Here is a 43132-nt window from a genome sequence, read left to right on the forward strand (position 1 = left end):
ATCCGCCTGACCGACATCATCACGCCGTCCGAACGCATCCGGAAGCTGAATCGATGAAACGCCTTGCCGGGCGCAGTGCGCGCCTTAGTGGGCGCAACGGTGCGCACCGGCGGTCAGCCAGTCACGCCGGCAACGGCGTCGCGGCACTTGCAGCCGCTCGCGGCTTCGGAAACGCCGCAACTGCCCTCGCCTTTCTCCTGAGCACGCCGCTTGCCCTCGTTCCGGCGAGCGCCGCTGCCGCCGATATGAATGCGGTCAACCATCCCGCCCAGGTCGCCTCCGGCGTCGGCGCGGGTGCCGCGGTGCCTTCGCTCGGGGTCGGCGCGGTGCTGCAAACCATTCTCGGCCTGCTGGTCGTCATCGGTCTGGTGTTCGCCTGTGCCTGGCTCGCACGCCGCTTCGGCCTGCAATCTGGCAGCCGCGGCGGTCTCGTGAAGACCATCGGCGGCGCTTCGCTGGGCGGCAAGGAGCGCGTCGCGGTCGTCGAGATCGGCGATACATGGCTCGTACTCGGCGCAGCGCCCGGCAATGTGCGCCTGCTGCACACCATGCCGGCTGGCTCGGCTGCCGGTGCAGGTGTGGGTTTGAGCACGGCAGCCTCAGGCGATCCGTTGCAGCCAGGCGCTAGTAGCGCACTGCCGGGCACCTTCGGACAACGCTTTCGTGACGCCTTGAAAGGCGAAGTGGGCAAACGTTTCAACCGGCCGAACGGCGGGGATCAGTAAATGCAGTCCAGTCATCAGTCAGCGCGCCGCGAGCACGCAGCCTCGAGCCGCGCATCCGCTCCCAGCCAGCGCAGTTTCCTTTCGACGCTGTTCGCCACGCTGCGGCGCTGCTTCGCGCTCGCGATACCGGTGCTGCCGATCCTGCTGATCGCCATGCCGTCGCTCACCTGCGCGCAGACCGCCGGCCTGCCCGCCTTCAATACCAGCCCGGGGCCGAACGGCGGCACGACCTATTCGCTGAGTGTGCAGACGATGCTGCTGCTCACGATGCTGTCGTTCCTGCCGGCCATGGTGCTGATGATGACGAGCTTCACGCGCATCATCATCGTGCTGTCGCTGCTGCGCCAGGCACTCGGCACCACCACCACGCCGCCTAACCAGGTGCTGGTCGGACTCGCGCTGTTTCTTACGCTGTTCATCATGTCGCCGGTGCTGAACAAGGCCTACACCGACGGCTACAAGCCTTTCTCGGACGGCACGTTGCCGATGGATCAGGCGGTCAACCGCGGCCTCGCGCCGTTCAAGACCTTCATGCTGCGGCAGACGCGCGAATCGGATCTGGCGCTGTTCGCCCGCATTTCGCATGCACCGCCGATGCAGGGTCCCGAAGACGTGCCGTTGCCCCTGCTCGTGCCGGCGTTCGTGACGAGCGAGCTGAAAACCGGCTTCCAGATCGGCTTCACCATCTTCATTCCGTTCCTCATCATCGACATGGTGGTGGCGAGCGTGCTGATGTCGATGGGGATGATGATGGTGTCGCCCGCGACGATCTCGTTGCCGTTCAAGCTGATGCTGTTCGTGCTGGTCGACGGCTGGCAATTGCTGATCGGCTCGCTCGCGCAAAGCTTTAGCTAACCCGGCGCACCCGCCTAACCCTCACCGCTTCCGGCCTATTCATCATGACACCCGAATCAGTCATGGCACTGGCGCACCAGGCGATGTACGTCGCCGTGCTGCTGGCCGCACCGCTCCTGCTCGTGGCGCTCGTCGTCGGTCTGGTGATCAGCCTGTTCCAGGCCGCCACGCAGATCAACGAAGCGACGCTGTCGTTCATTCCCAAGCTGCTGGCGATCGCCGTCACGCTCGTGATTGCCGGCCCGTGGATGCTGTCGACCATGCTCGACTATCTGCGCCAGATGCTGACCAACATCCCGACGCTCGCCAACTGAGCCTGCTGAGCCCACTGAAAGTCAGGCGTCCATTATGTTTTCCGTCACCTATGCGCAGCTGAACACGTGGATGGCCTCGTTTCTGTGGCCGCTCGTGCGCATTCTCGCGCTGGTGGCAACCGCGCCGGTGTTCGGCAACGCAGCGCTCTCGACGCCGGTGAAGATCGGCCTGTCGAGCTTTATCACACTTATCGTCGCGCCGACGCTCGCGCCGTTGCCGCAAGTCACCGTGTTCTCGGCGATGGGCGTGTGGATTATCGTGAACCAGTTCGTGATCGGCGCCGCCCTCGGCCTGACCATGCAGATCGTCTTCACCGCGATTCAGGCGACCGGCGAATTCGTCGGACTCGGCATGGGTCTCGGCTTCGCGACGTTCTTCGATCAGGAGGCGAGCGGCTCGAGCGCGGTGCTCTCGAGTTACATGAACGTCTTCTCGATGCTGGTGTTTCTGGTGCTCGATGGGCACCTGCAGATGATAAGCGCGCTGGTCGTCACCTTCCAGACACTGCCGATCTCAGCTGACCTGCTTGGCTCGGCTGGCTGGCGCACGCTGGCAGGATGGGGCGGGACGATCTTTTCGATGGGGCTGCTGTTGTCGCTGCCGGTGGTCGCTGCACTGCTGATCGCCAACCTCTCGCTTGGCATTCTCAACCGCGCGGCGCCGCAAATCGGCGTGTTCCAGATCGGCTTTCCGCTGACGATGCTGGTCGGCATGCTGCTGCTGCAGTTGATGGTACCGAACATGATCCCGTTCTTCGCGCGGATGTTCGATCTGGGGATCGACCAGATGGGGCGGGTGGCGGCGGGGTTGCGGTAGGCGCGGTAGACCCGTCGCCTAAGCGCCTCCCGCCTTTTACCGAATCGAATCCTTCGCCTACCGCTTATTGATTCAGATACTGGAACAACGACATCTGCTGAACCTGCACGAAAGCTTCCTGCGAGGCCTGCAGTGAGTACTGCGTCTGCGTGTACTTGCTGATAGTCGAAGGCATATCGATCGAAGTCAGGTCATCCAGCGAGTTCGTATTCGCCAGCGTCTGGTTCTGGTTCACAGCCTGCATCGCGGTAATCTGTTGCTCGCGCCCACCCACCGTCGCCTGTACCGACGTGACGTTGTTGATCGAGTTCTGCACCTGGCTCATCCCCGTTGCCAGCGTGTTCTGCAACGCTGCCAAAGCCGTCGTCGTATCCGCCGGCGTCTGCAGCGCCGTGATCATGTTCTGGATCGTCGAGAAGATGTTCGTGCCGCCCTGCGCGGCCGGCACCTGCGTAGCCGGCGCCACGTTGAACGTGTCACCGTCCGCGGGCGTGCCGCTGATAACCACACTCTCGCCGCCCGTTCCCAGCGCGATCGCCGAGCCCGACGTGTAAGGCTGTGCCGTACCCGTCGTCGTTCCCGTACTGTTGGTGTCCGTCACCGTATAGGTGGTCACGCCGCCCGTTACCTGGAAAGCGATCGAGTAAGTGTCGCCGTCCGCCGACGTCGGTCCATTGCTCGTGCTGATCGTGCCGAGCACTCCCGTACCGGTGTTCGCGGACGATGCGTAGGCCACCGGTGTCGCCGTTTCCGGCGTCACGCTCAGGAAAACCGATGCACCCGTGTCGCCGGTCGCGATCGACGTCGTCGACGAAATCTGCGCGCTCGACACCCCGTTGTCGCCGTTGTAGACCACTGCGCCCGCTGAATTCTGCGTGAACGGCTGCGTGGACGACTGGAAGCCGCCAAACAGATAGCCCCCCGATGGCGACGTCGTGTTCGAGAGCGTCACCAACTGGTTGTTCAACTGCGTCAGCGTCGCGGCAATCCCGCTGCGATCCGTATCGTTGAGCGTGCCACCGCCGGCGCTTTCCAACTGCGTATTCACGCTTTGCAGGGCCTGGATGACGCTCGACAACGTGGAGTCCTCCGACTCCAGCGAGGTCTGCGCCGAACTCTGGTTGGTCGAGTACTGCGACAGGGTCGCGCCCTGCATGCTCAACTGCACGGCCTGAGCTGCGCCAAGCGGATTGGACGCCGGCGTGGTAAGCGCCTGGCCGCTCGAGATTTCCGCGTACAGCTGGGACAGCTCGCTCTGCTGATTGTCCATCGCCTGGACATTCATGCCGAGATATTGGGAAGTAGAGATGCGCATCGTTCAACGCCTCACTGGAAGATGCCGAGAATGGTCTGGAACAGCGTGTCAGCAGTCTGAATGACCTTGCTGTTGGCCTGGTACAGTTGCTGGTACTGCAACAGGTTCGCTGCTTCTTCGTTAATGTTCACACCGGATACCGACTGCTGCGCCGACGTAATCTGCGTCACGAGCGCCGTCTGCGTCGTATTCGACGCGTTGACCTCATTGGTCGTGTTGCCGATCGTGTTGACGTAGCTCGCGTACGCGTCAGTCAGGGTAGTCGTGCCGCCGTTCAATACCTTTGCCGAAACGATATTCGACATCAGCGTGGCATTGCGGCCGTCGCTTTGCGCACCGACGTTCGACGCGATGGTAAAGGTGTCGCCGTCGCTCGGCGTGCCGCTCAACGTAACCGTGACGCCGTTCATCGAACCGCTGGGCGCCGGCGTGGTCGCGCTATTGATGGTCAGCGTCGCGCCGTCCGCCGGTGTGTACGGCACCACCGTCGAGGTCGACGTAATGTTGACCGTGCTGGGCGGCGTCGTGCCGATGGTCACGACCGAACCCGCCGGAAAGCCGGTCAGGCCGCCCGATGCGGAGCTATAGGTCAGCGTGGTGGTGGAACTGGGCAGCGAATAACCGGCCGCAACCGTTCCTTCCGTAATCGTCGCTGTGCCGGCGTTGCTCGAAGTGGCCGTGGCGAGCACCGGCGAGGCCGCGGCAATCGCGGAACCGCTGGTCGTCGCAAGCGCAAAGCTGTCGAGCGCGCCACTGGTCGGCGACACCGAGAACGAATCGCCCGCGTTCATCGTGCCGGTCATCGAGAAGTTCAGGCCGTCAATCGGATTCGCCAGGCTCGAAGCCGTGGCAACAGTCGAACCCGTCGAGTTGTCGGTCAGCGTATAGGTGGAACCGTTATACGAAAGCGTGTAGTTGCCGGTGGTCGGTTGCGTCGCGTCGACAAACGAAACGCTGAGAGACGCGCCGCCCGTGTTGTTCGCATTGGGTGTCGCTTGCGGCGCCGCGACCGAGAACAGTGGCCCCCCGGCCGTGCCGGACAGGTTGAGACCGAGTTCGTTCTGATTGTTGACCTGCGCCGCGAAACTGGTTGCGATCGCACCCAGTTGCGCCTCTGAAGGATCGAGCGTCTGCGTGCGGAACTGGATCAGACCGCCGAGCGTGCCACCTGCATTCTGCATGGTGGTGTTCGACAGGTACTGGGTGGTCGCGGCAGTGGGCGTCGTACCGGCGGCACCCAGGTAGGTAATCGAGTCCTCGGACGAATCCGACGGCGAGGGTGCAGTGCCCAGGTTGTAACTGGTCGACCCGGTGACCAGCGCCTGACCGCTCGGCAGGAATATGCTTTCACCGTTGGAATTCGACACCACCTGCACGCCGACGAGCTGCGACAGGTTGGACACCGCCTCATCGCGCTGGTCGAGCAGCTGGTTAGGCGGCTGGCCGCCCGCGCTGGCAGCGGTGATCTCCTGATTGAGCGAAGCGATCTGCGCGGTGTAGGTGTTGATCTGCGACACCGTGGAGGACAACTGGGTGTTGACGCTCTGGCCCAACGCGTCGTATTCCTGACCGGCCTGGTTGATCTCGCTTGCGAGCGTCTGTGCATCGCTGATGGCAGTGCCCCGCGTAGCGGAGCTCGCTGCGCCGTTTGCGACATTCTGCAAACCGGTGAAAAAGCTGGTGATCGCCGTCGAGATACCCGAGGTCGGGCTGCCGATCATGTTGTTCAGCTGCGCGAGCATCGTGTAGTTGGCGGTCAGCGAGCCACTGCCCGACTGCGCGTTGTTCAGCTGGGTCGTCAGATACTGGCTGTACGCGCGCGTGACCGTCGAGGTGGCCACGCCCTGCGGCAGATAGCCGGAGCCGGTGTATTCGCCGGAGCTTTCCGCATAGACGGGACTTTCGACGTCATAGCCGGGCGTCGTCGAATTGCTGATGTTCTCACTGGTTGTCGTCAACCCCCATTGGGCTGCGTTGAGTCCACTGAGACCGATATTGATTAGGTTGCTGGACATGCGTCATCCTGAAGGGCTGGCAACGCGCCCACCGAGTTGCCAAGACTCTCTGTATATCGGCGCACTGGCGACAAAATTGAGGGGGCAACCCGCATTAAAACGCGTACCGCGAGAAGCGCGGCGGCACGCGAGAAAAATCAGGTTCGCACCAGCGAGCGACGCTTCATTTCAAGCTGGGTAATCAACCGTTGCAACGTGTTCTCGGCGCTGCCCGGCAGCGCCACAAAGCGCATTCCGAGCTGGTAACGCTGGGTGCCGTTCGGCAGGTCTACGGCGCGAAACGACACGAGTTGCAGATCCACCGAGAGCTTGCCCGGCGCACCGAGGCTCAGCTCGCAATCTTCCAGCACACAGCCCATGGGCAGATCCACCACGCGCGTGTCTGTGCTGCGCATGCCGACCCCGCCAAGCGACAGGTCATGCACTTCGAAACGGAAGCGCTCACCGTCGGGCAACCGGCCCGTACACGTGTAGGGGTCGAGCACCGGCGCGTCGACGCGGAAATACTCGCGGCGCTGCACGTAAAACAGCACTTCGGGGAAGTCGGCTTCAAACGCCGGCCGTCCCTCGAAACTGCTCTCGCGCGGCGTGCCTGTGACGAATTCGACGCGCACGCCATCGGGTTGAGCGTGGAAGAGGCAGCGGGGCGCAGCGATCAGGCCGCGATTCTGGTCGGCGAGCGCGCCCCAGTCGAAGGTAAACGTCCGGCTGGGCACGTTCACGTCGAGAATCCGCGTGACGAGCTGGCCGCCCTTGTATTGCGCGGTCAGAAAATCGCCGCGGTTGACCAGATTGCGTAACTGGACACCGATCTCGAGCGGATTGCGGCGACCGAAATCGTTGCCGGTCTCTGAAGAGCCGTCCGTCTGGCCATTCGTCTCAGTGGTATCCATGGGCTTGCCGATATGCGGGTTCGTACGTGCCCGTGCCCGAGGTCCAGTGCCGGGGCCCGTGACACGTGCGTTGACCGGGAGAAACATGACCCCGGTATTAAGGTCTGACTGAATAGCGGCAGTCTGGACCCAAAGTTTAGGGTAACCGAGGGAAATATTTGGCGCAAACGTTAAACCGGTCACGTCCCACCCCCTTTAGCCACCCGCATCGCCCCGCATGCAGTTCGCATCGATCCGCAAGATCCACCGTGCGGTTCGGCCGGCGGCACTCGCGTACCGGCCGGCCCCACCGTCTTGTTTTGCGACATGGCCCCGTCGCCCTGCATTTCATCCTGCTTGTTACTTTCCAAAGCCGCCTGAACCGCTCAGGCCGCTCAGCTCATCCGGCTCATGATCGACATCAGTTTCTTCGCGTAATGCGGATCGGTCGCGTACCCCGCGCGCTGCATGCCGACGGCAAAACCCGCTGCGTCATGCGAGCCGTTCAGCACCTGCGCATAGCGCGGATTGCCCTTGAGCATTTGCGCATAGTCGGCCATCGCTTCGTCATACGAGTCGTAAGAGCGGAATTTTTCGACGACGCGCTCCGGCCGGCCGTTGCGGTATTCGGTCGTGACGGTGGACACGGTCTTGCCGGTCCAGTCCTTGGTCGCCTTGATGCCGAATACGTTGTGGCTGGTCTCGCCGTTCGCCTTCAGGATCTCGCGCTTGCCCCAGCCCGATTCGAGCGCCGCCTGGCCGATGATGAAACGTGCCGGCACGCCCGTGGTTTCGCTCGCGGCCTGCGCGGAGGCAGCGAGCTTGTCGACGAACGCGTCGACATTGGTCGTGCCGTCACCGCGCAGCGGCGGCGTCAACGCGCTGTTGCGCGAATATCCGACGCCGCTCGCCAGCGACCCGTTTGCCTGGGCATTGCCGTACGCCTTGGCGAGCGCGTTCAGCGCGGCGCTATTGCCTTCGCCGGCTTCGCCCGTCTGCATGCCCGAGTTGTTCATCAACTGCTTGAGCATCGCGTCGGCCACGCCGATGCCCTTGTTCGACATCTGCTGCGCCATCTGCTCGTCCATCATCGAGGTGAACTGGGCGCCGTCGCGCGAGTCGAGCGGACCGTCCTGCGGCGTCGCATCGCGCATGCTTTTGAGCATCATCGTGATGAAGGTCGCGTCGAACTGCTTGGCGGCCATCTGGACACCCTGCTGCGGCGATGCGGCGGCCTTGGCGCGCAGGCCGTCGAACCCCTGGACGTCGAGCGCAAAGCGCTGCGTCAGATCGGGCGTTCCTGAGGTGGAATCCATCGTCATGGCGGCTCCTTAGATGATTTCAAGTTCGGCGCGCAAGGCCCCTGCTGCCTTCATCGCCTGCAGGATCGACATCAGATCGGCGGGCGTCGCACCCAGCGCGTTGAGCGCCTTTACGACATCGGCCAGACTGGCGCCGGCTTTGACGTATTTCAGCGCGCCGTCGTCCTGCTTCAACTGGATCTGGGACTGCTGGGCAACCACCGTGCGGCCATTCGAGAACGCGCCGGGCTGGCTGACCACGGGTTGTGTGTTGACCACCACCGAGAGATTGCCGTGTGCGACGGCGCAATTCTCGAGCGTCACCATCTGGTTCATCACGATCGAGCCAGTGCGCGCATTCAGCACGACCTTTGCAGCGCCCGCCGCCGGCTTCACATCGAGGTCTTCGAGTTGCGCCATGAACGAGACCTGCTGGGCCGGATCGGCCGGAGCGCGCAACTGGATCGTGCGGCCATCGAGCGGTGTGGCGGTGCCTTGGCCAAACGCGTTGTTGACCGCCGACACGATGCGCTGGTTGGTGTCGTAATCCATGTCGTTCAGCTCGAGCTGCATGGTGCCGTCCTGCGTGATGCTGGTCTGCACCGCGCGCTCGACGATCCCGCCGGCGGCGATGCGTCCCGCTGCGAGCTGGTTCACCTGCACGCGGCTGCCGTTCGCGCTGGCGCCCGCGCCGCCCACCGCCAGGTTGCCCTGGGCAAGGGCATAGACGGAGCCGTCAGCGCCCTTCATCGGCGTGAGCAGCAGCGTGCCGCCGCGCAGGCTCTTGGCGTTACCGAGCGACGATACCGTCACGTCGATCGCCTCGCCCGGCCGGGCGAACGGCGGCAGCACCGCCGTCACCATCACCGCAGCGACGTTCTTCAACTGGATGCTGGTCAGTGCCGAGGTGCTGCTGTTCGACGAACCGGCCGACTGGTTGTTGATCGAGATGCCGAGGTTCGCGAGCATGTTCGCGAGCGTTTGCGTCGTGAACGGAGTCTGGGTGGTCTGGTCGCCCGTGCCGTCGAGACCGACGACGAGGCCGTAGCCGATCAGCGGGTTGTCGCGCACGCCCTGGATCGCGACCAGATCCTTCAGCCGTTCGGCGTGGGCCGCGGGTGTAACAGGCGGCAGTGCCCCGCACGCGAGCGCGAACACCAGACAGGCATGGCCAAAACGGTGGAGAGGTCCGAGTTTCATGATCACCACGGCGCCACGTTAAGGAAGAAGCGTTGTAGCCAACCCATGGTTTCTGCCTCGTCGATATAGCCCTTCGCCGAGTATTCGATCTTGGCGTCAGCCACCTGGGTCGAGTACACGGCATTCAGGCCGGAAATCGTATTCGGGTTGACTACGCCTGAGAAACGCACGAACTCGTTACCTTGGTTGATGAGCATCTGCTTTTCGCCGCTCACCTGGAGGTTACCGTTGGGCAGCACATTGGTCACCGTGACGGTGATCACGCCGCTGAAAGTGTTCGAGGCGTTCGCGCCGCCGGTCCCCGAGAACGTATTGCCGCCCTGGGCACTGAGATTGGCCTTGCCGAACAGACCGGCGAGAAAACTGGCGCTCGTGGTCGAGAACTGGGTGGTCGAACTGCGGTTGGTGTTCGCGCCCGAGGACTTCGTTGCGTTGATGTTTTCCTGAATGACGATGGTCAGGATGTCGCCAATATTGCGCGGCCGCTGGTCTTCGAAAAGCGGCCGTCCGGCGTAGCCCGGATTGAAAATCGAACCCGGCGACTGCGTGTGCGGCGGCACCGGCGGCACCGCGGTCATCGGCTGCTGCACGATGGGCTGCTTCGGTATCTGCGCGCAGCCGACCAGCGCCAGTGCAAGCACGCTGGCAGTAGCGACGAACGCGCTGCGCGCGTCGCTCTTGACCGGATTGAGATTGGATTGCGACATCGTATTTACCTACCGCCTCTGGTTCCGAACCCTTAAATCGACATCTGCGACAGGGTCTGCAACATCTGATCGGACGTGGTGACCGCCTTGCTGTTGATTTCGTACGCGCGCTGGGTCTGGATCATGTTGACCAGTTCCTGCACGACGTTCACGTTCGACGTTTCGACATAACCCTGTTCCAGCGAACCCGAACCGTTCGAACCCGGCGCGCTGATGTTCGGCGTACCCGAGGAACTGGTTTCCGAAAACAGGTTTTCGCCTTGCGCGTCGAGACCGGCCGGGTTGATGAAGGTGGCGAGCTGCATGGTGCCGATCTGCGTCGAGTTCGAGCTGTTGGGCTGCGTGATCGACACCGAACCGTCGCTGCCGATCGTGAGCGAGGTCGCGGTCACCGGCACCGTGATCGCCGGAATGACCGGATAGCCGCTCGAGGTCACCAGCTGGCCCTGCGCATTGGTCTGGAACGAGCCGTCGCGGGTATAGGCGGTCGTGCCGTCCGGCATCTGCACCTGGAAGAAACCGTTGCCGTTGATCGCCACGTCCTTCGAGTTGCCGGTTTGCTGCAGGTTGCCCTGCGTGTACAGACGTTCGGTCGCGACCTGCTGCACACCAGTGCCGAGCTGGATGCCCGAAGGCACCTGGGTCTGCTGGGTCGAGTCGGCGCCCGGCTGACGCACGGTCTGATAAAGCAGATCTTCGAACACGGCGCGCGAGCCCTTGAAGCCATTGGTGCTGACGTTGGCAAGGTTGTTCGAGATCACGTCCATCTGGGACTGCTGCGCATTCATGCCGGTCGCAGCGATATAAAGTGAGCGGTTCACAGTGTTGGTTCTCCTGGGTGCACGTCTGGCGCGACGCCCGTTAGCTGAAGCTGAGCAACTGGTTGGCGGACTGATCGTTCTGATCGGCGTTTTGGATCATCTTGGTCTGCATGTCGAACTGCCGCGCATTGGTGATCATCGAAACCATTGCGTTGACCGGACTCACGTTGCTGCCCTCGAGCGATTCGGGTGCCAGCGTGACGGTGGGATCGGCGTCGGCAGGGTTGCCGTCAGCAGTACGGAACATGCCGTCGTCGCCGCGCTTCAATGTGCCCGCTGCGGGCTTCACGAGCTTCAACTGGTCGATGACCGCGATCGCCGTGGCCGGGTCTCCCGGCGCAAGCGCCGAAACCGTGCCGTCCTTGCCGATCGTGATCTGCGAGCCAGGCGGCACCGAGATCGGACCGCCCGTGCCGACTACCGGCAGGTTGGTCGCATTCACCAGCTGGCCGTTCTGGTCGATATGCAGATTGCCGGCACGCGTATAGGCCTCGCCACCGTCGGCGGTCTGCACGCTCAACCAGCCGTCGCCCTGGATCGCGACGTCGAGCGGGTTGCCGGTCTGCTGGATCGGTCCGGGCGTTTCGTCCGCACCCGGTGTCGACGACAACACGAACGTGCGTGTCGTGCTGTCGTTGACTGAGCTGCCGTCGCCGAACGACATCGGTACCGCGCGAAACGTCTCGAGCTGGGCGCGAAACCCGGTGGTCGACGTGTTCGCGAGATTGTTCGCGACAATGGCCTGCTGCTCGAGCGCCTGGGTGGCGCCCGACATCGCGGTATAAATCAGACGGTCGGTCATTCGTTCGGCTCCTGTTGCCCTTACATGTTGATCAGGGTCTGGTCAACGGTCTGCTGCGTCTTGATCGTCTGCGCGTTCGCCTGATAGTCGCGTTGCGCCGTGATCAGGTTGACCAGTTCGTTGGTCAGGTCCACGTTCGAATCTTCCACCGCGCCGCCTTGCAGCGTGCCGTGGTTGGTGCTGCCCGGCGTCGAGATCTGCGCTGCGCCCGACGCGGCGGTCTGTGCGTACTCGTTGTTGCCGAGGTCGACGAGGCCGTTCGGATCGTTGAAGTTGGCGAGTACGACCTGACCGAGCGAGGCCGTCTGACCGTTCGAATAGTTGCCGGTGAGAATGCCGGTCGTGCCGACCGTGAAGCTCGTCAGCTGGCCGGCGGCAAAGCCATTCTGCTGCAGGTTGTTCACGCCGTCCGTGCTGCCGTACTGGGTCGTGCCGGCAAGATCCAGCGTCAGCGCCTGCGGCGTGCCGGAGCCGTCGGTGTTCGGAATCGTGAAGGCGATCGAGTCCGACGCGGTCGTAGACGCGACACTCGTGATACCGGTCAGCGCGCCGGAGGTGTTGAAACTTGCCGTGCCGACCAGACTTGCCGTGCCGCCTGCGACGCCTGCGTAGACGTCCCATGCGCCGGAGCCGGTCTTGGCGAAGTACATGTTGACCGTCTGCGAGCCGCCCAGCGAGTCGTACACCTGGGTCGAAGTCGAGTAGTTGTAGGTCGACGAGTTGCTTGCGTCGAAAGTGGTTGGGGTCGGCGTAACCGCTACCGTGTCACCGGCTGCTGCCGTACCCGTCAGCGTGACCGTCTGGCCATTGCCCAGCGTAATGGCGGTGCCTGCCGTGTAGGTTCCGCTGCTGTCGTTAGCGGCGTTGTCGGCGTCGGTTACCGTGTACGCCGTCGGGCTCGTAAAGGTAATCGTGTAGTCGTCGTTATTCGATCCAGCCGAAGCGGTCGTAATCGTCGCACCGCTGCTCGCCAGCGTCCCGGTCGTGGTCACATTCACAGCCGGCGTGCCGAGCATCAGCGAATCCTGAGCGTCCAGGTTGAGCTGCGCCGTGATGGTGGTGGTCTGCGTCGGTGCGATGTTGGTAGTCGGCACGGTCAGCGGCACCGTTTGCGCGCTGTTGATGATGCCGCTGGAATTCGCGGCATAGCCCATCAGCTCGAGTCCTTGAGCGTTCACGATATTGCCCGTGTTGCTGAGCTGGAACACGCCGTTGCGCGAATACGTGAGCGAGCCGTTATTCGACATCTGGAAAAAGCCGTTGCCGTTGATGGCGACATCCAGTGCCTGGCCGGTCGTATTGATCGTGCCTTGCGAGAACTGCTGCTGCACTTCGGCGAGCTGCGTGCCGATACCGATCTGGTTGTTCACGGCCGTGGCAACCGAGTTCGCATACATATCGGCGAACACTGCCGTACCGCTCTTGAAGCCGATCGTATCCGAGTTGGCAATGTTGTTGCCGATCACGTCGAGATCGCTCGATGCAGCCCCGAGGCCGCTCAAACCCTGCTGATAACCCATGACGTATTCTCCGTTCCGGGAAATGTCTAAATTTGGTTGAACTGATTGCTTAGAGGACTGCCGCGACCGAAGTCAGGGCGACCGTATTGCCATTCGACAGCACGAGACTCGGTGCGCCGCCGGTACCCTGTACGACGCTTTCCACGGTACCCGGGGTCAGGGTCGTGCCCACGCCTGCAGCACCGTTGATCGTGCCGGTGGCGGTGATCGTGTAGGTGCCCGTCGGCAGTGCGGCACCCGTCGAATCGACCGGGGTCCACGTCACCGGCACAGTACCGGCCGGTTGCGCGCCCAGATCGAGCGTGTTGACGATCTGGCCTGCCGAGTTCACGACGTTGACCTTCATGTCCGACGCCGCCGAGGCCAGCTGCACGCCGAATTCGGTCGCCTTGCCGGAGGTCACCGAAATGGAATTGCCTGGGGCCAGCACGCTGGAACCGATCAGCAGTGCAGCCTGCGAGGTCTGGCCTGCGTTGAGCTGCGTCGCCAGCGAGCTGAGCGACGTGTTCAACTGGCTGATGCCCGTCACCGTGTCGATCTGCGCGAGCTGCGAGGTCATCTGCGAGCTGTCCATCGGATTGGTCGGATCCTGGTTCTGCATCTGCGTAATCAGCAGCTGCAGGAAGGTGCTTTGCAGATTCGCACCCGAGGTCGCCGAGCTGCTCGAGCTGCTGCTCGACGCACTGCTCGCCGAGCCCGTGCCGTTCATGGTATCGAGCAGCGTCTGCGAGACCTGGGTCCCGCTGCCGCCGATGGTGGTTGAAGTAGTCAAGGAGGCGCTCCTCAGGTTCCGATCGTGAGTGTTTTCAGCATCAACTGCTTCGCTGTGTTCAAGGTTTCGACGTTCGCCTGGTAAGCGCGCGACGCCGAGATCATGTTGACCATTTCTTCCACCGGATCGACGTTCGGCATCGTGACGTAGCCGTTCGCGTCGGCCGCGGGGTTGCCCGGGTCGTAGGTCTGCTTCATCGGCGTCGGATCGTCGACCACGCCGGTCACCTGCACACCGCCCACCTGCTGGCCGGATGCGGTGCGCGCGCCGCCGATCGGATTGACCGCGAACACGACCTGCTTGGCCTTGTACGGCTGGCCGTCAGGACCCGTCGTGCTGTCGGCGTTCGCCAGGTTCGACGCCGTCACGTTGAGCCGCTGCGATTCGGCCGACATGGCCGAACCGGCGACATTGAAAATATTCATCAGGGATGGCATAGCTTCTCCGACCTCTCCTGCCGGCAGGTTCCGGCTTGATTGTTTCCCGTGGGCGTGGTTTTTAGCGGTTACATCCAGCATGTGCGCCGGTCGTCGCACCGGACTCCATCAGGAGCCCGACGTGATCACCGACAGCATCGATTTGATCTGATTCGAAACTTCCGTCATGGCCGACTCGAAGTGCAGGGAGTTATCGGCGAACTGCACGCGTTCCGCGTCGAGGTCCACCGTGTTGCCGTCGAGCGAGGGTTGCGTCGGAATGCGGTACTGCAATTGGCCGTAGTCGTCGCTCGGACCGCCGGTCGCAATCAGGCTGGCCTTGCCGGCCATGTGGCCCGGTTCGGTCGAGGCCATCGTCATGCCGCTCGTCACGCCGGCAGGTTGCGCCATCGCCAGCGTCGAGTTGTTCGATGCGCCGGTGCCGGTGCTGCTGCCGTCCGTCTTTCTCAGAGCGCCCGCGAGCGTCGACGAGAAATCGACGTCACGCGCCTTGTAGTTCGGCGTGTCGGCGTTCGCAATGTTCGACGACAGCAGTTCCTGCCGGTAGGAGCGGACATCGAGCGCCTGACGGCCAAAGGCGAATTCGGCATCGAGTTTATCTAGCATGAAAAATCTCCGGATAACGTTCCCGCGTCTGGCGCTCGATCAGGGAGCACAACATCTGCGGCGACCCAAAAGGGCTTTTTGCATGAGATGCATCTTAGGCGGGGCAGGCAAGCGGCAATCTTCTGAATAACCGGGGAAGGTCGCCTCTATTCAACGTTTGCGCCGGGAGCCGCGTCACTAGAATGCAACTCGTACCCTTGCCTCACGCTGGAGATGCACGATGGCCCGATCCACTCCCGATGTGCTGCCGCCGCGGCGCCGCATCGTTGCACGACACACTGCCGCCTGGCTGGTGTGTGCCGTGGCGGGTGCGTGGTGTGCGTCTGCGGCGCTGGCCCAGGAGGCCAGCGGCCCGATCGTGATTCCCGGTCCGGGCGAACAGAACCCGGCCGATCTCGCGCGCATGACCGCGCTGGCGACGTCCAGCAATGCCAGCCCGCGGACGATCAATCCGCAGCTCGCGGCGACGCTCGCACCGCCTGCGCAGTCTTCGACGCCGCAAGCGACCGATCGCTTTACCAGGCTGTCGAACGCGAGCGGTGCCATTGTGATTCCGGGTACCGATGAGGCATCCGCGTCCGGCGCGCCAAATGTTCCGGCGAACACGACGGTCATCCAGCAAGCCAGCCCGGCGAATACGGCCAGCCTTACCCGCGTCAATATGAATCCCGCGCTCGCCGCGAGCCAGGTCGTGCCGGTGGTCGTCACGTCGATGCCGGCGCGTGCGACGTACGGCGCCGCACTGCGGCCCGTAAATGCCGCCCCGGCTGCCGCACCTGTCGGCGTGCCGGCCGTCGCACCCGCCGTGACCGCTGCGAGCAGCGTCGAAATCGACAGCCTCGCTTCGCGCGGCGAGCCGCCCGAACTGGGCGCGAGCGCGGCAGGCCGCAATCCGGCGCCTCACGTTGCTGCCGCGCCGGCTCAAACGACACTCCCCGTAAAGAATCAGGCGCAGGCGCTGGCGGAAGCCGCGCAGCGCGCGCAGGCAATTCAGGCGCTGCAACAGGCTCAGGCGGCTCAGGCCGTTCAGGCGCTGCAGCGAGCGCAGACTCCGCAACCGGCGCCCAAGCCGGTGCTGGCCGCCTCCAGGGTTCAGCCGGTCCAGACTGCTGCCGCAATTCAGGCATCGCAGCCGGCTCAGGCTAGCCCGCCCGTGCCCGAAGGTCAGGAAGACGGCCAGCTGATCCACACCGCCGCGCTGGACTTCCTCAAACAGCAGGCCAATGGCCTGCCGGGCCAGGTGGAACTGAGCGTTGCCCAGGCTTTCCCGCGCGGGCTTGCCGCCTGCGACACGCTGCAGGCGTTCATGCCGCCCGGCGCGCGCCTGTGGGGCCGCACGACGGTGGCGGTGCGCTGCACGAGTGGCCACCCGTGGACGGTCTGGCTGCAGGCGAAAGTCTCGATCCATGCGACTTACTACGTCGCCGCGCGCGCAATGATGCCCGGCGAGGTGATTTCCGACGCCGATCTGGTTCCTCGCGACGGCGACCTGACCATGCTGCCGGCGTCGATCGTCACCGTGCCGTCACAGGCAGTCGGTTCGGTCACGTTGATGCGCGTGAGTATGGGCTTTCCGCTGCGTCAGGACATGCTGAAGAGTGCCGCCCAGGTGACGGCCGGACAGAGTGTGCGGGTGGTGGCGCAGGGCGACGGGTTCTCGATTTCGTCGGAAGGCAGCGCGCTCAGCAATGCGACGCCAGGGCAACCGGTCAGGGTGAAAACCTCAACCGGGCAGATCCTGATGGGCATCGTGAAGGACAGTTCGACGGTCCAGATCCAGATGTAGATACCCGGGATCTGAACCTGAAAATGGCGCCCGTGACAGTGGCGTTCAAAGGGTTTTGGGGGAAGAAGGCGGCCGGTGGGGCCGTTACAAACGGATACATCGATTGAGCTAAAGTTTGGTTTCTTGAATGCCGTTAAAGGAATCAAATAGTTCAGGAAGCCAATCGTGAAAATCGATTCCACCACCAATAGCATGCCGGACAGTCTGACGGGCAGCGCGGCAACGCGTACCCAGCAGGACAGCTCGGCCCCGGCGGCTTCGACCGCCCAAAGCGCGGCAGCCGCCGCGCAAGCCGCCACCGGCTCGGGTGGCGACGCGAATGTGAGCCTGTCGGGCCTGTCGTCCAGCCTGCGCAGCCTGGCGGCATCGGGTTCGGCAGACATCGACACCGCTCACGTCGAATCGATCAAGCAGGCCATCAAGAACGGCACGCTGACGATCGATCCGGGCAAGATTGCTGACGGCGTGCTCGACACGACGCGCAGTTTGTTGCAAACGAGAGCCCCGGCGACCGGCAATTGAGGTTGGACGCCGCGAGGCGTCACCTTGAAACCCGGCCCGCACGCTTTGTGCGGGCGCCGTGAGAGCGACTTGTGATGAAAGACGCGCTGCTTGCCACTGTGATCGATGAGTACTCGACCATCGAAGAATTCGCTTCTGTTCTGGCTATCGAGCAGAAAGCGCTAACCCAGGTGGAACCGGCCGAGATGTTGCGGCCGGTTGTCGAAAAGAAAACCGAACTGGTCGGCAAGCTGGCCTCGCTCGAGAAGATCCGCGACGCGCAGCTCGCCGAAATGGGTCTGCCGGCCGGCTGGAACGGCATCGAGCTAGCCGCCGGACGCGACCCGAAGCTCGCCGAACAGTGGTCGTTGCTGCAGCAATCGGTAGAGCGCGCACGCCGCTCCAACAAGACCAACGGTGTGCTGATCCGCACCCGCATGGAATACAACCAGCGCGCCCTCGAGGTGCTGCAGGTGCGTCCGAAAAAGCCCTCGCTGTATGGGCCGGATGGACGAGTGCCAGGGTTCGGCGGCCTGTAATTCCGGACGCTCCCCCGCTCATCGAACTCCAATCCAGTCTGTCCTGAATGCTCGCTGAGTCGGTCTGACCGTTTTCAGACCGACTCAGCGCAGCCTGCCGTTTGGCGCCTGTCCGCCGCCTGCGCTTGCCGCACTTTTCCTGCTTTCCTCTCAGCACAAAAAAAGCGCCGTCCCTTTACATCGGGACGGCGCTCATTGCGCTTGAATCATGAGCGGCGGGTAACGGCGGTGAACCGCCGGCCGCCGTGGTGTTACTCCGCTTCAGCCTTGGCCCAGGCCATCTCGCGCAGGCGCGTGCGCAGCCGTGCAACCGCCTGGCTATGCAGCTGGCAAACCCGCGATTCGCTAACTTCCATCACCGCACCGATCTCGCGCAGATTCATGCCGCGTTCGTAGTAGAGCGACATCAACAGCTTTTCGCGTTCCGGCAGACGCTCGATCGCTTCGACCAGCGCCGAGCGCAGGCTTTCGTCGAGCAGTGCCGAGAGCGGGTCCGAGTGGTCGACGCAGTAGCGGTCGAGGAACGGCTCATCGTCGGCGGAGCGATCGAAGTCTTCGTAGTAGATCAGCTGGCTGCCATGCAGGTCCTGCAGCATCGCCTGATACTCGTCGAGCGGCATCTTGAGGTGACCGGCAATCTCCGTCTCGCTCGCCGAACGGCCGAGTGTCTGTTCGACCTGATGCACGGCCGTCTCCACCTCGCGCGAGGTGCGGCGCAGGCTGCGCGGCAGCCAGTCGTTGCTGCGCAACTCGTCGAGCATCGCGCCGCGGATCCGCTGGCTCGCATACGTTTCGAACTGCGCGCCCTGGTCTTCCTTGTAGCGACTCGCAGCATCGAGCAGGCCGATCATGCCGGCCTGAATCAGATCGTCGAGATCGACACTCGCCGGCATCTTCGCCACCAGCTGCAAGCCGAGCCGCCGCACCAGCGGTGCGTATTTGGTCAGAACCTCGGCTTGGGAAATCTTTCCCTGAGCGTTGTACATCGTGCTCCCCTTGTCCGCGCCCCGCCCTTCAGGCGTGCTGCACAGACGGTTGGTCGGCGTGTTGCGCCGCTGTTACTGCCGCCGGCGCCACCCATTGGTGACGTGACGACATCGCTGGCCGCATTGGCCAGTACTGCAATTCGGCGGCGAGGTGCCGATAATCCCGCGCAGCAGGGGTCGACGGAAACGCGTCGACCACGCAGCGCGACAGTTCGAGCGCCCGGGCCATGCGCGGGTCGGCGGCGATACAGCCCGCGCCTTCCAGCGACACAGTCAGATAACGCCCCGCCACCCCCGCGAGGTTTTCAAAAGCGGTGTGCGCGTCGGTGACGCTATGCACATGGTTCACCAGCACCCTGAACTGCCCGATGCCGTGCGCGTAATGCAGCCGCTTCATGCAGGCATACGCATCGGTAATCGCCTGCGCAGCGACGCGCGTGACGATCAACAGGTCGTGCGCCTGCATCGCCAGCGCAGAGAGCTGACCGAGCCGGTCGAGTTGCGCATCGATCAGCACGATGTCCGCGGGACCGTCCAGCACCACACTCAATTGCGCCGCCGTGTAGCCTTCGCGATTGCTGCGCGAGGCGCTCAGCACTGAAAAGCCCAGTGCATGACGCGCCACGGCGGCATCGAGCGATATCTCGCCGCGTACCACGGCGGCGAAGTTGGCCGCCCCCTGTACGCCGCCGAGCATGGCGCCCACCGAGTAATCGCCAAGGCACTCGTCGATCACGAGTACATCCTTGCCCTGCTCCACGAGTGCCGCCGCCAGATTGACGACGGTCGTGGTACATCCGACGCTGGTCGAACCGCCCGTTACCGCCAGCACTCTTGAACCGCTGCGGGCCAGCAGGCGCCGCAGTCCTTCTGCCTGATCCGAGACGACCTTATCCAAAGCGGACCTCGTGCAGTTCGGCCGTCGAGCGTGCTGAGAGCGCCGAAAGCAAGGCCGGAATATCGTCGTCCTGTGGCACGAACGGCGAACTGTCGCGCGGAATGCAGAAAGCGCTTTTGATCAGGAATTTCTTGGTTGCGACGTACAGGTTCTCGGGCACCTTCTGCCCGGTCGAGACGTAATGCACCGGCAACTTGTAGCGGATCACCGTGTCGAGTACGCCGCCCAGGTTGGTCGCCTCGTCGAGCTTGGTGAGGATGCAGCCGGCGAGCGGTTGTTGATCCGGCCCGCGCTGGTAGGCCTGCACGACTTCGTTAAGCGTGTCGCCATGGCACGTTGCGTTCAGCAGCAGCAGGCGCTGCACCGGTTGTCCGGCGCGGCACAGCATGGCGATCTGGTCGGAGACTAGGCGGTCGCGCTGGCTCATGCCGATCGTGTCGATCAGCACGATGTGCTTGTTGCGCAGCTCGGCGAGCGCCAGTTGCAGATCGGCGCCGTCCTTCACTGCGTGAACCGAAACGCCGAGGATCTTGCCGAAAATGCGCAGTTGCTCGTGACCGCCGATCCGGTAGCTGTCGGTCGTCAGGAGTGCCACCTTGCTGGCGCCGAAGCGCATCACGCAACGCGCGGCAAGCTTGGCCGTGGTCGTGGTCTTGCCGACACCCGTCGGGCCCATCAGGGCGAACACGCCGCCGCGCTCCATCAGCGCGTCTTCGTTTTCCATGATCGGCAGGTTCGACTCGAGCACGTTGCGCACCCAGTCCATCCCGCCTTCCATGTTGTCGATCTCGGGCGGCAGGTTGTCGACCATCATCTGCACCAGTTGCGCGGAGAAACCGGCGGCGAACAGGTGCTTGGTGAGCGAGGCGCGCGTCGGGCTGCGACGCTGGCGGTCGGCCCACAGGAGACCGGCGAAGTGTTCCTCCATCATGCCGCGCATCGAGGAGAGCTCGCTCATCACCGTTTCGTTGACGACCTGCTCCATGCGAGCCTTGATCGCTTCGGTGACGCTGGCGGTGGTGCTGGCTGCGGCACGTGCGTCGTCCGCCGGAGTGGCCGGGCTCGGCTTCCTGCTAGCGCGGCGCGCGGCGAGTTGTGCAGCTTCGCGGGCCCAGTCGGGCGTGTCGGCGAGGTTCGACGGCTGACGCGTGCCGACCTGGATGTCGACCGGTGCGCCGAGGCCCTTGGCCATCGCGGCGGCCGGTGTCATCGACGACGGCCGTGCGCTGTAGGCGCCTTGCTGCTTGCCGGCGATATTGCGGGCGTGGTCGATCAGCCAGGGATTCGTTTCCGCCATCGTGCGCGGGGTGGCCGGCGAGAACGGCATAAACTGCGGCGCCGGGACGCCGGCGGCTTTCAGCACGTCGGCGCGGATGTCGTCGCCCGAGCGCGGCATCTGCGGCATCTGCGCCTGCGGTGCGGCTTGCATCGACGGTGTGCTTTGCGCCGCGTGAGCGGCTTGAGCCTGCGGCGCGAGCGGTGCGGCCTGGGCCGACGAAGCGTACGGCGAGGCCTTGGCCGGCTCTTCCGTTACGGCTGCCTGTGCGGGTGCAGCGGCCTGTGCCGGCGCGTTGCTGGCCGACATGCTCTCCGTGCCGGCTTCCGGGCTTGCGCCGAACACCGACGAAAACACGTCCGGCATGCCGCTCGCGTACGGATTGGACTGCATCATCGGCGTGCTGCGCGGTGCCGGTGCTGCCGGGCTCATCGCAGGGGCCGCGCTGTTTGCGCTGCTGCCGTTATTCGCGCCGTTACGCGCCTTCGGAGCGATTGCCGCGAGCTCGCTATCGGCGAGCGCCACGATCTCGACGGTGCCGTCTTCGATCGTGCGGTTCGACAGCACGACCGCGTCGGGGCCCAACGCCTCACGAACGAGGCGTAGCGCGTCACGACTGGTAGCACCGACAAATTTACGAATGTTCAAGCTGGACCCCCGATGAGGTTGACGGACCGGCGACATACCGCTTTCCATTGAGATCGATTATTGCGAAAGATGTCGAGAGACCATCGCTTGATAAAGACAGGGAAAAGCAGGCAATTCGCGTGATGGGTAGTACGCCGGGGCCGCGCTGCAAGGGTCCCCAAATGAAAACCGGCGCCTGAAGCGCCGGTCTGAAGCGTGAGCGGGTTAGCCTTTCCCGCCTATCAGATTCACCACCTTGACGTTGCGGGTGTCGGGCACCTCCGCATACGACAGCACCTTCAGCTGCGGCAGGTTGCGGCGCAGGAAGCGCGCCAGCATCGGCCGCAACGCGTGCTGCACCAGCAGCACCGGCGCGAGCCCGAGGTTCTGCTGGCGCGTCATGGCCTGTTGCGTCTCGGTCATCAGCGTGTGCGCGAGACCCGGTTCGAGACCAGGGTTTGCCCCAGTCGAAAGCGCCTGCGAGAGCACCCGTTCGAGGTTCGAATCGAGGCCCATCACCTGCATGTCGCCGGTGCCGGGGAACCACTGTTGCGTGATCGCGCGGCCCAGCGCCAGACGCACGGCTGCCGTCAGCTCGTGCGCGTCGGTGACCTTGGGCGTGTGCTCGGACAGCGCTTCGAGGATCGTGCGCATGTCGCGGATCGGCACACCTTCTTCCAGCAGGTTCTGCAGCACCTTCTGCAGCGTGGTGAGCGAAAGCGCCTTCGGAATCAGATCGTCGACCAGCGACGGCGTGTCCTTCTGCATGCGCTCGATCAGCGCCTGGATTTCGCGGCGGCCGAGCAGCTCGGAGGCGTGCGTGACCACCAGGTGATTCAGGTGCGTCGCGACCACGGTGCTCGAATCCACCACGGTATAGCCGTACACCTGGGCCTGCTCGCGCAGATTGGTGTCGATCCAGATGGCCGGCAGGCCGAACGCCGGATCCTGAGTCGGCGTGCCCGGCAGCGCCGCGCTCACCTGCCCCGGATTGATGGCCAGCCACTGGCCCGGATAGGCCTCGCCGACGCCGACCTCGACGCCCTTCAGCGCAATCCGGTAACCATTGGGGCGCAGTTCCAGGTTGTCGCGGATGTGGATCACCGGCGGCAGGAAGCCGATTTCCTGCGCGAACTTCTTGCGGATGCTCTTGATCCGCTTGAGCAGTTCGCCATCCGAATTCTTGTCGACGAGCGGAATCAACCGGTAGCCGACTTCGAGACCGAGCGTGTCGATCATCGTCACGTCGTCCCAGCTTGCTTCGGTGTTTTCGGTCGGCGTGAGCGCTGCCGGCGCCACGGTGGCGAGGGCCGCGGTGCTCTTCGCTTCCGTCGCGCGCTTCTTCATCATCCGGCCAAGCTGGATCAAACCACCGCCCAGCAGCAGGAAGGCGAAGTGCGGCATGCCCGGGATCAAGCCCATCAGCACCAGAATGCAGCCCGTGATGATCAGCACGCGCGGGTTCGTGAACAACTGCCCGGTCAGCTGCGTGCCGATGTCCTCGTTCGTGGCCACGCGCGACACGATCACGCCGGCGGCGGTCGAGATCACCAGCGACGGGATCTGCGCGACGAGGCCGTCACCGATGGTCAGCAGCGTGTAGTTCTTGGCGGCGGCGGCGAAGTCCATGTTGTGCTGGACCACGCCGACGATCAGCCCGCCGATGATGTTGATCACCATGATCAGCAGGCCGGCAATCGCATCGCCGCGCACGAACTTGCTGGCGCCGTCCATCGAGCCGTAAAACTCGGCTTCCTGTGCGACTTCGAGGCGGCGGCGGCGCGCCGCGTCTTCGTTGATGATGCCGGCGTTCAGGTCGGCGTCGATCGCCATCTGCTTGCCGGGCATCGCATCGAGTGTGAAGCGCGCGGACACTTCGGCGATCCGGCCCGCACCCTTGGTGATCACCATGAAGTTGATCACCATCAGGATGATGAACACCACGATCCCGACCGCGAAGTTGCCGCCGACGAGGAACTGGCCGAACGACTCGATCACCTGTCCAGCGGCAGCCGGGCCGGTGTGGCCTTCGAGCAGCACGACCCGGGTGGAGGCCACGTTCAGCGAGAGGCGCAGCAGCGTCGAGAACAGCAGCACGCTCGGGAATGCGGCGAAGTCGAGCGGCTTCATCGTGTACATGCTCACCAGCAACACCATCACGGACAGCGCGATGTTGAAGGTGAACAGCAGATCCAGCAGGAACGGCGGCAACGGCAGGATCATCATGCCGAGGATCATGCAGATCAGCACCGGGCCTGCGAGTGCCCGCAGGTTGGTGTTGCTCAGCGAGTCCGGCCGTCGGGACAGGAAACCGGCGCGTGCGTTCATGCGGAGGCTCCAGATGCCTTGTCGTCTTCGTTAAGCGCTTCGGCGGCTTCCCGATCCGCCTCTTCGTCGGATACCGGACCCTGGTCCAGATCGGCGGGAACTTCGAGTTCGGTCGGGGCAACCGGCACCACGCCGCCTTCGGTCTTGAAGCGGCGCAATTGATAGACCCATGCGAGCACTTCCGCGACCGCGCCATACAACTGGCCCGGAATTTCGCGGTCGAGGTCGACGTTGTGATACAGCGCCCGCGCCAGTGGCGGGGCTTCGAGCAGCGGCACGTTGTTCTCCACAGCAAGCTGGCGAATCCGCGCGGCGACGAGGTTCACCCCTTTGGCGACGACGCGCGGCGCGCGCATCTCGCCGTCGCTGTACTGCAGCGCGACCGCGAAGTGCGTCGGGTTGGTTACCACCACGTCAGCCGTCGGTATCTTGGACATCATCCGGCGCCGCGCGGCTGCGCGCTGCTGCGCCCGGATGCGGGCCTTGAGTTGCGGATCGCCTTCGTTTTCGCGGTGTTCGCGCTTCACTTCTTCCTTCGTCATCCGGAGTTTCTTGTGGTAATTCCAGATCTGATACGGGACATCGAGCGCTGCCACGAGGAACATGCCGGCGACCGTCATGCCGCAGCACACGGCGATCAGGTGAGCCGCATTGGCGAGCGCCACGGTGAGCGGCTGGGTCGCGAGCGCGAGGATCTCCTCGCGGCGGTTCCAGACCGAGACGCCCCCGACCCCGCCCACGACGATGGTCTTGGCGAGCGACATGCCGAGCTGGATCGGCCCGTTGATGGAAAAGATCCGGCCAAGGCCGGCCATCGGATCGAGCCGGCTGAATTTGGGTTGGAGCGCCCCTGAGGAGACGTGCCAGCCGCCCAGCGCGAGCGGCGAGAGCAGCGCGGCGCCGCCGGTCAGGGCGAGGATCGGCACCAGTGCACGGAGCGCCTGCATGCCGTCGACACTTGCGCCGATCAGCATGCGCCGGGTTTCGAAGACGCTGTCGTGGTTGAACATGAGCGCGCCGCGCAGCATCGATCCGAGATGATCGCCGATGCTCCCCGACAATGCCCAGACGCCATAGAAACCGGCCGACAGCAAGGCAAACGAGACCAGTTCCCGCGAACGAACGATCTGCCCTTCCTCCCGTGCCTTCTCCAGGCGCCGGGGGGTGGCGTCTTCTGTTTTTTCGAGGTCGCTTTCCCCTGCCACGCAGCTCTCCAGACGGTCGAGGCACCATGCCCAATTCCAGTGAGAGCGATTATTCCTGCAGAACTCAAGCCATGATCGGCGGATAAGGACGGGGAAACGGGGGTATTTCGGGAGATGGAGCGGCGCGGGGGGCCGCTACGGGCGGGAGGGGGAGGGGCCGGGCGAGGAGCCGGGGGGCGCTGCCGCCGCGGGCCGCCCGTTCCGGGGCCGGGAGGCGTGGAACGGGCGGAACGGGGCGCCGTGGACCCTGGATCAGTAGCCGACGTAAGGTGCCTGGCCGCCGCTCGCGGTCTGGTCGATGCCGAAGTACATATAACGGCCGTAGAAGAACGGCAGGCCGATGTCGAAGCTGCCCGAGGTGCCGATCTGGCCAGCGAGATCGTTGAAGGCGTAGTTGTTGCCGTTGCTGAACAACGTCGACGCGCTCAGGATCCCGACGTTAGCCGCAGCGGAGACGCCGTTCAGGCCAACCACGGTGACCGTACGCGTCTGCGCCGTCGAAGGGCAATAGAAGCCGCTGAAATTGCTGCCGCACAGCGCCAGGGTGCTGTCGGTGAAGAAGTAAGCGTTCGAGCCGGAATCGAAGAAGGCCGACAACGTGCTGCCGTTGAACGTGCTGTTGTTAAGGTCACCGAAGGCATCGGTCGTGAAGGTCTTCGCCGCCGCGAGCGCGTTGTTCGACTGCGTGCCGATGCCGAACACCAGCGTACCGGTGGCTGATCCGGCTCCGTTGTTCGAAACAGGCGCCATCTCGACAATCACGCCGTTGTTGTCGGTGGCGAAGTGTGCGACCGGGTTCGCCACCTGGTCGCCCGTCGGCACCTGAGCGGTCGTGCAGCTCGAGCCCGAAGTCGGACACGAGTAATAGTTGCTGAACTGCGCAAACGTCGTCGAACTCGCGCAAGTCGCGCCGCAGTCGTACGGTGCATTGCCAATGCCGAGAATGCCATTGGCGCCAAGCGCCGCAGGGGTGTTCTCCTCAGAGCCGATCGCACAGCCCGACGGCACAGCGTTACTCAAGTCACCCAATACCTGGACCGGAATGCTCGTAGCGGTCTCGCCCGCAATCTGTACGGTTGCCGTGCGCACCGAGCCCCAGGAAAAGCCATCCGCGAAATTCGTGCATTCAGCCAGCGTGCCGGACGCACCGCTGGGGATAGCAGCGTCAGGCAGCGCAACGCTCAACACGCCGCTGGCGATCCGCAGCCCATACGAACCGGTATCCACCTGCACATTTGGAATGGTCTGGCAGGTACTCGTCCCGGGCACGCAAACCGTGACGCTCACCGTCGGAATGTTGATGACGTTCGCCACGCCCGTGCTCACCGTGATCGCGGCGGTGTTCGCCGCAGTCGCCGCAACCGGCTGTGCGGTCGGGCTGGCCGGCAACGAGCCGTTATTCGCACTCGACGAACTGGAACTGTTGTTGCTGCCACCGCCTCCGCCACACGCGGCAACCAGCGACACCAACGCGACCGTCACCGCGACCTGCGCCCACCCTCTGAGCTTTGCTGCAAATTGCATGTCTCGTCTCCCGTCCGTCACTGTCAGTGGATGTCGGAACCGCTGACGCCGGCAGGCAGCGCCTGCGGCAGCCATGCATCACCCGAGAATGCGCCCATATGGCCACCGGAATGGACCACCAGGCCGCTCTGCTCGACCGCGACCGGACCGTGGCCGCCGCGCACCGCGCGCACGGCCTCGACACCGGCCAGGTATTGCGGGAAATAAGTACCGAGCAGATTGTTCAGATCAGGCATTTGCGGCCCGTTCCAGCCGAGGCCGAAGACGGTGCCGTCCGCGGCGAGATACTCGCGCACGACTGTGCCGCTGCCGTAGGTCGTCTGACGTACGGTGTATGAAGAACTGCTGCTGGCTGCGGAGGCGGCGCCGGATGCGGCGTGTAGAACGGCGACAGGGGAAACGGTCTGGGAACTGACGGACGCGCCGGCGGGCGGCGTCATCGGACTCCCGCCCAGCGCCGCGTGAGCGGACTGAACGGCGGGCACCACGCAGGACAATCCGAGCGCTGTCATGACGACGGCGCGGCGTACACGACTCAGCATAGCCACACTCCTCCCGGTCAACTGCGATACGGCCCGTGCATCGCACGTGCGCTCGCATTTATCCAAGATCATACGGTACCGGGCCACTGCTCCGCAGGAAGGTTTCCTCCAGGGTGCCTGGCCGGGGTATCCGCTATGCGCGATGGCTAGCCGGCAAGAAACCTGCGCCCGGAGTGCGGGACGGTACACGGCGGCGCCGAACGCTGTGGAGCGGGGCGCGTGCCATGTTCGACCGCCGGGAGCCGGCGCGGTTCAGATGTGGAAAGCTGTTCGAAAGCCGTGTCAGAAGCCAAGGCTCGCCAGCAGATCGTCGACTTCGCCTTGATCCTGCATCACGTCGGCCTTGCCTTCCGGGTTGATCTGCGGCCCGTTCAGCAGGTTCTCCGGGCTGCCGGTCGACGAGGGTTCGGCCGCCAGCGCCGCTGCCGTTGCCGCGAACTGCTCGCGCCGTTCGAGCGCGATGTTCTCGATCAGCACGCCGAGCAGTTGCTGCTCGATCAGATACACGACCTCGGTGATCTTCTTGATGACCTGGCCGGTCAGATCCTGGAAGTCCTGCGCCAGCATGATCTCGAGCAGCTGCTGGTTGGTGGCCGTCGTCACCTCGGGCACGCCACGCAGAAAGGTCCGCGTGTCGTTCATCAACGCGCGCACTTCCTCGCGTTCGATCGGCGCCGCATACCATTGCTCCCAACGCGCGTCGAGCACCGCTGCGTCCTGCTGCAACTGCTCCTGCAACGGCTTGGCGACCTCGATCGAGCTCAGCACCTTTTCGGCTGCCTGCTCGGTCATGTTGGCAATGTACTTCAGACGGTCGCGCGCGTCGGGCACCGCTTCGGCGGCGCGCTCGACGTGCTTGTCGATGCCGAGCTCGCGCATCGAGTCGCGCAGTGTGCGCGTCAGTTGCCCGATGCGGGCAAGGATGCGATCGCTTGCAAGGTCGCCGCCGTCTTGCGCTTCGACGGCTGCCGCGTTGGTCGGCTGGTTCACGTCAGCTCCCGGCTTTCGCCATCTTCTCGAGAATCTTGTTGAGCTTCTCGTCGAGGGTTACCGCTGTGAACGGCTTCACCACATAACCGCTCGCGCCGGCCTGCGCCGCCGCGATGATGTTTTCCTTCTTCGACTCGGCCGTCACCATCAGCACCGGCAAATGCGTGAGGCTGGCATCCGCGCGGATTTCCTTGAGCATGGCCAGACCGTCGAGGTTCGGCATGTTCCAGTCGGAGATCACGAAGTCGTACTTGCCGCTACGCAGACGCGCGAGACCCGCCTGGCCATCTTCCGCCTCGTCGACGTTCGAATAGCCCAGCTCCTTCAACAGATTGCGGACAATCCGGCGCATCGTCGGAAAGTCATCTACGACCAGAATCTTCATTCCCTTATCCATTTCAATTCCCTTTCCCTAATCCCAGATGGTGCAGCGAGTGTGTCGACTGGAGTCCGCGTTTCAGCGCTGACTCAGGTCCCATGCAAGACGCCTGCGTTCTGACCCGGCGCGCATCATACCCGCTGGACGCGTTCACCCGTCGACGAAAGACGCGCCATGACGCGCCGGCTCATCTCGGGCAGCGAGGTGATTTCGTCGGCAGCGCCGAGTGCGATCGCCTCGCGCGGCATGCCGAACACAATGCAACTCGCTTCGTCCTGCGCAAGCGTATACGCGCCTGCTTTTTTCATCTCCAGCAGTCCAGCCGCACCGTCGCGGCCCATTCCCGTGAGAATCACGCCCACCGCATTCTTGCCGGCGTGCTGCGCAGCGGAGCGGAACAACACGTCGACAGACGGACGGTGCCGGTTTACCGGCGGGTCGTCGGAGAGGTGTGCAATATAGTTCGCGCCGCTACGTGCTAGCAACAGGTGAGCGTGACCGGGGGCAATATACGCGTGTCCCGGCAGCACACGTTCGCCGTGCTCTGCCTCTTTAACGGTAATTCTGCACAAGCCATTAAGGCGTTGAGCAAAAGATTTTGTAAACCCTGGCGGCATATGCTGTGCGATCAGCACCGCGGGGGCGTCTGGCGGCAGCGGCACGAGCACTTCGCGGATCGCTTCGGTGCCGCCCGTCGAGGCGCCGACGATGATCAGCTTTTCCGTACTCAGCAGCGGGTTGTTGAAGTTCGGCGCCGGCGTCGCAGCCTGGGCACCCGCCGCGTGGCCGGCCGCCGTGCCGGCGTGATGCACCGGGGCAGCCTGGCGCACGCGGGCGCGCGCAGCGGCGCGGACCTTGTCGGCGAGCTTCTCCGAGTAGTCGAGCATGCCGTCGCGGATCCCGACCTTCGGCTTGGTCACGAAATCGACCGCGCCCAGTTCCAGCGCGCGCAGCGTGATTTCGTTACCGCGCTCGGTCAGCGACGACACCATCACCACTGGCATCGGCCGCAGACGCATCAGCTTCTCGAGGAAGTCGAGACCGTCCATGCGCGGCATTTCAACGTCGAGCGTCAACACGTCCGGGTTGTGCTGCTTGATGAGTTCGCGCGCGACCAGCGGGTCGGGCGCGGTTGCGACGACGGTCATGTCCGGCTGGCCATTGATGATTTCGGTCATCAGGCTACGGATCAGCGCCGAATCGTCGACGCACAATACCTTGATCTTTTGCACAGCTCTCACGCCTCCTCGGCAGTTCTGGCGTTGTTTGAATTATTCGGACGCGGGCTCGCGCCAAATAGCTCGATGCGCGGCTTCGCAGCCGGGGCGCCCGTCCCTGAACCAGCAGCGGCCCTTGCACCAAACAGCTCGATTTTTGGCCGGCCGCCAGCCGGCGCGGCAAACAGCTCGACGCGTTCGCGGGCCTTTGCGAGACGCTCGGCGCGCTGCTCGGAGGTCTGCCGGGCGAGCGCCTGTTCGCGCTCGGCCACCCCGGCTTCCTGCTGCAGGCGCAGTTTTTTCACCATCACCTGGCCGGTGCGCGGCATGAAGGCGACCTTGCGCGGATGGCCGCCTTGCAGATCCTCGGCGGTGATGCGGATTTTTTCGAGCGCCAGATAGCGGCGCACGAATTCCGAATTGCGATCGCCGATGTTCATCGTCGTCATGCCGGCGAGCACCGCGGCGCCGCCGAATACCTTGGCCTCGAAACGTTCGCGCCGGCCGCCCGCCTTGATGAGCTCGTTGATGAGCACTTCCATCGCATAGGCGCCGTAACGCATCGAATCCGAGGCAGCCTGGCCGACGTCAGCGCCGTCGTCCGGCAGCATGAAGTGATTCATGCCGCCGATGCCTGCCGTGTGGTCGCGGATGCAGGCGGCCACGCACGAGCCGAGCACCGTAACAAGCACCATGTCGTCGTGGGTCGTATAGAACTCGTTCGGCAACAACTTCACGCCGGGGCGCTGGAAGTGATTGTCGAAGTACAGATTGGTGGCGATCGGCAGGGCGCTACTCATACAGTCACCCCGCTAGTCGACGAGTGAGCCGGTTGGGTCTGGCCGCGTTGACCGGCGCGCGCTGCGCCGCCGTCGCGGGTCAGTTCGTAAACAGTCTGGCCACGCAGGCGGAACGCCTGGGTCACGTAAGTGAAGTTCTCCGAGTGACCGGCGAACAGCAGGCCACCGCCCTTCATGAGCGGCTCGAAGCGCGACAGCACCTGCGACTGGGTCGGCTTGTCGAAGTAGATCATCACGTTGCGGCAGAAGATCGCATCGAACTGCGAGCGCAAACCGTAGTCGCGGTCGGTCAGGTTCAGCTGCTGGAAACGGATCATCGCGCGCACTTCCGGGCGCACTTTCACCATGCCCGCGTGCGCACCGGTGCCCTTCAGGAAGAAACGCTTGAGCCGTTCCTGCGAGAGGTGCTTGACCTGATCGAACTGGTACATGCCTGCTTCACCCTTGGCGAGCACCTGGGTGTCGATGTCGGTGGCGAGCACCGTGGCCTGGCGCGCGGCGCTGTCGCCGAGCGCTTCGATCAGCGTCATCGCGATCGAATACGGCTCTTCACCGGTCGAAGCCGCCGAGCACCACACCGACACGGGTGCCTGACGGCGTGCAACGAATTCAGCGAGGATCGGGAAATGGTGCGCCTCGCGAAAGAACGCGGTCAGGTTGGTGGTCAACGCATTGGTGAACGCCTCCCACTCGGCCGGATCGTTCTCCGACTCGAGCAGATCGAGGTATTCGCGGAAGCTGTCGAGACCGCGCGCACGCAAACGACGCGCGAGCCGGCTATACGCCATGTCGCGCTTATGGTCCGACAGCGAAATGCCGGCGCCGCGGTGGATCAGTTCGCGAATGCGAGCGAAATCCGCCGAGGTGAATTCGAAATCACGTCCCGGGTCAGCGGCTTTTGCCGGTTCGACCTTGTCGGGACGAAGCTGTGCGCGCGTTACCATTATCAAAGTTCCTGCCTGCGATACGAAGCGTCGCTCGCGGCCTCAGGGGAATTCCCTGCGGGGCGAGTGATGTGCATCGCGGGGTCGCGCCTGCCCGCGAATGTTTCCTGACCGACGGCTCGAACCACGCCTTGCGAGCGTGCTTCAATGAATCGCCCGTACTGCGGCGAGGAGCCGAAAGCCTGCATAACTAACCATCTTCCCTTAGAACGTTTCCCAATCTGCATCCGGGCCTGCCGCGGATGCGCCTGTTGCGGCCGGCCGTGCTGCGGGCGTCGCGGCGCTGGCCGAGGTCTTCGGCCGCAGCGCGGGTTCGGTACGTGCCGGTGCGCTCGCGCGCGGTGCGTCGTGCTTGATGTCCTGCTTCGCGTCGTGCTTTGTATCGTGCTTGGCGTCGTGTCTGGCTGCCGCTGCCGGCGCATGGCCTGACGCTGCGGCCGCCTTCGGCGCGGCTGCCACAGGTTGAGCTGCCGCGCGCGGCGCGGCTTTGCTGCGTGCCGAAGCAGCGCCGGCGGCGCGTTGCCCGCCTTCCACGCGCCAGCCGCCCACCACGCTGCGCAATTGCCGCGTCTGCTCTTCGAGCGACGCCGCCGCTGCGGCCGCCTGTTCGACGAGCGCTGCGTTCTGTTGCGTGACTTCGTCCATCTGCACCACGGCGCGGTTGACCTGTTCGATGCCGGTCGACTGCTCTTCCGACGCCGCGCTGATCTCGCCCATGATGTCAGTCACGCGACGCACGGCCTGGACGATCTCTTCCATCGTCGAGCCTGCGCGGCCCACCAGGGCCGAGCCGCTTTGCACCTTGTCGACCGAGTCGCCGATCAGTTCCTTGATTTCCTTGGCGGCGCTGGCGCTGCGCTGCGCGAGGTTGCGCACTTCGCCGGCCACCACTGCGAAGCCGCGGCCCTGCTCACCCGCGCGAGCTGCTTCCACAGCAGCGTTCAGCGCGAGGATGTTGGTCTGAAAGGCGATCCCTTCGATCACGCTGATGATGTCCACCACCTTGTTCGAGCTGGTGGCGATGTCCTGCATCGTATGCACGACCTGGCCCACTACGTCGCCGCCACGCGTCGCGATGTCCGACGCGTTGACCGCGAGCTGGCTCGCCTGGCGGGCGTTCTCGGCGTTCTGCCGCACGGTGCCCGTCAGTTGCTCCATGCTCGATGCGGTCTGCTGCAACGAAGCGGCCTGCTGCTCGGTGCGCTGCGACAGATCCGTATTGCCCATGGCAATTTCGCGCGCACCGGTGTCGATCGATTCGGTGCTGCCGTGCACGCCTTTGAGCATCGTCGAGAGGCTGTCCTGCATCTGCTTGATACCGCGGAACAGGCGTCCGATTTCGTTGGTGCTGGACACCGTTACCGCGTGCGTCAGGTCGCCTGCGGCGATCCGCTCGAAACACTCGGTGGCGTCCATGAGCGGCTGCACGATCAGGCCGCGCAGCGCGATGCGGATCACCACCACCAGCACCAGCGCGAACACGCCCACTGCGATGATCAGCGAGGTCATCAGCGTGACGTTCGACTGGGCCGCCGTCTGCTGATCGGCCGCGCGTTGCTGCAGTGCCTTCACAACCGCCGAGGCGGAGTTGTCGTAGGCGATAAAGAGCGGGCTGATTTTCGTATCGGCAATGGCATGAAAGGCGGCCTGGTCGCCTGCGTGCAGCGCTGCGAACTCCGGCTCCACGCCGTCGTGCATCACGGTTGCGCGGCGCGCCAGCAGGTCGTCGAGCAAGGCCTGGTCGATGCCGGACTTGGGCGCATCGAGAAACGTCTGCCAGCTCTCATTGCCCTTGCCGAGCAGCTCCTGGCCACGGTCCAGTACCTTTTTCGCTTCGTCGGCATTGCCGGCGGCAGTGAGCGTGTTGTACCGGTCGACTGCAACGCGCGAGCGCAACAGATACGACGAGGCATCGTCGAGTGCGTGAATAGCCACCAGATCGCCGCGCGCAATGCCGTCGAGCGACTGGCTGGCGCGGCTGAGTGCGGTCAGGCCGAGCGCGCCGACTACGAGCGTGAGCGCCACCAGAACGATTCCGACCACGGTCAATGAGGTACGAATCGACCACCTGCTTAGCATCTTGATGCTCCCTAATGTCCCGTCACATGCATGCCGATCGCGGTTATCCGCCGATCGTTTCGATCAAAGCCATTTCGCGGCTGGTCATGAGCTTTTCGATGTCCATCAGGATCAGCATGCGGCCGTCGACCGTACCGAGACCCGTCAGGTATTCGGTGGTCAGCGTCGCGCCGAATTCGGGAGCCGGCATGATCTGGTCCACCTGCAACGTCAGCACGTCCGACACGCCGTCCACCACCATTCCGACCACGCGATGCGCGACGTTCAGGATGATCACCACCGTCTGGTGGTCGTACTCTACGCGGCCCAGATGAAACTTGATGCGCATGTCGACGATCGGCACGATGATGCCGCGCAGATTGATGACGCCCTTGATGAAGTCCGGTGCGTTCGCGATGCGCGTCACGCTGTCATAGCCACGAATTTCCTGCACCTTCAGGATGTCGATGCCGTACTCTTCGGCGCCGAGCGTGAAGACGAGAAACTCCTGGCCGCCAGCGTCTGCCTGCAGCGCATCGCGGCGGCTGACGCTCGAATTGATGGATTGGACTTCTGCCACGTTAGCCCCCAAACGGTTGGGATGAAATAAGTTAAGTAAAAAGTTGCCCGAGGTTGCCCGAGGCCTATGCGAGACTCATTGCGCCGTGCGCGTTGCGCGTCTCGCGGTTCAGCGCCGCCACGTCCACGATCAGCGCGACACTGCCGTCGCCGAGAATGGTCGCGGCGGAAATGCCGTGCACCTTGCGGTAATTCGTTTCCAGATTCTTCACGACCACCTGTTGCTGGCCGACCAGTTCGTCGATCAGCATGGCGAAGCGCCGTCCTTCGGTCTGCATGATCGTGACGATGCCCTGGGTCGGCTCCTTCTTGGCGTCTTCCACCGAGAACACTTCGTGCAGCGCGACGAGCGGCAGGTATTCACCGCGCACGCGCACCACGCGTTCGCCGGCGGCCACCGTGTAAATGTCTTCTGCCTGCGGCTGCAGCGACTCCATCACGAAGTTCAGCGGCAGAATGAAAATCTCGTTGCCGACCTTCACCGACATGCCGTCGAGAATCGCCAGCGTAAGCGGCAACACGATGCGCGTGGTGCTGCCCTTGCCTGCCTGCGAGCTGATCTCGACGTGACCGCCCATCGACTGGATGTTGCGCTTCACCACATCCATGCCGACGCCGCGGCCCGACACATCGGTCACCTGTTCGGCGGTCGAGAAGCCCGGCAGGAAGATCAGGTTCCAGACTTCGTCGTCAGTCATGCTTTCACTGACCTGCATGCCCTGCTTGGCAGCCTTGGCGAGAATCTTGTCGCGGCGCAGACCGGCGCCGTCGTCGCTCACTTCGATCACGATGTTGCCGCCGTGATGCGCGGCCGACAGCACCAACTGGCCGGTCGAATCCTTGCCCGCCGCGCGCCGTGCTTCCACCGTTTCGATACCGTGATCGAGACTGTTGCGCACGAGGTGGGTCAACGGGTCGATGATCCGCTCGATGAGGCTCTTGTCGAGTTCGGTCGCCTGACCGAAGGTGACGAGTTCGACTTCCTTGCCGAGCTTCGCCGCCAGATCGCGCACCAGACGCGGGAAGCGGCTGAACACGTAATCCATCGGCATCATGCGGATGGACATCACCGCTTCCTGCAGATCGCGGGCATTGCGCTCCAGTTGCGCCATGCCGTTGAAGAGACGGTCGTGCAATGCCGGATCGAAGGTGCTGGTGGTCTCGGCCAGCATGGCCTGGGTGATCACCAGTTCGCCGACCAGGTTGATCAGCTGGTCGACCTTCTCGACGCCGACCCGGATCGAACTGCCTTCGGCCGCGGCCGCAGCCGCCGGACGCCCACTCTTGCGGTCGGATTCGCCTGCGCCCGCTGCTGCCGCGGCCGGTGCCGGCGCGGGAGCAGGGGCCGGTGCGACCGCCGCCGGCGTGGGCGCCGGAGCCGCAGCCGGTGCTGCCTGCGTCGGCGCTTCGAACAATCCGTGCGTCGGCGCTGCTGTGCTTGCCTGCGGCGCGGCAACCGGCGCGGGGGCCGGTGCCGGTGCAGGCGCCGGTGCATGCTCCGCAGCGGCAGGCGTTCCAGGTTCGCCTTGCTGCGATTCATCCACCGGTGCTGTGCCGCGGCCAATCGAGATCTGACTGTCGTCGATCACGAAACAGCACACGGCGATGATGTCGTCGGACGTGACATCGGTCTGCAGCCACAGCGTGAAATCGCCGCCTGCCTTGACCTGCCCAACGATATGCCCCAGGTTGCCGAGCTCTTCGGCCAGCAGTTCCTGGTCCTTCTCACCTACACCCCGTAGCGTGATTTTCAGATGCGGGCCGCTGTCTTCGGCGGCGGTCCCGGTTGTTGCTGTTGTCGCTGTTGTTGTTGCGCCGGTCTGGGCCGGTTCAATGCCTGATATCTCGCTCGCCACGTCGACGGCCTGATCGACCACGTGCGACGGCGGCGGCCCGTCATCGGCCTCGACGACTGCCGGAGCCGACACAGCCACTTCCGGTGCTGCCGCAGCGGCCGGTGCCGGCTCGCTCTCGCCGCGGATGCTTTCCGCGTAGAGATGTTCGAGCTTGGCGCAGATCGCTTTCGCCACCGCCGCGTCCGGCTCGGCGCTCGCGCGGTAGTCTGCGAGCTGGCCGGACAGCACGTCCTTGGTCTCGAGGAACGTGTCGATCATGTCCTTGCGCAGCACGAGTTCGTTGTTGCGCGCGCGATCGAGCAGCGATTCGAGGATGTGGGTCGTTTCGGTCAGTGCCGTAAAGCCGAAGGTCGCTGCGCCGCCCTTGATCGAGTGCGCCGCACGGAAAATCGCCGCGAGGTCTTCCGGATCCGGATGGCCAATGTCCAGATTGAGCAGCAACTGCTCCATCTGCGCGAGCAGTTCGTCCGCTTCGTCGAAGAACGTCTGATAGAACTGAGTAATATCGAGTGTCATGCCTGGGTCACCGCGAGAGATCCTGTCTGGGCTTTGGCAGCCGTGCCGCTTGTCTAAAGGCGCTGTTTAAAAAGTTGTGTGGCTCAGGCCTCGCCAGGCTCGGCAAGCGCCGCGACCAGCTCGGTCAACATGTCCGGGTCGAGCGGTTTTTCAATCCAGCCGGTCGCCCCCGCCGCTCGCGCCGCCTCCTTGAAAGGTTCGCCGGATTCCGTCGTAAGGACGAGGATCGGCGTCGCCTGGTAAGCCGGGTTGCCGCGCAGCGCGGCGATCAGATCGAGGCCGGTTCTGCGCGGCATATGCTGGTCCGTCAATACGAGGTCAAACGGCATCGCGAGCGCATTCTCGAGGCCCTCTTCGCCGTCCGCGGCGAGCGTCACCTCATAGCCGGCCGTCGTCAGCGTGGCGGAGAGAATCTGCCGCATCGATGCCGAGTCGTCGATTGCCAGAATGTGCCTGATCATTAAATCCTCGCTGCGCTCACTATGAATCGCCTGACTGTGCCGCGGATGCGCGGCGGCACGGACAGGTCATCGTGTCTTTCAATGCGGCGCCACGGTGGGCGCCTTCGGTGCAACCGTCGGCGGTTGCGCAATCTGTTGCAGCAGGGGCGCCTGCCCCGAACCGGCGGCATCGTCCGACAAGGTGGTCGTGGTCGAGTCGTCGTGCATCATGGCGTCCTCGGACTTCTTGTTCAGAACCAGAATGCTGATCCGGCGGTTTTCGGGGTCGAGCGGATCGCTCTTGTTCAGGTTCTGCGACGACGCCATGCCGATCACGCGCATCACCTTCGCTTCGTCCATGCCGCCCGCGATCAGCTCGCGGCGCGAAGCGTTCGCACGGTCCGCCGACAACTCCCAGTTGCTGTAACCCTTCTCGCCGCCGGCGTACTGCACGGCGTCTGTGTGACCTTGCACGATGATGCGGTTCGGCACGTCGTTCAGCGTGTTGCCGATGGCGCGCAGGATATCGCGCATATACGGCTGGACCTCGTCGCTGGCGGTGTCGAACATCGGCCGCTTCTGCGAGTCGACGATCTCGATGCGCAGCCCCGTCAAGGTCGAATCGATACGGATCTGCTGCTTGAACTGACGCAGCACCGGATTGGCTTCGATCGCGGCCATCAGCTTGACCTGCAGATCGTGCAGGCGGGCCTGCTCCTGGCGCTCGAGTTGCCCCTGCGCCTGGTTCACCGCTTCGTCGTCGCTATGCGCGACGGTATGCTGCGCGCGCGCGGTCGTGCCGTCGCTCTGACGCGTGATGCCCTGCGAGTCGGTCGAAATATCGCGGCCGCCGCCCTTCAGGATGCTCGAATCTTCGGCGCTACGGTCACCGCCCCACAGCGTGATCTTCAGCGGCTGGTTGAAATAGTCCGCGATACCGCGCAACTGCACCGTGGTCGCCGAACTGAGCAGCCACATCAGCAGGAAGAACGCCATCATCGCGGTCATGAAGTCCGCGTAGGCGAGTTTCCAGGCGCCGCCGTGGTGCCCCGCCTTCTTCGGCGCGGAACGCTTGACGACAATTGCGCGGTCTTTATCCTTGCTCATCGAGTCAGCCCCTGGTCCGCGCGGTTACTTGGCTTTCACGCGGCGCACGTGCTCTTCCAGCTCGCTGAACGACGGGCGTTCAGTCGAGAAGAGCACCTTGCGGCCGAATTCGACGGCGATCGCCGGCGCGTAGCCATTCAGGCTCGCGAGGATCGTCACCTTGATGCACTGGAACATCTTGGTCGACTCGGCGACGCGCTGTTCCGCGACGCTCGAGAGCGGCCCGATCAGACCGTACGAAAGCAGAATGCCGAGGAAGGTGCCGACCAGCGCCTGGGCGATCATCTCGCCGAGCACCGCGGGCGGTTTGTCGGCGGAGGCCATGGTGTGCACCACGCCCATCACCGCCGCGACGATGCCGAACGCCGGCATGGCGTCGCCGACCTTGGCAAGTGCATGCGCCGGGGCTTCGCCTTCGGTGTGATGGGTTTCGATTTCCTCGTCCATCAGGCTTTCGATTTCGAAGGCGTTCATGTTGCCGCCGACCATCAGACGCAGGTAGTCGGTCAGGAATTCGATGATGTGCTTGTCGGCGAGGATCTTCGGATACTGCGTGAAGATCGGGCTCTTCGACGGATCGTCGATATCGGCTTCAAGCGTCAGCGTGCCTTCCTTGCGCGCTTTCGCCAGCAGGACGTAGAGGAGCGCCATCAGCTCCATATAGACGTCCTTGTTGTATTTGGACCCCTTGAAGAGGGTCGGAAGCACGCCCAGCGTCGACTTGATGGTTTTCATCCCGTTGCCGAGAACGAACGCGCCGACGCCGGCGCCCCCGATCATCAGCAGTTCGACTGGCTGCATCAGCGCGCCCAAGTGTCCGCCTTCCAGCGCATAACCGCCGAAAACGGACAACAGCGTCACGAGTGTTCCCACGAAAATCAGCACAGCCGAGCCCTCACAAGGAAGCGACGGAGACCGTCGTTAGACTGGTTTACGGCAACCGGGCGGAAAACTTTGGTGGAAAAGCAAGTTGGCGAGCCGGTGTAAACCACAGGCGGGGGACGCGAGCGCTAGGCGGACGCCTGGGCTGCGATGCAAGCGGGGCGGGCCTGGCCGCCCGCGCCTCAAACTTCCAGTTCAGCGTCCAGTTCGGCGAGCTGGTTCGCGCGTACTTTCGCTTCGGCAACTTTCTTTGTCTTACCGGCGCGGGACGGCGGCTGGCACAGTCCGCAGACAAATCCGTGCTGGGGATCGTGCGCATGGGCGACGAACTGGCCGCCGCAGCGGCAGCACGAGGTCATCTGCAGCATGCCGGAGTCGAAAAAGCGCACCAGGGTCCATGCGCGGGTCAGGCTGAGGACCGGCTCGTCGTCGTGCAGATGGACGTGTTCCTGATACAGCCGGTAGCTCTTGACGATCGACTGGATCGTCTCGCAACCGCCATGGTCCGCCATGAAGCGGTAGATGTTATAGAACAGCGAGGAATGAAAGTTCGGCTGCCAGGTCATGAACCAGTCCGTCGAGAACGGCAACATGCCCTTGGGTGGCGAGACCCCCTTCAATTCCTTGTAAAGCTTGATCAGCCGGTCGCGTGACAGGCTGGTCTCGGCCTCGAGCAACTGCAGACGCGCGCCGAGTTCGATCAATTCGATCGCCAGGGTAATTTCCCTGACTTCGAGTACTACGCTTTTAGTGGCCATGCGCTGCGCTTCCCGCGTCCTGGTGTTGCTGGTCGGTTTTGCCGCCGTAGAATGCCGGCCTCAGCCGATCTGTTCCACGGGCTGGCTTGCCATCAAGATCGCGGTATGCGCCTGAGCAACGGCGCTGCTGGTCTTGCCCTTGTCCGCAAGTGCGGACAGGACGGCGTGATCGTCGAAGCGAAAGCGGCAGAGAACCTGGCTGGATGCAGCCAGCTTGACGGTCTGTGCCAGAGACAGATTGGCAATCACATCGGCCAACTGATCCGATATACCCATGCGGAACATCCCCATGGGCTTGTCCTCACGCAGCAGACGCTGAGCGAGCAGGAGATAGGAGAGGTTCACTTCTCGTATCTCATTGAGCATGTCACTAGTGGTGCTCATGATTCCCCCGAGTCGATCTGGCTGGTCAGGCCGTTACGGAAACGTTTGCTCGAACGCGCGCACCGCACACCGCACGAACGGCTCGTTTATGGTCTTGCAAGCATTGTGTCTAAATGTAACTGCGACTGAAATCGGACAGACACCCCGTCTGATTGCCGGAATGTTCCATAAATTCTGTAGGAATTTTTCCTACAAAACGCCTATTGGGGAGGGAATGAAAGGCGGGAGAAAGCTTTTGGGGATCGATCGGTGCGCGACCCCGCGCGGTTTTTTGCACCGTGACAGGTGCGAGCAAATTATAGATCTTTTTCACGCTGCGGCAGCAATCGCTTGCTATTCGCGACGCATCGCGCCGCCTTTCAGGCCGGGGCACAAGGCGCGGCACGGTGCTTGCTGAGGGGTGTCGTGCCGGCTATGCTGCACCCCGGTCTCACCTGTTACGCACGGTGTTTCGCGCTGTAACAACATTAAGCGTTTGAAAAATAACTCGAATTGCGCCGGTCGATCCCGATAATGGCCTTAAGGGATAACCCGATGCAGTGCCGGGTTGCCACCGGGCGGCGGCCTACCGCGTCCGTCCGTCCGAAAGGTATTCGCTCTTCGCCCGATCCGGGCAGATTTTGCGAACGCCGTTATGAACCGCAACTTATGTTGCATGGGCTGGAGTGTTTGCTCTTAAGGGCCGACTCCAGCCGTCACAGGAGAGTACGCATGCGAATCGCACAAATAGCGCCCCTATACGAAGCCGTTCCGCCCAAGTTCTATGGCGGCACTGAGCGCGTCGTGTCGTACCTGACCGAGGCTCTGGTCGAGCTCGGTCACGACGTGACGCTGTTCGCGAGCGGCGATTCGGTCACCTCCGCCAAACTCGAGGCCGCCTGGCCGCGCGCGCTGCGCCTCGACCCGACGGTGCGCGACGCCATGGCGCCGCACGTCCTGCTGATGGAACGGGTGCGCAGCATCGCCCATGAGTTCGACGTACTGCACTTCCACCTCGACTATCTGCCGTTCCCGCTGTTCTCGACGATGGACACGCCGTTCGTGACCACCCTGCACGGCCGTCTCGACCTGCCCGAACTGCAGCCGATTTTTGACACGTTCTCGCAGGCGCCGGTGGTGTCGATTTCGGACTCGCAGCGTCTGCCGCTCAAGCAGGCCAACTGGCTCAACACCATTTACCACGGTCTGCCGGAGAATCTGCTCACGCCGCAGACGCACAAGAAGCCCGAATATCTGGCGTTCCTCGGCCGTATCTGTCCGGAGAAGCGCGTCGATACAGCCATCAAGATCGCTGCACAAAGCGGTCTGCCGCTGAAGATCGCCGCCAAGGTGGATAAGGTCGACCAGGAATACTTCAAGACGGAAATCGAACCGCTGCTGTCGCAGGCGCACGTCGAATTCGTCGGTGAGATCAACGAAGCGCAAAAGCCGGAGTTTCTGTCGGGCGCCAAGGCGCTGCTGTTCCCGATCGACTGGTCGGAGCCGTTTGGTCTCGTGATGATCGAATCGATGGCCTGCGGCACGCCGGTGATCGCCTTCAACCGCGGTTCGGTGCCGGAAGTGATCGACCACGGCGTAACCGGCTTCGTAGTCGAGGACGTGCAAGGTGCGGTGGCGGCGCTGCAGCGGCTGGGCGACCTGTCGCGTACGGAAATCCGCGCCCAGTTCGAACGCCGCTTCAGCGCGAAGACAATGGCGCAGAACTATCTCGACGGCTATACGGCGCTTATCGAAGCTGAACGCCGTCCGATGTTGCGCCAGGTAGCGGTAGGCTGAACGGCCTATGCATCTGATGCCGGCTAAATACGCGAAAAACACCGTGTGAATCGTTTGCGCGAGCGGAACCGCGTCGATTAGCCGCTCATCTTCATAAAAGCCGCCTCTCAAAGGCGGCTTTTTTACCGCCCAATTCCAGCACAAATCTGATACATATTTCGCCGCTTAAGCTTCCCGAATGCCATTAACCTTCAGGAAGCTTTCGCCGTGACAATTAACCGCCACGACTAAACCTGTTCGATCAGAAAGCGTTCGCGATTCTTGCCGGAAATCCACTTGGGCGGCTTGCCCCGTCCGCTCCACGTATTACCGGACTTCGGATCCTGATACTTGGGCGGCAGCGGCGCCTTCTTGGGCGGGCGTCCGCGCCGGGCTGCAACCGCGAAACCCAGGTCCTGGGCAGTCAATCCATACTCGGCAATCTTGCTGCGGATCTCCTCGATTACATTGCCGAGTTCAGTGCGTCGTGCTTCGTCCGCCTGAGCCTGCAGTCTGGCGATCTGCGCCTTAAGTTCTGCATATTGCGACATTTCCCTACTCCCTTTTTGTAGAACTCATTGTGACGCAGACTAGCCGCAATTACCGAATTTCGCAATGGACAGTAATACTCACAATTGAGGTATCGTCTGATAATTATTAAAGAGCGATGAATTGTTAAATCGATTCGGACTTTATCGGTAAATAATCCAAACTGCCTACGGCGACATTGACAATTCTTGACACCCGATTCGCCGATATTTCCCTAGAATTTGGCGCTCGGAGGTGGGTACCCGAATACCCATGTACCGCCTCCAGCAAGTCAAACTTTTTAGGATTCCATATCATGCAGTTGTCAAAGCGCCTCGCTGCCGAGCTGTTCGGCACATTCTGGCTCGTCCTCGGGGGCTGCGGCAGCGCGGTCCTCGCCGCCAACTTCGCCGGTCCGGTCCATGGGCTGGGCATCGGCTTTGTCGGTGTCGCGTTTGCATTCGGCCTCACGGTGCTGACCATGGCCTACGCCATCGGCCATATCTCGGGCTGTCACCTGAATCCGGCGGTGAGCGTCGGCCTGACCGTGGCGGGCCGAGGCCGTGTAAAAACGCGTGAGCCGGCAGTCTGTCGAGCGACTGGTGAGGCTGCGCCTTCGCAGCTTCGTGCTTTCTACGACTGAACTGA

General features: G+C 63.5%; 42 protein-coding genes and 1 pseudogene (1 of these 43 only partly in view). 10 read left to right on the top strand and 33 right to left on the bottom strand.

The window, feature by feature from the left end; genetic code table 11:
* The 5 genes in view from fliN to fliR are tightly spaced (at most 44 nt apart) and all read left to right on the top strand, a layout consistent with a single transcriptional unit that may run on beyond the window.
* Nucleotides 1–57 carry the end of a flagellar motor switch protein FliN gene (gene fliN, locus P3T17_RS35600; protein WP_074262844.1) on the top strand. Its footprint begins 405 nt before the window's first position, so only the last 57 of its 462 coding nucleotides appear in the window; the start codon falls outside the window, past its left edge; it ends in the stop codon at nt 55–57.
* The gene (fliO, locus tag P3T17_RS35605) at nt 54–725 is read left to right on the top strand and encodes a flagellar biosynthetic protein FliO (protein ID WP_429411629.1); all 672 of its coding nucleotides are present in this window, start codon (nt 54–56) and stop codon (nt 723–725) included. The genes fliN and fliO overlap by 4 nt, the downstream gene beginning before the upstream one ends.
* Nucleotides 726–1580 (top strand): flagellar type III secretion system pore protein FliP, encoded by an 855-nt coding sequence (gene fliP / locus P3T17_RS35610; RefSeq protein WP_429411631.1) that lies wholly within the window; start codon nt 726–728, stop codon nt 1578–1580.
* 44 nt (nt 1581–1624) lie between these two features.
* Nucleotides 1625–1894 (top strand): flagellar biosynthesis protein FliQ, encoded by a 270-nt coding sequence (gene fliQ / locus P3T17_RS35615; protein ID WP_074262846.1) that lies wholly within the window; start codon nt 1625–1627, stop codon nt 1892–1894.
* Between the two features lie 34 nt (nt 1895–1928).
* Complete coding sequence (gene fliR / locus P3T17_RS35620; protein ID WP_074262847.1) at nt 1929–2711, top strand: flagellar biosynthetic protein FliR; 783 nt, start codon at nt 1929–1931, stop codon at nt 2709–2711.
* A 64-nt stretch (nt 2712–2775) separates the two neighbouring features.
* Here the strand turns inward: fliR and flgL are convergent, their stop codons facing one another.
* The 12 genes from flgL to flgB form a co-directional block, all read right to left on the bottom strand.
* Nucleotides 2776–4026: a flagellar hook-associated protein FlgL gene (gene flgL, locus P3T17_RS35625; RefSeq protein ID WP_074262850.1), complete on the bottom strand. Its 1251-nt coding sequence runs from the start codon at nt 4024–4026 to the stop codon at nt 2776–2778.
* Between the two features lie 11 nt (nt 4027–4037).
* A complete protein-coding gene (gene flgK / locus P3T17_RS35630; RefSeq protein ID WP_429287764.1) occupies nt 4038–6041 on the bottom strand; it encodes a flagellar hook-associated protein FlgK in 2004 nt (667 codons plus the stop codon).
* A gap of 137 nt (nt 6042–6178) precedes the next feature.
* On the bottom strand, nt 6179–6934 hold the full coding sequence (locus P3T17_RS35635) for a flagellar brake protein (RefSeq protein WP_074262852.1): 756 nt from the start codon (nt 6932–6934) through the stop codon (nt 6179–6181).
* A 374-nt stretch (nt 6935–7308) separates the two neighbouring features.
* Entirely contained in the window at nt 7309–8235 is a 927-nt protein-coding gene (flgJ, locus tag P3T17_RS35640; protein WP_074262853.1) for a flagellar assembly peptidoglycan hydrolase FlgJ, read from the bottom strand.
* A gap of 9 nt (nt 8236–8244) precedes the next feature.
* Nucleotides 8245–9414, bottom strand: a complete 1170-nt coding sequence (locus P3T17_RS35645; protein ID WP_429411633.1) for a flagellar basal body P-ring protein FlgI — start codon at nt 9412–9414, stop codon at nt 8245–8247.
* Nucleotides 9415–9416: 2 nt separating this feature from the next.
* Nucleotides 9417–10121, bottom strand: coding sequence for a flagellar basal body L-ring protein FlgH (gene flgH / locus P3T17_RS35650; protein WP_429411635.1), 705 nt, complete (start codon nt 10119–10121; stop codon nt 9417–9419).
* A gap of 32 nt (nt 10122–10153) precedes the next feature.
* Entirely contained in the window at nt 10154–10942 is a 789-nt protein-coding gene (flgG, locus tag P3T17_RS35655) for a flagellar basal-body rod protein FlgG (RefSeq protein WP_074262856.1), read from the bottom strand.
* 40 nt (nt 10943–10982) lie between these two features.
* Nucleotides 10983–11744 carry a flagellar basal-body rod protein FlgF gene (gene flgF, locus P3T17_RS35660; RefSeq protein WP_074262857.1) on the bottom strand — a complete coding sequence of 254 codons (762 nt, stop codon included), beginning with the start codon at nt 11742–11744 and terminating at the stop codon, nt 10983–10985.
* Between the two features lie 20 nt (nt 11745–11764).
* A complete protein-coding gene (locus P3T17_RS35665; protein ID WP_074262858.1) occupies nt 11765–13264 on the bottom strand; it encodes a flagellar hook protein FlgE in 1500 nt (499 codons plus the stop codon).
* Between the two features lie 49 nt (nt 13265–13313).
* Nucleotides 13314–14036: a flagellar hook assembly protein FlgD gene (locus tag P3T17_RS35670; protein ID WP_074262859.1), complete on the bottom strand. Its 723-nt coding sequence runs from the start codon at nt 14034–14036 to the stop codon at nt 13314–13316.
* A gap of 11 nt (nt 14037–14047) precedes the next feature.
* Entirely contained in the window at nt 14048–14473 is a 426-nt protein-coding gene (flgC, locus tag P3T17_RS35675; RefSeq protein WP_074262860.1) for a flagellar basal body rod protein FlgC, read from the bottom strand.
* A 108-nt stretch (nt 14474–14581) separates the two neighbouring features.
* Nucleotides 14582–15079 carry a flagellar basal body rod protein FlgB gene (flgB, locus tag P3T17_RS35680; protein ID WP_074262861.1) on the bottom strand — a complete coding sequence of 166 codons (498 nt, stop codon included), beginning with the start codon at nt 15077–15079 and terminating at the stop codon, nt 14582–14584.
* A 220-nt stretch (nt 15080–15299) separates the two neighbouring features.
* On the opposite strand from flgB, the gene flgA reads away from it, so the two are divergent.
* From flgA to P3T17_RS35695, 3 genes are all read left to right on the top strand, one after another.
* Nucleotides 15300–16865 carry a flagellar basal body P-ring formation chaperone FlgA gene (flgA, locus tag P3T17_RS35685; protein ID WP_429411638.1) on the top strand — a complete coding sequence of 522 codons (1566 nt, stop codon included), beginning with the start codon at nt 15300–15302 and terminating at the stop codon, nt 16863–16865.
* Between the two features lie 165 nt (nt 16866–17030).
* Entirely contained in the window at nt 17031–17387 is a 357-nt protein-coding gene (flgM, locus tag P3T17_RS35690) for a flagellar biosynthesis anti-sigma factor FlgM (RefSeq protein WP_074262863.1), read from the top strand.
* A gap of 74 nt (nt 17388–17461) precedes the next feature.
* Nucleotides 17462–17905: a flagella synthesis protein FlgN gene (locus tag P3T17_RS35695; RefSeq protein ID WP_074262864.1), complete on the top strand. Its 444-nt coding sequence runs from the start codon at nt 17462–17464 to the stop codon at nt 17903–17905.
* A gap of 251 nt (nt 17906–18156) precedes the next feature.
* Here P3T17_RS35695 and P3T17_RS35700 read toward each other — a convergent pair whose 3' ends face one another.
* The 20 genes from P3T17_RS35700 to flhD form a co-directional block, all read right to left on the bottom strand.
* On the bottom strand, nt 18157–18891 hold the full coding sequence (locus tag P3T17_RS35700) for an RNA polymerase sigma factor FliA (RefSeq protein WP_074262865.1): 735 nt from the start codon (nt 18889–18891) through the stop codon (nt 18157–18159).
* A 28-nt stretch (nt 18892–18919) separates the two neighbouring features.
* Complete coding sequence (locus P3T17_RS35705; RefSeq protein ID WP_074262866.1) at nt 18920–19789, bottom strand: MinD/ParA family ATP-binding protein; 870 nt, start codon at nt 19787–19789, stop codon at nt 18920–18922.
* Nucleotides 19782–21713 (bottom strand): flagellar biosynthesis protein FlhF, encoded by a 1932-nt coding sequence (flhF, locus tag P3T17_RS35710; RefSeq protein ID WP_429411640.1) that lies wholly within the window; start codon nt 21711–21713, stop codon nt 19782–19784. Before flhF ends, P3T17_RS35705 begins: the two co-directional genes overlap by 8 nt.
* A gap of 204 nt (nt 21714–21917) precedes the next feature.
* Nucleotides 21918–24020 carry a flagellar biosynthesis protein FlhA gene (flhA, locus tag P3T17_RS35715; RefSeq protein WP_429411642.1) on the bottom strand — a complete coding sequence of 701 codons (2103 nt, stop codon included), beginning with the start codon at nt 24018–24020 and terminating at the stop codon, nt 21918–21920.
* Entirely contained in the window at nt 24017–25225 is a 1209-nt protein-coding gene (flhB, locus tag P3T17_RS35720) for a flagellar biosynthesis protein FlhB (protein ID WP_429287760.1), read from the bottom strand. The genes flhA and flhB overlap by 4 nt, the downstream gene beginning before the upstream one ends.
* Nucleotides 25226–25477: 252 nt before the next feature.
* Complete coding sequence (locus tag P3T17_RS35725; RefSeq protein ID WP_429411644.1) at nt 25478–26749, bottom strand: DUF3443 domain-containing protein; 1272 nt, start codon at nt 26747–26749, stop codon at nt 25478–25480.
* Between the two features lie 23 nt (nt 26750–26772).
* On the bottom strand, nt 26773–27291 hold the full coding sequence (locus P3T17_RS35730; protein ID WP_074262870.1) for a DUF2844 domain-containing protein: 519 nt from the start codon (nt 27289–27291) through the stop codon (nt 26773–26775).
* Nucleotides 27292–27573: 282 nt separating this feature from the next.
* Entirely contained in the window at nt 27574–28281 is a 708-nt protein-coding gene (cheZ, locus tag P3T17_RS35735; protein WP_074262871.1) for a protein phosphatase CheZ, read from the bottom strand.
* Between the two features lies 1 nt (nt 28282).
* A complete protein-coding gene (gene cheY / locus P3T17_RS35740; protein ID WP_074262872.1) occupies nt 28283–28678 on the bottom strand; it encodes a chemotaxis response regulator CheY in 396 nt (131 codons plus the stop codon).
* A 113-nt stretch (nt 28679–28791) separates the two neighbouring features.
* Entirely contained in the window at nt 28792–29892 is a 1101-nt protein-coding gene (locus tag P3T17_RS35745) for a protein-glutamate methylesterase/protein-glutamine glutaminase (protein WP_429411654.1), read from the bottom strand.
* Nucleotides 29893–29897: 5 nt separating this feature from the next.
* Entirely contained in the window at nt 29898–30677 is a 780-nt protein-coding gene (cheD, locus tag P3T17_RS35750; RefSeq protein ID WP_074262874.1) for a chemoreceptor glutamine deamidase CheD, read from the bottom strand.
* A complete protein-coding gene (locus tag P3T17_RS35755) occupies nt 30674–31624 on the bottom strand; it encodes a CheR family methyltransferase (protein ID WP_429411656.1) in 951 nt (316 codons plus the stop codon). Before P3T17_RS35755 ends, cheD begins: the two co-directional genes overlap by 4 nt.
* A 201-nt stretch (nt 31625–31825) precedes the next feature.
* Nucleotides 31826–33700 carry a methyl-accepting chemotaxis protein gene (locus P3T17_RS35760; RefSeq protein ID WP_429411646.1) on the bottom strand — a complete coding sequence of 625 codons (1875 nt, stop codon included), beginning with the start codon at nt 33698–33700 and terminating at the stop codon, nt 31826–31828.
* Nucleotides 33701–33743: 43 nt separating this feature from the next.
* Nucleotides 33744–34259, bottom strand: coding sequence for a chemotaxis protein CheW (cheW, locus tag P3T17_RS35765; RefSeq protein WP_074262876.1), 516 nt, complete (start codon nt 34257–34259; stop codon nt 33744–33746).
* Between the two features lie 64 nt (nt 34260–34323).
* Nucleotides 34324–36630, bottom strand: a complete 2307-nt coding sequence (gene cheA / locus P3T17_RS35770) for a chemotaxis protein CheA (RefSeq protein WP_429411648.1) — start codon at nt 36628–36630, stop codon at nt 34324–34326.
* Nucleotides 36631–36713: 83 nt separating this feature from the next.
* Nucleotides 36714–37091 carry a response regulator gene (locus P3T17_RS35775; RefSeq protein WP_429411650.1) on the bottom strand — a complete coding sequence of 126 codons (378 nt, stop codon included), beginning with the start codon at nt 37089–37091 and terminating at the stop codon, nt 36714–36716.
* A 78-nt stretch (nt 37092–37169) separates the two neighbouring features.
* A complete protein-coding gene (gene motB, locus P3T17_RS35780) occupies nt 37170–38177 on the bottom strand; it encodes a flagellar motor protein MotB (RefSeq protein ID WP_429287755.1) in 1008 nt (335 codons plus the stop codon).
* A 24-nt stretch (nt 38178–38201) separates the two neighbouring features.
* Nucleotides 38202–39062 (bottom strand): flagellar motor stator protein MotA, encoded by an 861-nt coding sequence (motA, locus tag P3T17_RS35785; protein ID WP_074262880.1) that lies wholly within the window; start codon nt 39060–39062, stop codon nt 38202–38204.
* Between the two features lie 179 nt (nt 39063–39241).
* On the bottom strand, nt 39242–39817 hold the full coding sequence (flhC, locus tag P3T17_RS35790; protein WP_074262881.1) for a flagellar transcriptional regulator FlhC: 576 nt from the start codon (nt 39815–39817) through the stop codon (nt 39242–39244).
* 60 nt (nt 39818–39877) lie between these two features.
* Nucleotides 39878–40201 carry a flagellar transcriptional regulator FlhD gene (gene flhD, locus P3T17_RS35795; protein WP_074262882.1) on the bottom strand — a complete coding sequence of 108 codons (324 nt, stop codon included), beginning with the start codon at nt 40199–40201 and terminating at the stop codon, nt 39878–39880.
* Nucleotides 40202–40912: 711 nt separating this feature from the next.
* Here flhD and P3T17_RS35800 point away from each other — a divergent pair.
* A complete protein-coding gene (locus P3T17_RS35800; protein ID WP_074262883.1) occupies nt 40913–41977 on the top strand; it encodes a glycosyltransferase family 4 protein in 1065 nt (354 codons plus the stop codon).
* Nucleotides 41978–42204: 227 nt separating this feature from the next.
* Here the strand turns inward: P3T17_RS35800 and P3T17_RS35805 are convergent, their stop codons facing one another.
* Nucleotides 42205–42507, bottom strand: coding sequence for an H-NS histone family protein (locus P3T17_RS35805; protein ID WP_429411652.1), 303 nt, complete (start codon nt 42505–42507; stop codon nt 42205–42207).
* 293 nt (nt 42508–42800) lie between these two features.
* Here P3T17_RS35805 and P3T17_RS35810 point away from each other — a divergent pair.
* A pseudogene (locus P3T17_RS35810) lies at nt 42801–43043 on the top strand (aquaporin); the annotation flags it as partial.
* Nucleotides 43044–43132 lie beyond the last annotated feature (89 nt).

The sequence above is a fragment of the Paraburkholderia sp. GAS82 genome, from assembly GCF_050436285.1.
GTDB classification, from domain to species: domain Bacteria; phylum Pseudomonadota; class Gammaproteobacteria; order Burkholderiales; family Burkholderiaceae; genus Paraburkholderia; species Paraburkholderia phenazinium_B.

Excerpts from the sequence above, each read along its gene's own strand:
- flgJ (WP_074262853.1), bottom strand. The coding sequence starts at position 8,235 with ATGACGATGGATTCCACCTCAGGAACGCCCGATCTGACGCAGCGCTTT.
- P3T17_RS35665 (WP_074262858.1), bottom strand. The coding sequence starts at position 13,264 with ATGGGTTATCAGCAGGGTTTGAGCGGCCTCGGGGCTGCATCGAGCGAT.
- flhD (WP_074262882.1), bottom strand. The coding sequence starts at position 40,201 with ATGAGCACCACTAGTGACATGCTCAATGAGATACGAGAAGTGAACCTC.
- flhC (WP_074262881.1), bottom strand. The coding sequence starts at position 39,817 with ATGGCCACTAAAAGCGTAGTACTCGAAGTCAGGGAAATTACCCTGGCG.
- P3T17_RS35695 (WP_074262864.1), top strand. The coding sequence starts at position 17,462 with ATGAAAGACGCGCTGCTTGCCACTGTGATCGATGAGTACTCGACCATC.
- cheY (WP_074262872.1), bottom strand. The coding sequence starts at position 28,678 with ATGGATAAGGGAATGAAGATTCTGGTCGTAGATGACTTTCCGACGATG.
- motB (WP_429287755.1), bottom strand. The coding sequence starts at position 38,177 with ATGAGCAAGGATAAAGACCGCGCAATTGTCGTCAAGCGTTCCGCGCCG.
- fliQ (WP_074262846.1), top strand. The coding sequence starts at position 1,625 with ATGACACCCGAATCAGTCATGGCACTGGCGCACCAGGCGATGTACGTC.
- P3T17_RS35730 (WP_074262870.1), bottom strand. The coding sequence starts at position 27,291 with ATGCTGAGTCGTGTACGCCGCGCCGTCGTCATGACAGCGCTCGGATTG.
- flgL (WP_074262850.1), bottom strand. The coding sequence starts at position 4,026 with ATGCGCATCTCTACTTCCCAATATCTCGGCATGAATGTCCAGGCGATG.
- P3T17_RS35805 (WP_429411652.1), bottom strand. The coding sequence starts at position 42,507 with ATGTCGCAATATGCAGAACTTAAGGCGCAGATCGCCAGACTGCAGGCT.
- flhA (WP_429411642.1), bottom strand. The coding sequence starts at position 24,020 with ATGAACGCACGCGCCGGTTTCCTGTCCCGACGGCCGGACTCGCTGAGC.
- P3T17_RS35775 (WP_429411650.1), bottom strand. The coding sequence starts at position 37,091 with ATGATCAGGCACATTCTGGCAATCGACGACTCGGCATCGATGCGGCAG.
- flgK (WP_429287764.1), bottom strand. The coding sequence starts at position 6,041 with ATGTCCAGCAACCTAATCAATATCGGTCTCAGTGGACTCAACGCAGCC.
- P3T17_RS35700 (WP_074262865.1), bottom strand. The coding sequence starts at position 18,891 with ATGTACAACGCTCAGGGAAAGATTTCCCAAGCCGAGGTTCTGACCAAA.
- cheA (WP_429411648.1), bottom strand. The coding sequence starts at position 36,630 with ATGACACTCGATATTACTCAGTTCTATCAGACGTTCTTCGACGAAGCG.
- flgB (WP_074262861.1), bottom strand. The coding sequence starts at position 15,079 with ATGCTAGATAAACTCGATGCCGAATTCGCCTTTGGCCGTCAGGCGCTC.
- fliP (WP_429411631.1), top strand. The coding sequence starts at position 726 with ATGCAGTCCAGTCATCAGTCAGCGCGCCGCGAGCACGCAGCCTCGAGC.
- flgF (WP_074262857.1), bottom strand. The coding sequence starts at position 11,744 with ATGACCGACCGTCTGATTTATACCGCGATGTCGGGCGCCACCCAGGCG.
- cheD (WP_074262874.1), bottom strand. The coding sequence starts at position 30,677 with ATGAGTAGCGCCCTGCCGATCGCCACCAATCTGTACTTCGACAATCAC.
- flgC (WP_074262860.1), bottom strand. The coding sequence starts at position 14,473 with ATGCCATCCCTGATGAATATTTTCAATGTCGCCGGTTCGGCCATGTCG.
- flgA (WP_429411638.1), top strand. The coding sequence starts at position 15,300 with ATGGCCCGATCCACTCCCGATGTGCTGCCGCCGCGGCGCCGCATCGTT.
- P3T17_RS35800 (WP_074262883.1), top strand. The coding sequence starts at position 40,913 with ATGCGAATCGCACAAATAGCGCCCCTATACGAAGCCGTTCCGCCCAAG.
- P3T17_RS35760 (WP_429411646.1), bottom strand. The coding sequence starts at position 33,700 with ATGCTAAGCAGGTGGTCGATTCGTACCTCATTGACCGTGGTCGGAATC.
- P3T17_RS35725 (WP_429411644.1), bottom strand. The coding sequence starts at position 26,749 with ATGCAATTTGCAGCAAAGCTCAGAGGGTGGGCGCAGGTCGCGGTGACG.
- P3T17_RS35635 (WP_074262852.1), bottom strand. The coding sequence starts at position 6,934 with ATGGATACCACTGAGACGAATGGCCAGACGGACGGCTCTTCAGAGACC.
- fliR (WP_074262847.1), top strand. The coding sequence starts at position 1,929 with ATGTTTTCCGTCACCTATGCGCAGCTGAACACGTGGATGGCCTCGTTT.
- P3T17_RS35645 (WP_429411633.1), bottom strand. The coding sequence starts at position 9,414 with ATGAAACTCGGACCTCTCCACCGTTTTGGCCATGCCTGTCTGGTGTTC.
- flgH (WP_429411635.1), bottom strand. The coding sequence starts at position 10,121 with ATGTCGCAATCCAATCTCAATCCGGTCAAGAGCGACGCGCGCAGCGCG.
- fliO (WP_429411629.1), top strand. The coding sequence starts at position 54 with ATGAAACGCCTTGCCGGGCGCAGTGCGCGCCTTAGTGGGCGCAACGGT.